We start from the raw sequence: 44404 nt of genomic DNA, 5'->3' as shown, positions 1-44404 counted from the left end.
GTGGAAGACTTTAGCACCCCGATCCGGTGGAAAGAAAATCCGTATGTTTCAGCCCCCCGTGGTGATGGGTAGGGTCATCGCCCGGGCGGCCCGGACGCAGGCCCAGAGCAGGGCGTCGGCGCCCGGCAGCCGGGGGCGGCGCACCTCCGGGGCGATCAGCCAGCGGGCGACGGCCGGGGTGGGCTCGCTCCCCTCGGGCGACGGGTAGAGCGGGGGGACGGTCACGGCGTCGCCCGTGCCGTAGCAGAGCAGCGGGGGAGCCGTACGGTCCCGGCGGCCCCATTCCTCCCAGGCCAGCAGCGCGGGCAGCCGCTGGGCCGTGCCGGGCGCGGCGAACAGCAGCAGCCTGCCGCGGTGGGCCGCCACCGGCCCGGAGCCGGGGCCGCCGGGCGACCACAGCCGGGCCAGTATCCGGCGGCCGAAGAGGGCCGGGGCGTCGATCACGTCGAACACCGTGCCGCAGGGGAGCACGACCGGGGCCATCGGGTCGTCGGCCCACAGGGCGTGGACCTCGTGGGGCGCTCTGCCGGCGGACGCGAGCCAGTCGGCCCCGGCCAGGGTGACGTACGCGGGGGCGGGCGGCGCCCAGGAGGCGGAGGGCGCGGGAGCGGGGGTGGGCGCGGGCGAGGGGACGGGCGTGGGCCGGTGGCGGGCGGGGCGCGGGTCGTACGGCCGGGAGCTCATGGCCCCATGCTCCAGCCAGGACGGGGGGCCGTCAGGGCGAGTTCCGGGAAACCGGGACAGGGGCGGTGACGGTGCGCTACCTTGTGCGCCGCATATGCCAACGGCCCATGATCGAGGACCATGGGCCGTCCGGCCGTGGGCCGGGTCAGTCGGCCTGGCTGCTGCCGCGCAGCAGGTCACGGCCGAACTCGACCATCTTCTTCGCGTAGTCCTCGCTCCACTCCGCCCGCTCGGCGATCACCGCCGTCGGCAGTCTGTCGAAGCGCCGGGGATCGGCGAGCTGAGCCGCCGCCACCGCCTGGAACTCCGTCGCCCGGTCCGCTGCCGCGCGGAACGCCAGGGCCAGCTCGGTGGAGCGGGCCAGCAGCTCACGCGGGTCCTCGATCGATTCGAGATCGAAGAAGTGCTCGGGGTCGGCGACGGCCTCGGGTGGCTCGAAGAGCAGCTGCGCGGGCTTCAGGCGGCGCGGGCCCTCACTGCCCGGCCCACCGGGAGCCTGCTTCGGCTCGCACATGTACATACCTCCAGAATCGTCTGCACCGTCATCCATTGTCCTGCCGCGCGCAAGTGCGCCCCCGCCCCGCCCCGGGCCGCGCCCCCGCGCCCCACAACGCCCGACACGCCGCTGAACACGCCCGACGGCGCTGACCGGACGGGCCCCGAACGGGCTCCGCCCGGGCCCCGGCTCACGGCCGCCACGGGACGCGGTGCTCGGCCAGATGCGCCCACACCGCGTGATTCGCCTCCCAGCCGTCCGGGAACTTCACCGTCACCCCCAGCCGTACCGGCTCCGTCGACGGGTGCTCGTCCAGCAGGCGGTCGACGCCGGCACGGCTCACCACGACGCACGCGTGCCGGTGCCGTGAGGCCAGCACGCACAGGCGACCCGTCTCCAGGTGGAACGCCGTCGCGTCCGGGCGGCCCGACAGCGGGTGGAGCACGACCGTCACGTCGAACTCACGGCCCTGGAGCCGGTTCGCCGTATCCACTGTCACCCCGGTCACCCCCTGTTCCGCAAGGGCCGCCCGGACGGCCGCGGCCTGGTCGCGGTGGGCCGTGCCCACCGCGATCCGGTCCGCGGTCAGCGGCGCCGGATCCGGCGAGCGCTCGCCGGTCACGGCCCCGCCCCGGTCCAGCATCCGGCGGACGACCAGCGCCACCGCGCCCACCGCCTCCGGGTCCGTGCGCGGCGTGTGCCGCGCGGGCAGCTCCAGCAGGCCCCAGCCCGACTCGGCCGCCTCGTCCAGCACCCGGTCCGGGCCCGAGCCGTCGGACGGCACGCCGAAGGACAGCAGCCGGTCGCCGTGGTCCGTGCCGCTGCGGAAGGGGGTGTACGGATAGAAGGCCGCCGACACCAGCGGCGCCGCCGACGCCGGCAGCCGCCACGACACCGGCAGCCGGTGCTGCGGCAGCCCCGGATTGTGGGCGAGCAGCGTGCTCACCGCGCTCGCCGACGGGTCGTACGACAACCCGGCCCACTGCTCCGCACCCACCACGCTGAACGGGTCCAGCTGGCCCGGGTCGCCCACGAACAGCGCCCGATCGAACAGCCCCGCCACCGCCAGGAGCGCGTCCGAGCGCATCTGGTACGCCTCGTCGACGATCGCGTGCCCCCAGGGCTCGGCCACCTTGGTGTGCGCCCACTTCGCCGCCGTGGAGATCACCACGTCCAGCCCGGCCAGATCCGCCGCCTTCGCGGAGGTCACGACCGAGTCGAGCGCGTCGAGCGCCGGGTCGTAGGGGTGGCGCTCATTGCTGTGCAGCCGGCCCACCGGCAGCCCCGGATCCTGCTCGGCCAGCCGCAGCACCAGGTCGTCGACCTGGGCGTTGGTCTGCGCGACGACCATCAGCGGGCGGCCGGCGGCGGCCAGCTCCCGGGCCGCCCGCACCACCAGCGTCGACTTGCCCGCGCCGGGCGGCGAATCCACCACGACACCGCGGTGCGGGCCGTGCAGCGTGTCGCGCAGGATCGCGTCCGTGGCCGCCTTGGCCGCCGCGGCGGGGTCGAAGGCGCGCTCGCGCGCCAGGGGAACGGTCACAGCAGATCCTCCGCGGTCACCGGGTCGGGAGCCTCGGCCGGGCCCTCGGCGGGCGGGCCGCCATGGGTCCAGGGCGTCCGCTCGGGGTCGGGCAGCTCGGGGCCGCCCCGGGGCGCGTGCTCGAACAGCGTCCAGCACACCCGGTCGCCCACCTCGGGCACGGAACCCGCGTCGGGCACCTTGCCGCGCCCCATGCCACCGGTCAGCCGCACGGTCAGAGCGCCGGGGCCGCCGGGGCCGTACGCCACGAACTCGGCGCTCTGCGATCTGCCGTCCGGCAGGGCGCGGTGGAGCGCGACGCCCTCCGCGAGCAGCGGCGCGTCGGCCGTGCGGACGGTCACCAGGGGCCTGGGCCTCGGCACCTTGGCCTCGGTGTACTCCATCACCACCTCGGCGACCTCCCCCGCGAACGCCTCCCCGGCCAGCCGCCGGCCCGCCATCACCAGCGGATCGTCCAGCGCCTCCTGGGCGTCGAGCTGCGCCTGCGCGCTCTCGCGGGCGGCCAGCTTGCGCGCGGCCGTGACCGCGTCGTCCCGCCGGGGCTGCGGCGGCTCCCCGGCGCGGACGCGGTCGCGGTGCGCGGTGTACGACCAGCGGTCGCGCTTCCAACGCTCGGCGACCCGCGCGCCCTCCGGGAGCGTCCGCAGCAGGTCGACGCCGCGCCAGACGGCGTCCCAGGTGGGGCGCAACTGCGCCGCCAGCAGCTCGCGGATCTCGCTCTCGGCGGCGGCCAGCTCCGCCCGCGCGGGCGCGAACCGGTGCGCCGACGCCTCCAGGACGGCCGCGCGGGCCCGGTCGTAACGGGCGACGGCGGGGGCCAGCCGCTTGTTGTCGAAGACCGGGTCCGTGGCCGGGCCGGCGGGCGGATGGACCAGCAGCCCGTCCGGCCCGCGCGCCAGCTCCGCGCGCAGCGCCGCCTCCGGGCCCGGCACGTCCCGCGGCGGGTCGATCCAGGCGAGCAGGGAACCGAGGTGCTGGTCCTCCAGCACGCTCTGGCCCGTCGCCCAGTGCCGGCCCAGCACCTGCGTCATCGCCAGCAGCAGCGACGACCCGGGCACCCGGGCGCGCTCCCCGAAGTGCGTCAGCCAGCGCCCCAGCATCGGCACGCGCGGCGGCGCGGGGTGGGGCGCGTCGGGGTCCTGCTCGGCGGTGCGGCGGAAGCGCATGGACCGGCCGAGCAGCCGGACGTACTCCACGCCCGCCGCGCTCGGCACCAGCAGCTGCGGGGCGTCCGCGCACAGCTCGACCTCGACCGGCACCTTCTTCCCCGTGCCGGGGTCGGTCTCCTTGCGCTGCTCCAGCTCGACGGCGTCGCCGAACTCCTCCAGGTACGGCAGCAGCGCGTCGGCCAGCTCGGCGAGGAACGCGGACCGCAGATCCCTGTCGCGCGGCTGCGCCACGAACAGCAGCCGGGGCGCGTCCCGCTCCGTCCCCACCATCGCACCGAGCGGCGCACCGGCCTCACCGGCGGTCGTCAACGGCACGAACACACACGGCCGCTCGGCGACATGCCGGTGCCGCACGGTGACGACCGGCCGCGCCCGCCCGTCCCGCACGGCTTCCATCCGGGCGAGGGTGCTGATCAGTGACATGGGGGCTGCTCCCTTCTTTCCGCCACGACGGTGCTCCGCCCGCGCCGCGCCGGCCGGCGGTGCCCAGCGGGCATCGGCCGATCCGCCGGCCAGGGCCGCCGGCTCATCGGCCCGCCCCCGCCAGCGCGCCCTCGTCGGTCGAGGCGAGCGCCAGCGCCTCCGCGCGGAGCGCGGACGCGTGGCGGAGGGCCGCGACCGCCGGGTCGTCGGGGGAGCCCGCCTCGCCCGCGGCCGCCGCGAGGACGGACGCGACGGTGGTCAGGCCACCGAGCTCCGCCCGGACGCCACGCCCCAGGGTCCGCACGGAGCCCGCCGCGCGGGCCCGCGCCCGGCAGTGGAAGGCCAGCTCGCACGCCGCGAGGCACTCCGGCGCGTACGCCGCCGCGACCGTGTCCAGGGCCTCGGCCAGCTCACCGGCGGGCCGGGTCGGGGTGCGGCCGTCGTCGGACGGGCACAGATCGAAGGTCGTGCCCTCCGGGAGCCCGGCGGCGATCTCCGCCACGCCCGTCAGCCGCTCCAGCTGGCGGCGCGTGGTGGCCAGCGGCTTGCGGAGGTCGACGAGGGCGGCATCCGGCAGGTTGGAGAAGTCCTTCGGGCAGACCAGCAGGGCCTGCTCGCGCACCGCCGCCGCGCCCTTTGCCATCCGCTCGGCCACGGCCTCGAGCGCCAGCGCGTACACCGCCGCCTGCCGGGCGGCCGCGCCGACCTTCGCCGCGTCGGCGGAACCGTCGATCATCGCGAAGGACTTGATCTCGACGACCGTCCAGCCGCCGTCGGGATGGACGACGATCGCGTCCGGCTCCAGATACGCCGGCGTCCCGGCGACGGTGAGCGCCAGCAGGGGGTGGTCCAGCACGGCCCACCGCCCGGCGGCGGTCGCCTCGCGCAGGGCGAGGGCCGTGCGCGCCGTACGGCCCTGGAGGCCGGTGGCGGAGAGGTCGGGCGTGTCCACGGAGCCCGGGCCGGGCGCGGGGGAGCCGTCGGCCAGCCGATCGTGGAGCAGGCGGACGAGCTCCGCGCCGCCGTCGGACTTGACGCGGGCCTCGAAGGAATGGCCGCGCACGAAGGCGAACTGCGACTGCCCGAACGTCACGGGCGCGCCCACGGCCCGTGCCAGCGCCGCCTTGTCCACCCCCGCCCCGTCGAGCAGGGCGCGGCGGTGACAGCCGGGGTTCGCGGCGAGCGCCGCGAGCGCGCGGGCGTCGAGCGGGACGGGCGCGACGGAGGGGCCGCGCAGCTCAGCGAGCCGCTGTCGCAGCGCCGTCGGTGCGGCTGTCCCCGGCCCTGGCCCGGGCCGGCTGTCGGGGGATCTGGTCACTGGCGTCCGCCTCGCGAAGTCTCTCCGGCGCCCCCGGGCGAACCCGGGACGGCGCAGTACCCGCTGTACCCGCCGAAGTCTCGCACCCGGCACTGACATTCGCCGCTGCCACGGCCGTTTCCGCAGGTACGGCGGGTGCCGCCGGGGCGAGGCGGACGCGGATCCGTTCGGCGAGCCGCAGCGCCGGGCGGGCGAGGAGGAAGCCCGCGCCCATCACGGCGGCGCCGGCGACGGCGTCGAGGAGGTAGTGGTTGGCGGTGCCCATCACCACGAGGGTGATCAGCAGCGGATAGGCGACGCCCGCGACCTTGGTCCAGACCGTGCGGCCCTGCGCCCACAGCACGACGCCGCACCACAGGGCCCAGCCCACGTGGAGGCTCGGCATGGCCGCGTACTGGTTGGTCAGCCCGCCCAGGCCGCGCGGGGCGCTGGCGTCGCCGCCCCACCAGCCGTACTCGGAGTACTGCCGCATCGTGTCGACGAAGCCGAAGGACGGGTCGAGGAGGCGGGGCGGGCAGGTGGGCAGGAGGGTGAAACCGATGAGGCCGATGAGGGTGGAGATCATCAGCCAGGTGCGCATCCGGCGGTAGTGGTCGGGGCGTCGCCTGAAGAGCCAGACCAGGAGCGCGGGGGTGAGGAGGTAGTGGAGGGCGGCGTAGGCGAAGTCGGCGGGTATGCCGATCGCCGAATGGTCGGTGAACAGCCGGTTGAGCGAGGGCTCGATGTTTATTCGGAACGTTTTTTCAAGATCGAGTATCGACTCGCCGTGATCCACGGCCGACTGCACGTCGCCTCTGACCAGCAGCCGCCCGGCCGAGTAGAGCCCGTACACCACGGCGATCAGTGGCAGTTCGGTCCACCAGCGCGGCCGCTTCCCCAGTGGTGCGGTGTACATCCGGACGCTCTCCATGTGTTCAGGCGGCCAATAAGCGCGATATGCAACCGTACGGTGTACGCCACATCTCTCGCACACCGCCCCGTGAGTCCACCCGAACCCCGAGGTGCGGGGTGGGAGACGCCGGGAATGGCTGGAGGGTTGCCCGTTGGTGAAGTGAGTGATGATGGAGAGCGAAACTCATCCCGCTCCCGAGGTGACCGACTTCACGCCTTTCACCCGGGTCCACGATCACGGCACGAAGATCACCGCACGCATCACCGCACGCACCTCGTAAGGACTCCCCCCATGGCACCGCGCATCCTGCTGGCCCGGCACGGACAGACGGAGTGGTCGCTGTCCGGCAAGCACACCGGCCGCACGGACATCCCCCTCCTCGACGAGGGGCGGCGCGGCGCCAAGCTGCTGGGTGAGCGGCTGCACCGCGCCCCGTGGGACGGCCTGCCGGACGTGGAGATCCGGACGAGCCCCCTCGTCCGCGCCAAGGAGACCTGCGAGCTGGCCGGCTTCGGCGACCGGGCCGCCGAGTGGGACGCGCTCATGGAGTGGGACTACGGCGCCTACGAGGGCATGACCCCCGCCGAGATCAAGGCGGGCCGCCCCGACTGGCTGATCTGGCGCGACGGCGTCCCCGAGGGCGAGACCCGCGCGGAGGTCGCCGCCCGGGCGGACGAGGTCGTGGAGTGGGCCCGCTCGGCCGACCGCGACGTGCTCGTCTTCGCCCACGGCCACATCCTGCGGACCATCGCCGCGCGCTGGATGGGCGAGGACATCTTCTTCGGCTCCCGCATCCGCCTCGACCCGACCTCCCTGTCCATCCTGGGCTGGGCGTACGGCGCGCCGGCGATCGAGCGCTGGAACGACACGGGCCACCTCGCCTGACGGCTCGGTGGATCACCGGGGGTGCGGCCCCTTGGGCGTGGGCCGGTTCGGCACCGCCGGGCGCGGAGGTGGGTCGTCTCGCCGTCGCGGCGGGGAGAAGGCCCCGGTCCCGCCCTTTCACCGTTTCCTGGGGGCAAGCCCCAGCCCCCGGGGGGTCCGGGGCGGCAGCCCCGGGAAACGGCGATCAGCCACAGCGCCGGAGTCCGGCGGTGCCGAACCGCCTCCAGCCCCAGGGGGGCACCCCTCAAGCCGGCCGCACGGCCACCTCGTGCCGGCCCAGGAAACCCGACACCGCCGGGTTCGAGGCGTGACGGCGCAACATACGGGCCGTCGACGCCAGCATCGTCCTGATGCGGGCCGACTGGACCTGCTCCAGCAACTCCAGCGTCTTCCCCCCGGCCACGGCCGCCGCGTCCGGGGAGCCACCCCGGGCCAGGTCGCCCGCCAGTTGCGCGGTGTAGAGCGCGATGTTCCGGGCGAAGTGCGGGTCCTGGAGCGCGACCGCGCGCTCCGCGTGGTCCGCCGCGCGCCGCCAGTCGCCCAGGGCGGACCAGCACTGGGCCTCCAGGCCCTCCAGCTCCGCCTCGCCGAAGAAGGTCATCCACTCCGGGTCGGCCTCGGCCGCCCCGCGCCCGAAGAGCGTCCGGGCCCGCCCCAGCGCCTCCTCGGTCGCCTGCCGGTCGCCCAGCCGCGCCCAGCCGCCCGCCTCCCGCAGGGCCAGCAGGGACATCAGCCGCGCCGACCCCAGCCGCCGCCCCGCCCGCTGCGCGGCCTGCGCGGCGCGGATCGCCTCGCGGGGGCGGGCCGCGTCCCGGGCGAGGAAGGCCATGTTGCAGAAGGCGTGCGCCTCCAGCGCCGGGTCCCCGGCCACGCGCGCGGTGGCCAGGGCCTCCGCGTAGTGGGAACGGGCGTCCGCGAACCGGCCGGAGTCGTGCGCCAGCCAGCCCACGGAGATCGCCAGTTCGCCCGCGCCGGAGTGCAGCCGGTCGGCGACCGACCGTCGTCTGGTCTCCGCGTCCAGCAGCCCGTAGGCCGCCTTCAGGGGACGCGCGGCGCGCCGGTAGAGCCCGTCCGCCCCGTGCCGGTCGTCGAGCAGCCGGATGTCCCGCACCGCCTGTTCGACGGCGGCGGCCTCGGCCTCCCCCGCGTGGCGCCGGTGCGCCCGGGGCCCGCCGCCCAGGGACGCGGCGGCCACGGCGACCGTGCCGGAGGTCATGAACGCGCGACGCAACACGTCGCTCTCCTCGCTGCTCTCGGTGGAGCTCTCCGCCGCACCGGAGGAGGTACGGCTTTCGGCGGGGCTCTCGGATGAACCGGGCGGCGCGGAGCCCTTCTTGCGCGCCCCCCTGCCACGCACGCTCTCGCGGGGCGCGAAGCCCATGTCCGCCGGCTCGCGGCCGGGGAACATGTGCCGGAACACCCGCTCGTAGGCGTAGTTGGGGCAGCGGATCTCCCCGGACTCCACACGCCCGATGTAGCGCGCGTCGCACGAGACGTGTTCGCCGATCTCCCGGGCCGCACGACGCACGGCGGCCGCGAATTCCCCTGGTGAGCGCTGGCCGCGCAACTGCCGGAACGCGAGGTTGGGACGGGGAGACGAGGACGCGTGGGGCGACGCCATGGCCGGACCCTCTCCTGGCGAGCCGCCCCGAGGGCAACCCGCGAGGCGGGCGGCTGTGCTTGCCGTGTGGCGTGATGACCGTACCGGCTGCGGTGATTCCGCTACATCCGGTTTGACTACAAAACGGATATCCCACCTGCCATCCGCCATGAACTGCCATCCTTTGCGGCGGCATGGCGCCGTAGCCGTTGACGCGTCCACGCGTTGAACCGGAAGAGCGCGAGCGCGCTCGGCGTGGATCCCGACGCGGACTCGGGCACGGCGTGAGGAGGGGTTTCCCGTGGTGGAGGCCGGAGTGGACATCGGCGGCTCGCGGACGACGGCCCTGCGCCGGCCGTTCCAGGACCACAGCACGTCCCCGCACCCGCCGCAGGCCGGTGGCGACGGCGCCGAGGCGCACCCCTGCGACCTGGTCACGGTCCCCGCGCGCCAGGGCCTGGAGGCCGTCGACATCCTCCGGCTGCGCGACGGAGTGGGCCCCGTCCTCCACGACGGCGACTGCGACACCCTCGGCTTCCTCGTCCCGCCCGGCACGGCCGACGGCTGGGACATGCCCGGCAGCGCCTGCACCCAGACCTACGGCCGCGGCCTGCGGACGAGCGCCGCCGAGCCGCCCGTCAACGGCACCGGCTGGCTCGTCGCCCCCGACGCCGCCTACGCCTCCGCCACCGACCCCGCCGTGCTCCGCGCCGCCCTCGGCGAGGCCGCCCGCACCATCGAGGCCGTCGACCGCTGCCGCTAGCGCCCCCCGCGGGCCCGCCGCCCGCACCGGTGATACTGGAGGGGTGGCGAAGGGCAAGCAGAAGCAAGGGCGCGGACGCGCCGCCGAACCGATATCCGTGCGGGTGGCGGGCGGTCTGGCGGAGCTCGTCCCCGACCGCGACCGGCCGCGCGGCCGCACCCTGCTGATCGACGGGGCCCCGCAGTCCCACGTCGACCTGGACGACCCCGCCCACCTGGACTTCTCCTACCAGCGGCGGCTCGGCCACATCGCCGACCTCGTCGCACCGCCCGGCAAACCCGTCCAGGCCGTCCACCTGGGCGGCGGCGCGTTCACCCTCGCCCGGTACATCGCCGCCACCCGGCCCCGCTCCACCCAGCAGATCGTCGAGATAGACGCGCCGCTGGTCCAGTTCATACGGGCCGAGCTGCCGCTGGAGCCGAGCTGGCGCATACGGGTGCGCGGCACCGACGCCCGGGAGGGGCTCGCCAGGATCCCCGACGGCTGGGCGGACCTGATCATCGCCGACGTCTTCAGCGGCGCCCGCACCCCCGCCCACCTCACCAGCACGGAGTTCGTCACCGACGTCCGGCGCGCCCTGCGCCCCGGCGGCCACTACGCCGCCAATCTCGCCGACGGCCCGCCGCTGGCCCACCTCAAGGCCCAGATAGCGACCGTCCGCACCGTCTTCCCCGAGCTGTGCCTCACCGCCGACCCGGCGGTGCTGCGCGGCCGGCGCTTCGGCAACGCCGTGCTGCTGGCCTCCGACCACGAGCTGCCCGTCGCCGAGCTGACCCGCCGGGCCGCCACCGACCCCCACCAGGGACGGGTCGAACACGGCCGCGCGCTCCTCGACTTCACCGGTGGCGCCGAGCCCGTCACCGACGCGAGCGCCCGGCCCTCGCCCGCCCCACCGCCCTCCGTCTTCGAGTGACGGACCTTCGCGTGACGGGCCTTCAATCGATGGGCAGTTGTCCCGTCCGCGCCACCCGCGCGTACCACCGCGCGCTGGACTTCGGCGTACGGGCCTGGGTGGCGTAGTCCACGTACACCGCGCCGAACCGCTTGCTGTAGCCGTACGCCCACTCGAAGTTGTCCAGCAGCGACCAGAGGAAGTAGCCCCGGACGTCCGCGCCCTCGCCGAGGGCCCGCAGCACGGCCTCCAGATGGGCGTGCAGATAGGCGATCCGCTCGGGGTCGTCGACCGTGCCGTCGGCGCCCGGCTTGTCGTCGTACGCGGCGCCGTTCTCGGTGACGAACAGCGGCAGCCCGGGAGCCTCGCGGGTGAAGCGCGTCAGCAGGTCGTGCAGGCCGGTGGGGTCGACGGCCCAGTCCATCGCCGTGAGCTTGCCCGGCGGCCGGTGGAAGGCCACACCCCCGGCGCCCGGCCAAGGAGAGGGCTCCCGCCGGCCGGGCGCCGGGGGATTGTCAGTGGCGGCTGATACGACTGTGGGCGAGTAGTAGTTGATGCCCAGCGCGTCGAGGGGGTGCCGGATGACGTCCGTGTCGTCGCCGCGTACGAACGACCAGTCCGTGATGGCCGCCGTGTCGGCGAGAAGGTCCTCGGGGTACGCCCCGTGCAGCATGGGCCCGGTGAAGATACGGGTGGCCAGCGCGTCCACGCGCCGCGCCGCGTCCTGATCGGCGGGCGAGGGCGTACGGGCCCGTACGACGGCGGGGTTGAGCGCCACGGTCAGCCGGGCCCGCGAGGGCAGCGCGGCGCGCAGCGCCCGAGCGCCCAGGCCGTGCGCCAGGTTGAGGTGGTGCGCGGCCCGCAGCGCGGCCTCGTCATCCGTGCGGCCCGGGGCGTGCACCCCGGCCGCGTAGCCCAGGAAGGCGCTGCACCAGGGCTCGTTGAGGGTGGTCCACAGCTCGACGCGATCGCCGAGCGCCTCGCCGACGAGCCGGGCGTAGTCGGCGAAGCGGTGGGCGGTGTCGCGCTCGGGCCAGCCGCCCGCGTCCTCCAGCTCCTGAGGCAGGTCCCAGTGATAGAGCGTCAGCACCGGCTGGATGCCGTGGTCGAGGAGGTCGTCGACGAGCGCCCGGTAGAAGTCGAGCCCGCGGGGCGAGGCCGGTCCGCGGCCGGTGGGCTGGACCCGGGGCCAGGAGACGGAGAAGCGGTACGCGCCCAGGCCCAGCTCCGCCATGAGGCGGACGTCCTCGGCACGGCGGTGGTAGTGGTCCGTCGCCGTGTCCCCGGTGTCGCCGCCGAGCACCCGGCCCGGCGTACGGGAGAAGGCATCCCAGATGGAGGGGGTGCGGCCGTCCTCGCCGGCCGCGCCCTCGACCTGGTAGGCGGCGGTCGCGGCGCCGAAGAGGAAGCCGGGCGGGAAGTCCACGGTCATGTCGCACGCTCCGGAAGGAGAGGGGAAACGGTGGGGGAGTCAGCCCTTGAGCGCGCCGCGCATGATGCCGCCGACGATCTGCCGGCCGAGGAGCGTGAAGGCCAGCAGCAGCGGCAGCGTGCCCAGCAGCGCCCCGGCCATCACCACGGCCTGGTCGGGGACATAGCCCCGGCCGAGCCCGGTGAGGGCCACCTGCACGGTCGGGTTCTCCTGGGTCAGGGCGATGACGGGCCAGAAGAAGTCGTTCCACGCCTGGACGAAGGAGAGCATCCCCAGCACGGCCATCGCCGGCCGGGCGACGGGGAGGACGACGTGCCACACCACGCGCACGCTGCTCGCCCCGTCCACGCGGGCCGCCTCGATCAGCTCGTCGGGCAGCGCCTCGATCAGGTACTGCCGCATGAAGAACACCCCGAAGGCGCTCACCAGCGCCGGCAGGACGACGGCCCGCAACTGGTCGGTCCACCCCAGCCGCGCCACGATCATGAAGAGGGGGACGACGCTCAGCTGCGGCGGCACCATCATCGTGCCGACGGTCAGCAGGAGCAGCGCCCGCCGGAAGCGGAACCGCAGCTTGGCGAAGGCGAAGCCGGCGATGGTGCAGAAGAGCACCGTGCCCAGCGCCACCGTCCCCGCGACGAGCGTGGTGTTGGCCAGGGCGAGGCCCAGCCGGGCGTCGGTCCACGCCGTGCCGAGGTTGGTGAGCAGCCTGCCGCCGAACCACAGCGGGGGCGGGGTGTGCGCCAGCCGGGCGCTGTCGCCGGAGGCGGCCACCGCCGTCCACACGAGCGGGAAGAGCGAGCCGGCGGTGAAGAGCGTCAGGACGGCGTACGCCACGGGCCCCGCGCGCGGCCGTCGCCCGATGCCGGTACCGATGCCGGTGGTCACGTCGCCCTCTCACCGGTCCTTCCCCAGCCACCGCGCGAGGAGCGCGTTCACGGCGGCGATCAGCAGCAGGAGCAGGAACATCGTCCAGGCGACGGCCGAGGCGCGCCCGAGGTGGTAGTTGAACCAGCCCTGCTCGTAGAGGTAGAGCCCCAGGGTCTGGAACTGGTGGGAGGCGCCGCCCTTCTGGCCGCCCGCCCCGCCGAACAGCAGGGGCTCGCCGAAGAGCTGGGTCGCCCCGATGGTGGAGACGACGACGGTGAAGAGGATCGTCGGCCGCAGCGCCGGCACGGTGATGTGCAGGAACTGCCGCGCTCGCGAGGCGCCGTCGAGCGCCGCCGACTCGTAGAGCTCGTCGGGCACGGCCTGCATGGCGGCCAGGTAGATCAGCGCGTTGTAGCCCGTCCACCGCCAGATCACGATCGAGGAGACCGCGCACCGCGAGCTCCAGGTGCCGTTCTGCCAGTCGACCGGGCCGACGCCCGCCGCCTGAAGCGCCCAGTTCACCATCCCGTAATCCCGCCCGTAGAGGACGACGAAGACGAGCGTGGCGGCGGCGACGGAGGTGGCGTAGGGGGTCAGCAGCGCGACCCGCCAGAAGGTGGCGGCGCGCAGCCGGTAGTGGAGGAGGTGCGCCAGCCCCAGCGCCATCAGCAGCTGCGGCACGGTCGACAGGACGCCGATGGTGAAGGTGTTGCGCAGCGCGTTCCAGAAGAAGTCGTTGCCGAGCAGCCGGGCGTAGTTGGTCAGGCCCGCCCACTCCATGTGCCCGGGGGAGGTCAGCTCGACGCGGTGGAGCGAGGTCCACCCGGTGTAGAGGAGGGGGAAGAGCCCGAACGCGGCGAAGGAGAGGAAGAACGGGGCGATGAACGCGTAGGGGCTGTAGCGGAGGTCCCAGCGGTGGAGGCGGCCGCCCGGGCGGTCCCGGCCGCGCGGCCGGGACCCGGGGGCGGTGGCCGCGCCCTCGACGACGGGGGTCGTCGCGGTCATTCGTCCACCGCGTTCTCGATCTCCCGCTGTGCCGCCCGCCAGCCGTCCCGGGGCGATCTGCCCTGCTGTTCGACCTGGGGGATGCCGACCTCGGTGAACGCGAGCCCGATCTGCTGCTCGCGCGGCCCGAAGAACAGCGTCGGGACGTGCCGGGCCGCCTCTGTGAAGATCCTCCCGATGGGCGCGTCGCCGAAGTAGGGGTTGCGGGCGTCCCTGACCTCCGGCATGGCGTACGAGGCGGGGGTGGAGGGGATGCCCGCCTGCCGTTCGAACAGCTTGGCCTGCTGGGCGGGGGCCGTCAGCCAGACGGCGAGCTCGGTCGCGGGGGCCCGGTGCCGGGCGGCCCTGGGCACGCCGATGAAGGAGCCGCCCCAGTTGGCCGGCCGGGGCGCGGCGGCCACGTCCCACTGGCCCCGGCCCGCCGGGCCCGACTTCTCCTTGATGTAGCCGAGCATCCAGGGCGGGCAGGCGACGGTGGCGAAGCGGCCGTTGGCGTACGCCTGGTCCCAGGGCTTCTCGAACTGTTTGAGCCGGGCCGTCAGCCCGTCCCGGGCGGCCCGCGTCGCCAGGTCCCAGGAGGCCCGGACGGCGGGGCCGTTCCGGTAGCGGGGACGGCCCTCGCGGTCGTAGTAGCGCTCGGGGTAGCCGTGGACGGCGGCGTTGTAGAGGCCGGCCGCCGAGTCGGTGAAGACCGTGCCCGCCGGGGCCCGGCGCCGATAGGCCCGGCCGGCCTCCAGATAGCGCCGCCAGTCCCCGGCCCACAACCTGCCGACCGCCTCCCGGTCCGTGGGGAGCCCCGCCCGCCGGAAGAGATCCTTCCGGTAGCAGACGGCGATCGGCCCGATGTCCGTGCCGAGGCCGATGGTCCGGCCGTCGGGGGTGGTGGCCTGCGCCCACTTCCAGGAGAGCCAGTCGTCCCGGTGGACGCCCTTGGCACGGGAGAGGTCCTCGAAGAGGTCGCCCCGGGCGGTGGCCAGCTCATGGACGTTGGCGACCTCCATGGCCTGGATGTCGGCGAGGCCGCTGCCCGCCGCGAGGTGGGTGAGCAGCTGGGGGTAGTAGGCCTCGTTCCGGTCGATCACGGATTCCTTGATCGTGACGCCCGGGTGGAGCCGTTCGTACTCCGTGTAGAGGCCGGCCTGCTTGTAGCCGAAGACACCGAAGGTGCCGACGGTGATCGTGGTGCGCCGGGCGCCCCTGCTGTCCCCGTCGTCTCCGTCCTTGGCACAGCCGTCGAGCAGGCTCATGCCGAGGACCAGCGCGGTGGCGACCACGAACAGCAGGACGCGGCGTCGGTAGGGCCCGCTCGACCAGGCGGTCACGACTGGAGGACGACGACGTTCTCCGCCTGCGGCCCTTTCTGTCCCTGGGTGACGTCGTACTCGACCCTGTCGTTCTCGTGGAGCTCCTTGAATCCGGTGCCCTGGACGGCGGAGAAGTGGACGAACACGTCCGGGCCTCCGTCGTCCTGTGTGATGAAGCCGAATCCCTTCTCGGCGTTGAACCACTTCACTGTGCCTGTTGATGCCATCGGTCATGACCCTTCGTCCGGTACCGGCATCTCAGCTTTGCCCGGATGGAGGGCAGAAGTCCCCCGACCGCCCCTGGCGTCACCCCTGAGGACTACAAAACGAAAAGAGCCCGGTCCGCTTGAAGCGGACCGGGCTCTTCCCGATCAGGGTGAGTAACGGGACTCGAACCCGCGACATCCTGGACCACAACCAGGTGCTCTACCAGCTGAGCTATACCCACCACGTCCGGCGTTTGTTTCCGTGTTTCCCACCGGCCGAGAAGAAGTCTACAGGGTCTTGAGGGGTGCTCGCTCCCAGCTTTCGCCGTGCCGGGAGCGAGCTACGTCACTACGCCTGAGCGGACAGGACGTGCTTGGCCGCGATGGCCTTCGCCGTGTCGGAGTCCGGCCCGGGCTGGGGGACGAAGATCGCCTCGCGGTAGTAGCGGAGCTCGGCGATCGACTCGCGGATGTCCGACAGCGCCCGGTGGTTGCCGTTCTTCTTGGGGCTGCTGAAGTAGGCGCGCGGGAACCAGCGGCGGGCCAGCTCCTTCACCGAGGACACGTCCACGATCCGGTAGTGCAGATGGCCTTCGAGCGCGGGCATGTCCCGCAGCAGGAAACCGCGGTCGGTGCCGACCGAGTTTCCGCACAGCGGGGCCTTGCCCGGCTCCGGGACGTGCTCGCGGATGTAGGCCAGGACCTGCCGCTCGGCGTCCTCGAGCGTGGTCCCGCCGTCCAGCTCCGCCAGCAGCCCGGAGGCCGTGTGCATCGCGCGCACGACCTCGGGCATGGTGGCGAGGGCCTCGGCGGGCGGGCGGATGACGATGTCCACGCCGTCCCCGAGGATGTTCAGCTCAGAGTCGGTGACCAGGGCGGCCACCTCGATGAGCGCGTCGGACGACAGCGAGAGCCCGGTCATCTCGCAGTCGATCCACACCATGCGATCGTTCATACGTCTCACCCTACGGGGCGTTCCCGCTGTCCGGGCAGGCGCGGAGCGTAGAGGTCCGTATCCGGCTTCCCCGGATCTCCCGGACCCAGCCCGTGCCCGCCGCCGTGTCCCGGCGAGTGAGAGATATGCCCGCTGTGCCCACCCGGTGGCGGGGGAGCGCCCAGGGGCGCGCCCGTCATCGCGTGGGCGGGCATCGCCGCACGGCGCATCGCCATCAGCGACGGCTCCCCCGGCCGGGGATCCAGTGGATCCGGCCGGTCGAACCGGTCGCCGCGCTCCGCGCGCTCCGGCCGCTCGCCCCGCTCCGGCCGGTCCACCGGACCGCCCTGCGGCCGGCGCGCCCGGTAGGCGGCCCGGTAGGCGGCGGGGGAGGACCCCAGCTGCCGGCGGAAGTGGCCGCGCAGGGCCACGGGCGAGCGGAAGCCGCAGCGTCCGGCGACCTCGTCCACGGAGTAGTCCGAGGTCTCCAGGAGCCGCTGGGCCTGGAGCACCCGCTGAGTGATCAGCCACTGCAGCGGGGCGCTCCCGGTGAGCGAGCGGAACCGCCGGTCGAAGGTGCGACGGCTCATGTACGCGCGGGCGGCCAGGGTCTCCACGTCGAACTGCTCGTGGAGGTGCTCCAGCGCCCAGGCGACGACCTCGGCCAGCGGGTCGGCGCCGATCTCCTCGGGTAAAGACCTGTCGAGGTAGCGCTCCTGCCCGCCGGCGCGGCGGGGCGGCACGACGAGCCGGCGGGCCAGGGCCCCCGCGGCGTCGGCGCCGTGGTCGGTGCGGACGATGTGCAGGCACAGATCGATGCCCGCCGCGGTGCCCGCGGACGTCAGTACGTCGCCGTCGTCCACGAAGAGCTCCCGAGGGTCCACATGGACCGACGGATAGCGCTTCGCGAGCGTGGGCGCGTACATCCAGTGGGTGGTGGCGGGCCTGCCGTCGAGCAGGCCCGCGGCGGCCAGTACGAAGGCCCCGGTGCACAGCCCGACGATGCGGGCGCCCTCCTCATGGGCACGGCGGAGCGCGTCGAGCGCGGCGGCGGGCGGCGGCTGGGTGATCGACCGCCAGGCCGGTACGACGACGGTCCCGGCCCTGGAGAGTGCCTCCAGGCCGTACGGTGCGGTCAATTCCAGGCCGCCGGTCGTTCGCAATGGCACATCTTCGCCCGCGCACACCAGCAATCGGTAGCGGGGAACCCCCGCGTCCTGCCGGTCGATGCCGAACACGGAAAGCGGGATGGAGCTTTCGAAGATGGGGCCGCCGCTGAAAAGCAGCACGGCGACGATCTCCCGGCGGCGGCGTCCGGAGAGCTTGCGCGCGGTCTCCGGTACGGTCGTGGAGTCCTGGCTCATGGCGCTAAGCCCCCCTCGGCGGTCGAGTCCTCTCGGTCCTGCACGTTTCCCCTCGGTCCTGAACGGTTCCCCCGCCGGTCATGGCCAAGATCGAATCTACTGCGTCGCTTGGAGACGCGGTGACCAGTTCACCACCCGCCTCTAAATCGACATGACAACTTGGCGTGAAGCGTTCGATCACGAAGCGTTGCACTTGCAGGCTCCGGTGAAAAGTACGCCTCTCGCCCCTGCCCACACTCCTCAGTCGGCAACCGCCCTCAGCGGTTCTTTCCTTGCTGGTCGACCGGCTGATGGGAGGGGTTCAGGCCGAGGTGTGAAGTTCGGACCCAAGTTGGCTGAAAACATATGGGTGCAGGCGTGCGAGGAGGTCAGTCGGTGGGGCCGGCGGACCCCTGGCGGCGGGCTCCGCGATGGCTCCCCGCGCCCGTCCGGCCGTGCCGGCCCCGGTGCGGGGACGCCTGCTCCGCGGACACCTTGGCGGCGGTGCGCTCGGACTGGCGCAGGAGTGCGTGGCAGACGCAGGTGAGTGCCACCAGACCGGCGGCCGTACCGGCCGCGCCGCCGAAGGACTGACCGCACATCAGCAGGACGACCGGGACCAGGGCACAGCTGAAGGCCGCCCAGCGGACCACATCGCTCACCGGATCGGAGGACGGGCCCTCGGGCGTCTCCTCGCGGGCGAAATCATGGGTTCCGGGCACGGAACGGCTCCCTGCTGGCGGCTGCTGGCGGTACTAACAACGGCCGGTCGGGGGCGTGGGTCACTGGGCAGTGGGTAGCAGGGGGTGTGAGCCCGGGCCATTGCGCTACGCGCCGCGCTCGTGCATGCTCCGGGGAACCGCCCACGGGGCCGCCGGCCCGGCGGGCGGCCTCTGGGCAGGCAGCGACTGTCGCCGTACCCTGGGGGGTAAGCACTTGAAAAGATGAATCCCGGACGGATTTGGCCGTCCAAGATCCATCAGTGGGCGTGCCCCTCGACAACTCCAACCAGTCCACCGCCGATCCCTCGACCAGAGGCTTCCTTCGCCGAGACACCGATGGCCGGTCACGAATTCTCCGAACCCGCGGACCGCAAGCGGATCGCCGATCAGGCGGCGAATCCCGAAGCGGCGGAAGAAACACGTCATTCCTGCGATCCGGCGTTCCGGCACGGCGTCGTGGTGGGCTTCGACGGTTCCATGTCGAGCGAGCGAGCGCTTGCGTATGCAATCGGTATGGCCCGGCGCTCGGGCTCGGGACTGATCATCGTCCATGTGGCCAACCGGCTGCCGACGACCGTCTGGGCGGGCTGTGAGCCGCCGGTCTTCGTGGACGTCCCCGATCACCGCACCGAGGTCCTGGGCCTGGAGCTGGCCTGCGCCGACCATCTCTCCGAGGTCCCCTGGATCCTGGTGGAGCGCGGCGGGGACATCTGCCACGAACTCGAGGAAGTCGGGCGTGAGTATGCCGCCGACGCCATCGTGGTGGGCTCCACCCACGGTCTGGTCGGCCGGATCTTCGGTTCCGTGGCGGGCCGGCTGGCGCGCCGGGCGCAGCGACCGGTCGTCGTCATCCCGTAGGCGCCGCAGGGGAACGGTCCCGCCGGTCCCTTGACTTCCCCCGGAATCTACTCGCGCGTAGAGGTGCCGATGGCATCCCGCATGGGTACAACTCCGGCAGTACGTCCCAGAGCGTGCCAGGACGTGCCGCCGGACGGGAGGTGACGGTTCCCGGGGCCGGTGGCATCACCGCCGGCGTGAGGGCGACGCCGGCGCGAAAGGAGGCGGCCCTCCCCGCGCGCGTGGTGGCACGCGTGGGGAGGGCCGTTCTCTCGTACCTGTCGCGGACAGGTGCGGACAGGTCCGAGAGGTCTCGTGGGGCCCGCGGCCGAAGCGGCCGGGCGGGCCCGGAGCCGGACTACTCGACGGTGACGGACTTCGCCAGGTTGCGCGGCTTGTCGATGTCGCGGCCCATGGCCTTCGCCGTGTAGTACGCGAAGAGCTGGAGCGGGATGCCCATGAGGATGGCGTCCAGCTCGTCCTCGTTCTTCGGCACGACGATCGTGTGGTCGGCCTTCTCCTGCTCCCGGTGGGCGACGGCGAGGATGCGGCCGCTGCGGGCCTTGATCTCCTCGAGCGCGGCGCGGTTCTTCTCCAGCAGCTCGTCGTCCGGCACGATCGCGACGGTCGGCATCGCGGGCTCGATCAGGGCCAGCGGGCCGTGCTTCAGCTCGGAGGCCGGGTAGGCCTCGGCGTGGATGTACGAGACCTCCTTCAGCTTCAGCGAGGCCTCGCGGGCCACCGGGTAGCCGCGGACACGGCCGATGAACATCATCGACTTGGCCTCGGCGTACTCCTTGGCCAGCTCCTCGATCTGCGCCTCGTTGGCGAGGATCTCCTCGATCTGGCCGGGCAGCTTGCGCAGGCCCTCGATGATCCGCTTGCCGTCGGCGACGGACAGGTCGCGGGTGCGGCCCAGGTGGAGGGCGAGCAGGCCGAAGGAGACCACCATGTTGGTGAAGCACTTGGTGGAGACGACGCAGACCTCGGGGCCGGCGTGGACATAGATGCCGCCGTCGGTCTCCCGGGCGATCGCCGAGCCGACCACGTTGACCAGGCCCAGGACGCGGGCGCCCTTGCGCTTGAGCTCCTGGACGGCGGCGAGCACGTCGTAGGTCTCACCGGACTGGGACACCGCGATGTAGAGGGTGTCGGGGTCGACGACCGGGTTGCGGTAGCGGAACTCGGAGGCCGGCTCGGCGTCCGCGGGGATGCGGGCCAGCTCCTCGATCATCTGGGCGCCGATCTGGCCGGCGTGGTACGAGGTGCCACAGCCGAGGATCTTCACCCGGCGCACGGCGCGGGCGTCACGGGCGTCCAGGTTGAGGCCGCCGAGGTGCACGGTGGAGAAGCGGTCGTCGATGCGGCCGCGCAGCGCGCGGTCCACGGCGTCGGCCTGCTCGTGGATCTCCTTGTGCATGTACGTGTCGTGGCCGCCCATGTCGTAGGACTCGGCCTCCCACTCGACGGTGGTCGGCTGGGCGGAGGTGCGGGAGCCCTCGGTGGTGTAGGTGCGGTAGTCGTCCGCCTTGAGGGTGGCCATCTCGCCGTCGTCGAGGGTGACGACCTGGCGGGTGTGGGCGACCAGGGCGGCGACGTCGGAGGAGACGAACATCTCCTTCTCGCCTATGCCCAGGACCACGGGCGAGCCGTTGCGGGCGACGACGATGCGGTCCGGGAAGTCGGCGTGGAGGACGGCGATGCCGTACGTGCCCTCGATGTGCTTGACGGCCTCGCGGACCTTCTCCTCCAGCGTGCCGGCCTCGGAGCGGGCGATGAGGTGGGCGAGGACCTCGGTGTCGGTGTCGGACACGAAGGTGAAGCCGTCGGCGGTCAGCCGGGTGCGCAGCTCGGCGGCGTTGTCGATGATGCCGTTGTGGACGACGGCCACCTTCTCCTCGGCGTCGAGGTGGGGGTGGGCGTTGACGTCGTTCGGCGCGCCGTGGGTGGCCCAGCGGGTGTGGGCGATGCCGGTGGTGCCGTTGAAGCGCTTGGGCAGCCGGGACTCGAGCTCGCGGACGCGGCCCTTGGCCTTGGCGGACTTCAGGCCGCCGGTCTTGCCGCCGGCGTGCAGGGCGATGCCGGCGGAGTCGTAGCCCCGGTACTCCAGGCGCTGGAGACCCTCGAGCAGCAGCGGCGCGACATCACGCTTGCCGATGTATCCGACGATTCCACACATAGATGACCCTCCCAGGTAAAGCGTTCGTGGTGCCCGGTACTACGGCGGCACTCGATGGCGGTTGCGAGGACGGAACGGGGCGGCTGTGCGGACCGGCCCCGGCCGTCGTCGTCCCGGCGGCTCAGCCGTAGACGATGCGGCGCAGTTGCCGCAGTGAGAGCTCGGGTGGTGCCACCGCGCGGTGCGGCAGCTCCCCCGCGATGCGCTCGAAGATCTCCGCGTTGTTCAGTCCGCCGGACTGGAGCTCACGGTGGCGGCGACGCACGAATTCCTCGGCCGTCTCGTCGAAGTACGCCAGCACGTCCAGCACCACCCGGGCGGCCTCGCCGCGCTGTAGCGGCGTGCTGCGCACCAGGTGGTCGACCAGGTCGTCATGGGACATACGGCGTTCGAGCACCCGTCGATAGTGAGGGCAAGACGAGTCTTTCGCAAGAATCCTGCCCGATTTCGGGCAGGAGTGCAGGGTGCGGAGCGGGAAAAAGGTTAGAAACGACGCAGGACGGCCTGTTTCGCTGCGGCGAACTCCTCGTCCGTGAGGATTCCCGCGTGACGCAGCTCACCCAGCTCGCGCAGCCGGCGCAGCAGGACGTCGTGATCGGCGGGGGCGGGGTCGCCCTGCTCCGGGGCGGCGGGCCCGGCCGGGGGCGCGCCCTCCGGGGCCTTCGAGAAGCCGAGGGCCGGGGCGCCCGCCGGTGTGACGGCGGACCGCGCGGCTCCGGCGGCGGAGGGGTGCGGCAGCCGGGCGGTCACGGCGGCGGCCACCAGCACCATCAGCGGGTCCTTCTTGAAGCCGTAGAGCTCGACGGCGTGCGGGTCGTGCTTGGGCGGCGCGTTCGTGGGCACCTGGGGGACGGTGAAGCGGAGGTAGCCGTTCTCCAGGCCGGCGGAGGGCTGCCACTCCACCGTGGCGATGTCGGCCACGGGCAGGACGCGCGTCCCCGCGGACTTCTTCCCCTCGGCGGTGACCCAGTTCCACTCCAGGCGGACCCGCTCGCCGTCGAAGGAGGCGGTGCCGTCCCCGGCGCTCACCGACAGCGGCACGGCGGGGCCCGGCAGCAGATAGCGGTCCGCAGGGCCGTCCGGCAGCCGCTCCAGCAGCAGGGCGTGGCGCACCTCGTCCACGAAGTACTCCGCGACGCCCGTACGGTCCTGCTCGACCGCGAGCTGATACGGATCCGCCGCCTCCGGAAGTCGGCCGCGGGCGGCCTGGGTCAGCGGGTCGGACCCGTCGCGCAGCCGCAGCCGGAGCCGCCCGCCCTTGCGGGCCGGCTCGAAGGCGACGCCCGCCACCGCGCCCAGCGGAACGGCGAGCTCACCCAGGGTCTGGCGCAGCGGATGAACTCCCCGCTCCCGGCCTGGCACGATGCGTATCGTGTCGCCGTCGAAGGTCCATGTCCCGTCCTTCTGGAGGATCTCTGCCATGGACGGAATTCTCGCAGGCGGGCCGGGGGCGCGGGGCGGGGAGCGGGAGCGTGACAGGGGTGGGCGCCGGGCGCCGGGGTCGGGCGTCAGGCGCCGGGCAGGCCCAGCTCGCGGGCGATGAGCATCCGCTGCACCTCGCTGGTGCCCTCGCCGATCTCCAGGATCTTGGAGTCCCGCCACATCCGGGCCACGGGGTACTCGTTCATAAAGCCGTAGCCGCCGTGGATCTGGGTGGCCTCGCGGGCGTTGGTGACCGCGATCTCGGAGGAGTAGAGCTTGGCCAGCGCCGCCTCCTTCTTGAACGGCTCGCCGTGGACCAGCCGGGACGCGGCGTCGCGCCAGGCGATCCGGGCCGTGTGGGCCCGCATCTCCATGTCGGCGATCTTGAACTGGATGGCCTGGTTGGCGCCGATCGGCCAGCCGAAGGCCTCCCGGGTCCGGGCGTAGCCGACGGACTCGTCGACACAGCCCTGGGCGAGCCCGGTGGCCAGCGCGGAGATCGCGATCCGGCCCTCGTCCAGTATCCGCAGGAACTGGGCGTAGCCGCGGCCCTGTTCGCCCAGCAGATTGGCGGCGGGCACCCGGACGTCGGAGAAGGACAGCTCCCGGGTGTCCGAGGCGTTCCAGCCGACCTTGGAGTAGGGGGCGGCGACGGTGAAGCCGGGGGTGCCGGACGGCACGATGATCGAGGAGATCAGCGGCTTGCCGTTCTCGGCGTGGCCGGTGACGGCGGTGACGGTGACCAGGCCGGTGATGTCGGTGCCGGAGTTGGTGATGAAGCACTTGGTGCCGTTGATCACCCATTCGTTCGTCGCCTCGTCGAGCCGGGCCGTGGTGCGGGTGGCCCCGGCGTCGGAGCCGCCGTCGGGCTCCGTCAGGCCGAACGCGCCCAGCATCTCGCCGGAACACAGCTTCGGCAGCCACTCGCGCTTCTGCTCCTCGGTGCCGAAGCGGAAGATGGGCATCGCGCCCAGCGAGACCCCGGCCTCCAGGGTGATCGCCACGGAGGAGTCCACCCGGGCGAGCTCCTCCAGGACCAGCCCGAGGGCCAGATAGTCCCCGCCCATGCCGCCGTACTCCTCGGGGAACGGCAGCCCGAACAGGCCCATGCGGCCCATCTCCCGCACGATCTCGTACGGGAACTCATGGCGCTCGTAGAAGTCGCCGATCTTCGGGGCGACGACCTCGTGGGCGAACTCCTCCACGGTGCGGCGGAGTTCCTCGTGCTCGGGGGAGAGGCGGTGGTCCAGCGACATGGCTCAGGGCTCCTGGTGGGAGAGGGCACGGACGGTGCGGGACGGGCTGGGTCGGCCCAGGTGGCCGGCCATCCAGACGCTGGTGGCGGTGAGACGGCCGAGATCGACCCCGGTGGCGATGCCGAGGCCGTCGAGCATCCACACGAGGTCTTCGGTGGCGAGGTTTCCGGTGGCGCTCTTGGCGTACGGGCAGCCGCCGAGCCCGCCGGCGGAGGCGTCGACCGTGGTCACGCCCTGGCGGAGGGCGGCGAGGGTGTTGGCGAGCGCCTGCCCGTAGGTGTCGTGGAAGTGCACGGCGAGCCGGTCGACCGGCACACCCGCCTCGTGGAGAGCGGTGAGCAGCGCCGTGACATGGCCGGGCGTGGCGACGCCGATGGTGTCGCCGAGGCTCAGCTCGTCACAGCCCAGGTCGAGGAGGCGACGGCTGACCCGGACGGTCTGCTCCAGGGGGACGGCCCCCTCCCAGGGGTCGCCGAAGCACATGGAGAGATAGCCGCGCACCCGCAGCCCCGCCTCCCGGGCCGTCGCCACGACGGGAGCGAACATCTCCAGCGACTCGTCGACGGAGCGGTTGAGATTGGCCCGGGCGAAGGACTCGGTGGCGCTGCCGAAGACGGCGATCTCCCGGGCGCCGAGGGCGAGGGCGCGGTCGAGCCCCCGCCGGTTGGGCACGAGCACGGGGAGCCGGGCGGGGACGCCGTCGAGCAGCGGCAGCAGCTCCTCGGCGTCGGCGAGCTGGGGCACCCACTTGGGGTGGACGAAGCTCGTCGCCTCGACGGTGTCCAGGCCGGCGGCGGCCAGCCGGCGGATGAACTCCGCCTTGACCTCGGTCGGGACGGTCGTCTTCTCGTTCTGCAGACCGTCGCGGGGGCCCACCTCGTGGATCCGCACCCGGGTGGGGAGGGCGGGGTCGGGGAAGGCCATGGGCAGTCCGTCGATCATGACTCCTCCACGGGCGCGACCGGGGTGACGACGGCCAGGACCTGGTCCATCGCCACGGTGCTGCCGGGCGTCACGTCGAGCTCGGTGACGGTGCCGGCGTGGGGGGCGGCGATGACGTGCTCCATCTTCATCGCCTCGACGACGAGGAGGCTCTGACCGGCCTCGACCTCATCGCCCACGGCGGCCTTGACGACGGTGACCGTGCCGGGCATGGGGGCGGTGAGCGTGCCGGCGTGGGCCCCGGCGCCGCCGCCGGTGAGTGCGGCGAGGACGGGGTCGTACGGCACGAGGTGCCAGGTGTCGCCCTGGTGGGCGAGCCAAGTGCCCTGCGGGCCGGCGGCGAAGACGAAGCGGTGGGTCAGGCCGTCGAGCTCGACAGCGGCCTGTTCCCCGATCCCGCCTCTTCGGGGGGGCGCGGCTTCCGGGGGCGGGCCTCCGGATCCCCTGGAGGGCAGCAGTTTCGCGCCGCGGGGGACGGGGCCCGGCTGCTGGATGCCGTCGGCGGCGTGCCGCGCCGCCGAGGTGTCGCTCAGCAGGAACTCCGTGCCCGCCGCGGTGTCGCGCACGCGGACCGTGACCGGGGCGTGGCCCGGGACGCGGAAGTGATGGGGCGTCCAGGCGGCCTCGCCGCCGAGGCGCCAGCCGCTCGGCACCGAGAACGGGTCCACCCAGGTGGGGGCTCCGGTGGGGGACAGCTCCCGCCGGCGCAGCAGCCCACCCGCCACGTACGCCTCCTCCGGCACCTCCGCCGGAACGAGCGTCGCCGCGTCCCGGTCGACCAGGCCCGTGTCGAGGTCGCCCGAGACGACGGAAGGGTGCGCCAGCAGCCGTCGCAGGAAGCCCACGTTCGTGTCGACGCCCAGGACGACCGTCTCCGCGAGGGCGGCCCGCAGGCGGCGCAGCGCCGTGGCCCGGTCCGGGCCGTGGGCGATCACCTTCGCGAGCATGGGGTCGTACGACGTGCCGACCTCCGCGCCCGCCACGAGCCCGGAGTCCACCCGGATCCCCTCGCCCGACGGCTCGCGCAGCGCCAGGACCGTGCCCGCCGAGGGCAGGAAGTCGACGCGGTCGCCGCTCACCCGGGCGGTCTCGGCGCAGACGCGCGCCTCCACCGCGTGCCCCGTGAGCGTCACGTCCTCCTGGGCGAAGCCCAGCCGCTCGCCGGCCGCGACCCGGATCTGCCACTCGACCAGGTCCAGCCCGGTGATCAGCTCCGTGACCGGGTGCTCGACCTGGAGGCGGGTGTTCATCTCCATGAAGTAGTACGAGGACGGATCGCCGCCCGGGACGATGAACTCGACCGTCCCCGCGCCGGTGTAGCCGCAGGAGCGCGCGGCCTGCGCGGCGGCCTCGCCCATCGCGGCGCGCGTGGCCTCGTCCAGCAGGACGCTGGGCGCCTCCTCGATGATCTTCTGGTGGCGGCGCTGGAGGGAGCACTCGCGCTCGCCCAGGTGGACGACGCCGCCGTGGCCGTCGGCCAGCACCTGGATCTCGATGTGCCGGGGGCGGTCGATCCAGCGTTCCACGAGCAGGGTGTCGTCGCCGAACGACCCGCGCGCCTCGCGCCGCGCGGCGGCGATCTCCTCGCCGAGCAGCGCCGCGTCGCGCACCAGCCGCATGCCCTTGCCGCCGCCGCCCGCGGACGGCTTCAGCAGGACCGGCATCCCGATCTCGTGCGCCGCGTCGGCCAGTTCGGCGTCCGTCAGGCCGCTGCCCGTCGAGCCCGGCACGACGGGCACACCCGCCGCCCGGACCGTCTCCTTCGCCCGGATCTTGTCGCCCATCAGCTCGATCGCCCCGGAGGGCGGGCCGATGAAGACGAGCCCCGCGTCCGCGCAGGCGCGGGCGAAGGCGGCGTTCTCCGCGAGGAAGCCGTAGCCGGGGTGGACGGCCTGCGCGCCGGTGCGGGCGGCGGCGTCCAGCAGGCGCTCCACGGACAGATAGCTCTCCGTGGCGGCCGCGGGGCCGATGCGCACGGCGGTGTCGGCCTCGCGGACGTGCCGGGCCTCGGCGTCGGCGTCGCTGAAGACGGCGACGGACCGGATGCCGAGCGCGCGCAGCGTACGGATGACGCGTACGGCGATCTCGCCCCGGTTGGCGACAAGGACTGTCTCGAACATGCTCCGCCTCACATCCGGAAGACGCCGTAGCCGGGCGCCGCGCCGTCCCTGGCGGGAAGCGGGGCGTTGGCACAGGCGGTCAGGGCCAGGCCCAGCACCTGCCGGGTCTCCAGGGGGTCGATGACTCCGTCGTCCCACAGCCGGGCGGTCGCGTAGTAGGCGTTGCCCTGGGTGTCGTACTGCTCGCGGATCGGCGCCCGGAAGGACTCCTCGTCCTCCGCGCTCCACTCCTCGCCGCGCGCCTCCAGCTGGTCGCGCTTGACGGTGGCGAGCACGGACGCCGCCTGCTCGCCGCCCATCACGGAGATCTTCGCGTTGGGCCACATCCACAGGAAGCGGGGCGAGTAGGCCCGGCCGCACATGGAGTAGTTGCCCGCGCCGTACGAGCCGCCTATGACGACCGTGAGCTTCGGGACGCGGGTGCAGGCGACGGCCGTGACCATCTTGGCGCCGTGCTTGGCGATGCCGCCCGCCTCGTACTGCCGGCCCACCATGAAGCCGGAGATGTTCTGGAGGAAGAGCAGGGGAATGCCGCGCTGGTCGCACAGCTCGATGAAGTGGGCGCCCTTCTGGGCGGATTCGGAGAAGAGGATGCCGTTGTTGGCGACGATGCCCACCGGGTGGCCGTGGATCCGGGCGAAGCCCGTCACCAGCGTCTGCCCGAACTCCGCCTTGAACTCGGCGAATCGCGAGCCGTCGACGATCCGGGCGATGACCTCGCGGACGTCGTACGGGGTGCGGGAATCCACCGGGACCGCGCCGTAGAGGCCCGCCGGGTCGGCCTTGGGCTCCTCTACGGGCTCCACCGGCCACGGCGGGGCGCCGCGCTCGGGGAGCGTCGAGACGATCGTCCGGACGATGCGCAGGGCGTGCTCGTCGTTCTCGGCGAGGTGGTCGGTGACGCCCGACACCTTCGAGTGGACCTCGCCGCCGCCCAGCTCCTCGGCGGTGACGACCTCGCCCGTCGCGGCCTTCACCAGCGGCGGGCCGCCCAGGAAGATCGTGCCCTGGCCGCGCACGATCACGGCTTCGTCGCTCATCGCCGGGACGTAGGCGCCGCCGGCCGTGCAGGAGCCGAGGACCGCCGCGATCTGCGGGATGCCGGCGCCGGACATCCGGGCCTGGTTGTAGAAGATCCGGCCGAAGTGCTCGCGGTCGGGGAAGACCTCGTCCTGCATGGGCAGGAAGGCGCCGCCGGAGTCGACCAGGTACAGGCACGGGAGCCTGTTCTCCAGGGCGATCTCCTGGGCGCGCAGATGCTTCTTGACGGTCATCGGGTAGTACGTGCCGCCCTTGACCGTGGCGTCGTTGGCGACGATCACCGTCTCGCGGCCGGAGACCCGGCCGATGCCCGCGATCACGCCGGCGGCCGGGGCGGCCCCGCCGTACATCCCCTCGGCGGCCAGCGGGGCGATCTCCAGGAAGGGCGAGCCGGGGTCGAGCAGGGCGTCGACGCGGTCGCGCGGCAGCAGCTTCCCGCGCGCGGTGTGCCGCGCGCGGGCCTTCTCGCCGCCGCCCAGCCGCGCGGTGGCGAGCCTGCCGCGCAACTCCGCCGTCAGCTCGCGATGAGCGGCCTCGTTGGCCCGCCAGGCGTCGGACGCCGGATCGGCGGCGCTCCCCAGCACCGGTGCCTGCTGCATGGACTCGAGCTCCCTTGCTCGGTTAATGAGCGTTAACACAGTGCCTTCAGGTTAACGACCATTAACGCCCGCTGTCTAGAATTACCTTCGTGAAAGACGCTGTGAGCACCCCCCGGCAGGCCCCGGCCCCCCTCTCCCGCCGCGAGCAGATCCTGCGGGAGGCCGCCCGGCTCTTCGCCGAGCGCGGCTTCCACGGCGTGGGCGTGGACGAGATAGGGGCGGCGGTCGGCATCAGCGGCCCCGGGCTCTACCGCCACTTCGCCGGCAAGGACGCGATGCTCGCCGAGCTGCTGGTGGGCATCAGCGGGCGGCTCCTCACGGGCGGCCGGCGGCGCGTCGCCGAGGCCGCGGAGGCGGGCGCGGACCCGGCCGAGGTGCTGGACTCGCTCATCGACGGTCACATCGACTTCGCCCTGGACGACCGGGCGCTGATCATCCTCCACGACCGGGAGCTCGGCCAGCTCCGCGACAGCGACCGCAAGCTGGTGCGCTCCCTCCAGCGCCAGTACGTGGAGCTGTGGGTCGACGTCGTCCGCCGGCTCCACCCCGGCACCCTGGAGGTCGAGGTCCGGGCCGCCGTCCACGCCGTCTTCGGCCTGCTCAACTCCACCCCCCACCTCGGCCGCCCCGGCGCCCTCCCCGCCCGCACGGCCATGGCCGCGCTGCTGCGCCGCCTGGCGCTCGGCGCGCTCGGCTCCCTGGCGGGCTGACGAGCACATCTGGACAGCCTTGGTGACCGGCCGGTAGCTTCCGCTGAGCAAGCGCTTATACAGCGAGCGCCGCCACCGGCGAGCGCTGCCACAGCCCGAGCGGGGAGGCCGCTGTGCGACGCACTGTCTTCACCGAGGACCACGAGGCCTTCCGGCGGACGATCCGCGACGTCATCGCCGCCGAGGTGGTGCCGCACTACGACGAGTGGCGCGCCGCCGGGGCCGTCCCCCGCGCGTTCTACAAGAGGCTCGGCGAGCTCGGCGTCTTCGGCATCGAGGTCCCCGAGGAGTACGGCGGCGCGGGCCAGCGCTCGTTCAAGTTCCAGGCCGTCGTCACCGAGGAGTGCGCGCGTGCGGGCGTCAGCTTCGGTGCCGCCGGCGCCCACACCGCCCTCTGCCTGCCCTACCTCCTGACGTACGGCACGGAGGAGCAGAAGCGGCGCTGGCTGCCCGGCTTCGTCTCCGGCGAGCTGATGACCGCCATCGCCATGACCGAGCCCGGCACCGGCTCCGACCTGGCCGGGATGCGCACCACGGCCCGGCTCTCCGAGGACGGCACCCACTACGTCCTCAACGGCGCCAAGACCTTCATCACCAGCGGCGTCCAGGCCGACCGGGTGCTCGTCTGCGCCCGTACGGCCCCGGCCACCGCCGAGGACCGGCGCGGCGGCATCTCCCTCCTCGTCGTGGACACCTCCTCGGAGGGCTACGCCGTCGGCCGCACGCTGGAGAAGCTCGGCCTGAAGGTCTCCGACACCGCCGAACTCTCCTTCACCGACGTCAAGGTGCCCGTCACGGACCTCCTCGGCGAGGAGGGCGCGGCCTTCGGCTACCTCACCCACAACCTCCCGCAGGAACGGCTCGGCATCGCCGTCGGCGCGTACGCCCAGGCGGCCGCCGCCGTCGCCTTCGCCACGGAGTACGTCCGCGACCGCACGGTCTTCGGGCGGTCGGTGGCCTCGTTCCAGAACACCAAGTTCGTCCTGGCCGACTGCCGTTCCGAGGTGGACGCGATGCAGGCGGTCGTCGACCGGGCCCTGGAGGCGCACGACGCGGGCGAGCTGACCGCCGCCGACGCCGCCTCCGCCAAGCTCTTCACCACCGAGCGGGCGGCCGTCGTCGTCGACAAGTGCCTCCAGCTCCACGGCGGTTACGGCTACATGATGGAGTACCCCATCGCCCGCCTGTACGCGGACACCCGCGTCACCCGCATCTACGGCGGCACGAGCGAGGTCATGCGCTCGATCATCGCCAAGTCGATGGGCCTGTAGGGCCCGCCGCGACAGCACGGACACCCGTTAAGGACCACCGGCACATGAACGAACCCCTCACCACCGAGCCCCCCACCCCCCTCGACGAACTCCTCGGCCTGCTCGACCTCGAGCGGATCGAGGAGGACATCTTCCGCGGCACCACCTCCCGGCCCGTCCTCGTGCCGCGCGTCTTCGGCGGCCAGGTCGCCGCGCAGGCGCTGGTCGCCGCGGGACGTACCGTCCCGGCCGACCGGCACGCCCACTCCCTGCACTCCTACTTCCTGCGCCCCGGCGACCCCGCGGTGCCCATCGTCTACACCGTGGACCGCATCCGCGACGGCCACTCCTTCACGACCCGCCGCGTCGTCGCCGTCCAGCACGGGCAGCCGATCTTCCACCTCTCCGCGTCCTTCCAGACGCACGAGGAGGGGCTGGAGCACCAGGAGCCGATGCCGTCGGCGCCGGACCCGCTGACCCTCCCCACGGCCGCCGAGATGCTGCCGCACTATGCCCATCACCTGGGCGGCCAGGACGTCGTCGAGCGCATCCTGGAGGCGCGCGGGGCGGTCGACCTGCGCTACGCGGAGGAGCCGACGTTCGCCCGCGTGGGCGAGCCGCGCGAGCCCAAGTCGCAGGTTTGGTTCCGGACGAACGGCAAACTGGCGGACGATCCACTGCTGCACATCTGCCTGGCCACGTACGTCTCCGACATGACGCTCCTGGACTCGGTGCTGCTCGCCCACGGGCGCGGCGGCTGGGCCATCGGCGACGTCGTCGGCGCGAGCCTGGACCACGCCATGTGGTTCCACCGCCCCTTCCGCGCCGACGAATGGCTGCTCTACGACCAGGAGAGCCCCACCTCCCAGGGCGGCCGGGGGCTGGCGAGGGGGCGGATCTTCACCCAGGACGGGCGGCTGGCGGTGTCGGTGATCCAGGAGGGGCTGATACGCGTCCCGCGCGGTCGATAGGCGGATGACCCGCCCTTTACCCTCGTGAGACCGATCCGCAAGCGATCCACCGGGGGGATCCCATGCCGCGCACGAACACACCCATGCCCAGTGTCGTACGGGCGCTCTTGATAACCACGGGTGTCCTCGTCATCGGCGCCGGCGTGGTGCTGCTGTTCGTCTGGCACACCCACATCGTCGACCGCACCGGCGCGTACCGGCTGATGGCGGGGCTCGCCCTGCGGGCCACGGAGGCCGCCGTGCTCTACGGCGGCTCCTGGCTGGTCGTCCGCGGCTGGAACGGCGGGCCCCGGCCCCGGACCTAGTCCGGGCGGCCCGCCGTCAGGCCGTGGACTTCGCCGTGGCGCGCACGCCGAAGTGGACGTAGCGGCTGCCGTCGGCCAGCGCGTAGAAGACCACCGGGATCCAGCCGTCCTTCTCGTTGCGGCGGCCGGCGAAGACCGTCCTCGACGGGGTGTCCGAGACCGGGGTCAGGTTCCAGACGAGGGGGTCGAAGGTGCCCGCCAGGCCGTCGGCGCCCTCGTACGTCAGCCGGAGGACGCCCTCGCCGGAGGGGTCTTCGCCAAAGGGGCGGTCGGCGATGGTCATGAGGAAGCCCTCGCGCTTGTACGTGCCGGTGAACGGGGCGGTGTTCACCACCGGGGGCTCCTCGGGCGGCCCGAACGCCGGCATGGAGATCCCGGCGAGCTCGGCGGTCAGTTCGCGGCAGAGCGTCTCGTAGACCTTGGGCGCGGCGCTGCCGCCGTTGGTCAGGAGGGCCACGGCGAGGCCCTTCTCGGGGATGGCGCGCAGGTAGGCGAGCTGCCCGAACGTGCTGCCGTCATGGCCGAAGCCGCGCGCGCCGTCCCACTCGAACAGGCCCCAGCCCAGGCCCCAGTGGGCGCCGAGGAACCACTCGTCGGGCATCGCGACCTCGCGGTTCAGCATGGCCTCCACGGCGGCGGACGAGAGCACCCGCGTCCCGTCCGGTGCCGTGCCGCCGTCGACGAACAGCCGGGCGAACCGCACCACGTCGGCGGCGGTGGCGCTGATCCCGCCGTAGGGGCCGGCGGAGCGGGGCAGCATGTTCCACAGCGGGGTGGGGACCGGGTCCTCGCCGGGCTCGCCCATGTGCCCCATCGCCGCGCGGAAGCGCAGCACTTCCTCGGGGAGGGTCATGGTGCGGTCGAGCCCGAGCGGGTCGAGGAGCAGCTCCTTGAGCGCCTCGTCCCAGGTCTTGCCGGTGACGACCTCGACGATCCGGCCGAGGACGTTGTAGCCGGTGCTGGAGTACGACATGGTGGCGCCGGGCGGGTTGGTCATGCCGACGTTCCGCGCGCTTTCGACATAGCGGGCCAGGCAGTCGTCGCCGCGGCCCGTGTCGTTGACGTGGTCGCCCTCGATGCCGCTGGTGTGGTTGAGCAGCTGGCGCGGTGTGACCGTACGGGACGCCTCCGCGTCGGCGACGGCGAAGTCCGGCAGGACGTCCACGACGGGCGCGTCCAGGTCGAGCTTTCCGGTGTCGGCGAGCAGCACCGCGAGCGCGGCGGTGTAGCCCTTGCTGACCGAGCCGATCTGGAAGACCGAGTCCGTGGTCGTCCCGACGCCGGTCCCGGTGTGCAGGATGCCGCTCGCCAGCTCGTGGATCTCCCCGTCGGCGAGGACGGCCAGTGCGGCGCCGGGGACGTGGTGGGCGGCCAGGAGCTCGTCGAGCCGGGCCTGCCAGCGGGCGGTGTCGAAGGGCTTCGGCACTTCAAGGTGCGCGTTCCCGGACATGCGGTTTTCCCCCAGTGGTGGTCAAGTGATGTGACAGGGCCCGTGACTGGTCGTCCGTGACTAGTCGGCCTGCCGCGGCCGCCTGCCCACGAACCCGGCCAGTTCGGCCATGGTCGTCCGCGGGGGCCGGCGGAGATCGCGGTCGGGGTGGATCAGACGGCTGCCCAGGGTCCGGACGAGGGCGCCGAGGACGAAGCCGTACACCGTCACCATGCCGTGCCCGTTGGACTGGGCGAGCCACATGCCCAGGCCGAGCACGGGTGCGGCGATCGCGAGGAGCACGTCCTTGCGCTCACGGCCGCGCAGCAGGAGGGCGGCGGCCAGGGTCGCGGCGAGGAAGTACGTCGCTCCCGAGCTCCCCGCGAAGTTCCGGGGATCGGTGCCGCCGCCGGTCTGGCCGAACAGCGCGTCGATGTGCTCCGGCAGCAGGATGCCCGCGGCGAACAGGCCCACCATCAGGGGCCCGCCCCAGAACCACTCCGCGAGGGCGGCGATGACGGCGAGGGTGGCGATGTTCCACGCCCCGCCGAGGAACCCGCCGTTCTGCATGAAGGTGGAGGTGATCACGCGCCACCAGCCCGACTTGCTCGGGTCGCTGTCGAAGGCGTCCATCGCCCCCGACCAGCAGAGCTGTGTCACGACTCCGGCGAGCGCGACCGCGGTCAGGGCGACCGCGGCCCAGGGGATCCGGCGCCGGCCCACGGTGTCCTGCCCGACGAGGGCCAGACCTCCGTTGAGCATCAGAACCATCAGTGCCGCAGTGGTCACGTTGAACAGCATCGCGCCCATCGCCACCAGCCCCCCTCGAACGCCGAATGTTTGTGCTGGACACGACATTAGCCGGGGAGACGGGCAGTTTCAAACACTGTTTGAAAATTGCCGCTAGGGTGATCCCCATGAAGCTGACCGCAGACCGGATCATCGACGCGGGCATGGCCGTCTTCGCCGAGTCCGGCTACCACGGGTTGTCCATGCGACAGGTGGCGGAGCGCCTCGGCGCGCACGCCGGGAGCCTCTACTACCACGTGCCCAGCAAGAGCGCGCTGCTCCAGCTGATGGCCGACCGGGTCGCCCGGCAGGCCTACGACGCGGGCAGCGCCGCGCTGGCCGCGCTGCCCGAGGGGGCGGGCTGGCAGGCCGGTATCGAGGCCCAGGCCGTGACGCTGCGGCGGAGCATCCGGCGGCACGCGGGCGGCGCGATCATGTTCGCCGACAGCCCGAAGATGCTCAGTGGCGGGGCGCTGTCGCTGATGGAGCGGCTGCTGCGCACCCTGAGCGACGCCGGTGTGCCCGACGAACACCTCATCGTCGCCGCCGACACCCTGCTCAGCCACGTCACCGGCTATGTGCTCCAGGAACAGAGCGAGCCGCCCGCCCTCCCCGTCACCGAGGAGGACGTCGTCGGCCTGCCCGAGCGCTTCCCCCTGACCCTGGCCGCCGCGGCCGCCTACGACCAGGAGGAGAAGTTCCTCCGGAGCGTACGGATGCTCTGCGCCGGGATCGCGACGCTGATCGAGCCGGACGACGCCTAGCCCTGCGGCAACCCCGCCGCGCTCAGCAGGTACGCCGTCATCGGCTCGTAGAAGCGCGGGTCGGCGACGTGGTCGTCCAGCGGCACCGCCACCTGGAGCGTGCCCTCCGCCTCGGCGAGGAACAGCGCCGGGTCGTTGCAGTCCGCGAAGCCCACCGCGTCGATGCCCTGCCCCGCCGCGCAGCCCGCCCAGCCGTGGTCGGCGACGACCAGGTCCGGCAGCGGGCGGCCCGCCTGCCGCAGCCCGTCGAGGATCGCTGCCATGGGCGCGGGGGAGTGGGTGTGCCAGAGCGTCGCCCCGCGTTCGAAGACGGCCACGTCGGCGACCTGGTACACCGAGCCCTCGTCCGCGCGCAGCCCGCTGGGGATCGCGACGATCTCGCAGCCCGCCGCCCGCAGCGCGGCCGCCGTCGTGCGGTGGACGTCCAGCAGCCCGCCCGGGTGGCCGGTGGCGAACAGCACCCGCTGCCGCCCCTCCGCCGCCTTCCGTAGGAACGCGGCCATCCGCTCCAGCGCGGCCACGGTCAGCCGGGGGTCGATCGTGTCCTGGCCCATCCGGTGCTCGAGGTCGTCGTTGACGCCGCAGCGCTCCGCCATGACCGCCAGCACGTCCTGCTCGTCCGTCCAGCGGTCGCCGAACTCCAGCCCGAACCAGTAGTGCCGGTCGCCCTGGGCGAGCCTGCGGTAGTGATCGAGGTTGTTCTCGCGGGGGGTGGCGACATTCCCCGCGATACGCGTACGGACGAGGTGATCGATCAGTTCGGCGGGGCTGGGTGGTATCGGCATGGGCTCATTCTCCCCCGGGATGCGCGATGGACGCCGTGTCCATATGCAGAGGCCGGACCTTCAGTTCCGTACATGTGCGGAATCCGCCTCCCTGCCTACCCTCGGGTACGTCCAGACCGTCCGCTCCGACGTTGACGCGAACGTGACCCGTCGGCGCCCCGTCCGTGATCCGAGAGGCCCCCCGCATGAGCACCCCCGCCCCCCGTGAACCGCGCGGCCCCGTCGACTCCTCCCGCATCCCGCGCTACGCCGGCCCCGCCACCTTCGCCCGGCTGCCCCGCCTCGACGAGGTCGGCACCACCGACGTCGCCGTCGTCGGCGTGCCCTTCGACACCGGCGTCTCCTACCGGCCGGGCGCCCGCTTCGGCGGCAACGCCATCCGCGAGGCCTCGCGCCTGCTCCGCCCGTACAACCCGGCCCAGGACGCCTCGCCCTTCGCCCTCGCGCAGGTCGCGGACGCCGGTGACATCGCCGCGAACCCGTTCAACATCGACGAGGCCGTCGAGACCATCGAGGCCGCGGCCGACGACCTCCTGGGCACCGGCGCCCGCATGATGACCCTCGGCGGCGACCACACCATCGCGCTGCCGCTGCTGCGCTCGGTGGCCAAGAAGCACGGCCCCGTCGCCCTGCTCCACTTCGACGCCCACCTGGACACCTGGGACACCTACTTCGGCGCCGAGTACACCCACGGCACGCCGTTCCGCCGGGCCGTCGAGGAGGGCATCCTCGACACCTCCGCGCTCTCCCACGTCGGTACGCGCGGCCCGCTGTACGGCAAGAAGGACCTGACCGACGACGAGAAGATGGGCTTCGGCATCGTCACCTCGGCGGACGTCATGCGCCGCGGCGTCGACGAGATCGCCGACCAGCTGCGCCAGCGCGTCGGCGACCGCCCGCTGTACATCTCCATCGACATCGACGTCCTGGACCCGGCCCACGCGCCCGGCACCGGCACGCCGGAGGCGGGCGGCCTGACCTCCCGCGAGCTGCTGGAGATCATCCGCGGGCTGTCCTCCTGCAACCTCGTCTCCGCCGACCTGGTGGAGGTCGCCCCGGCCTACGACCACGCCGAGATCACCTCGGTCGCGGCGTCGCACGCGGCGTACGAGCTGACGACGATCATGTCGCGCCAGATCGCCGCCGCCCGCGGCTGACCCACCGGGGCCTTGCCTCGGACCTTGTCCTCGAACGCCGGACGGGCCGACAAAGTCGGCCCGTCCGGCGTTCGAGGCGTAAAGACCGCGTAAGTCCCGGCCCCGGGCGCGACAAGGGCGCGTAAGGGCACGGCCACGGTGTGTACCCGGACGGTTGGGTGAGGTGATCGTTCCACCTCGCCGACCCGTCGAAGGCCACTCCGCTGATGCTGTACCGCGCCCCCGAAAAGGCCGTCCGGAACCGCCACCGCCGCGTCGCCGGCGGTCTCGTCGACCCCAAGCAGCTCGTCGCCTGTCTCCCGGACGCCGTCCGCAAGCTCCACCCCCGGGTGATGGTCCGGCACCCCGTGCTGTTCGTCGTCGAGACCGGCTCCGTCCTCACCACGCTCTCCGCCGTCCTCGACCCGTCCGTCTTCACCTGGCTGATCAGCGTCTGGCTCTGGCTCACCGTCGTCTTCGCCAATCTCGCGGAGGCCGTCGCCGAGGGCCGGGGCAAGGCCCAGGCCGAGTCGCTGCGGCGCACCCGGGGCACCACCGCGGCCCGGCGGCTGCGCACCTGGAAGGTGAGCATGGACCGCCGGGACTGGGAGGAGGAGCGGGTCCCGGCCGCCGAACTGCGGCCCTACGACTTCGTGGTCGTCGAGGCCGGCGAGCTCGTGCCCGGTGACGGCGAGGTCGTCGACGGCGTCGCGGCCGTGGACGAGTCGGCGATCACCGGCGAGTCCGCGCCGGTGATCCGGGAGGCGGGCGGCGACCGGGCCGGCGTCACCGGCGGCACCACGGTGCTCTCCGACCGGATCGTCGTAAGGATCACCTCCCGCGCCGGCAACACCTTCCTCGACCGCATGATCGCCCTGGTCGAGGGCACCAGCCGGCAGAAGACCCCCAACGAGCTGGCGCTCAACATCCTGCTCGCCTCGCTCACCGTGATCTTCATCCTGGCGGTGGTGTCGCTCCAGCCCATGGCGAGCTGGGCGGGCGCCCCGCAGAGCATCACCGTCCTCGTCGCCCTGCTGGTCACCCTGATCCCCACGACCATCGGCGCGCTGCTCTCCGCCATCGGCATCGCCGGCATGGACCGGCTCGTCCAGCGCAACGTCATCGCGCTGTCGGGCCGGGCCGTCGAGGCGGCGGGCGACGTCAGCACCCTGCTGCTGGACAAGACCGGCACCATCACCCACGGCAACCGGCGGGCCGCCGCCTTCGTCCCCGTCAAGGGCATCGCCCACGAACTCCTCGCCGACGCCGCCCAGCTCTCCTCGCTCGCCGACGAGACCCCCGAGGGCCGCTCCATCGTCGAGCTCGCCGAGCAGTACGGGATCCGGCACCACAGCGGCGACTTCACCCACGGCCGGTTCGTGCCCTTCTCCGCGCAGACCCGGATGAGCGGGGTGGACTTCTCCTTCGACGGGGACTTCTGCCGCATCCGCAAGGGCGCCGGGAGCGCGGTCGCCGACTGGGTCGCCCGGCGCGGCGGGCACGTGCCCGAGGAGGCCCACTGGATCGCCGACTCCATCGCGGCCGAAGGCGGCACCCCCCTCCTGGTCGCGGTCGAGGACCCGGACGGCATCCGGGTACTGGGCGCCGTTCATTTGAAGGACGTCGTCAAACCCGGAATCGGCAAGAGATTCGCCGAACTCCGCGCCATGGGCATCAAGACCGTCATGGTGACCGGCGACAACCCGCGCACCGCCAAGGCCATCGCCGCCGAGGCCGGCGTCGACGACTTCATCGCCGAGGCCACCCCCGAGGACAAACTGGCCCGCATCCGCGCCGAGCAGGCGGGCGGCAACCTCGTCGCCATGACCGGCGACGGCACCAACGACGCCCCGGCGCTCGCCCAGGCCGACGTCGGCGTGGCCATGAACAGCGGCACCTCCGCCGCCAAGGAGGCCGGGAACATGGTCGACCTGGACTCCGACCCCACCAAGCTCATCGAGATCGTCGAGGTCGGCAAACAGCTGCTGATCACCCGAGGGGCGCTCACCACCTTCTCCATCTGCAACGACGTCGCCAAGTACTTCGCGATCGTCCCCGCCATGTTCGGCGGCGTGGCCGGCTACGAGGGCCTGGAGAAACTCAACGTCATGGGCCTCCACAGCCCGACCTCCGCCATCGCCTCCGCGATCATCTTCAACGCGCTCGTCATCGTCGCCCTCATCCCGCTCGCCCTGCGCGGCGTCCGCTACGCCCCCTCGTCCGCCCACGCGCTCCTCCGGCGCAACCTCGGCGTCTACGGCCTCGGCGGGCTCGTCGCCCCGTTCCTCGGCATCAAGCTCATCGATCTGCTGCTGCAGTTCGTTCCGGGCATGTGACGGGCGCGCGACGGGCGTGCGAGCCCGGAATTTTGTTGCGGCGGGATGAAATCCGCAGCCCAGAGCGTTGGGGCCTTCCGTCAGAACAGGGAGCGGGAGACAGCGGAGGTCTCGGGTGGCCGCGACGGACACGACCGGACAGGGCTGGGCCAGGCGGCTCACGGGATACTGCTGGCGCTACCGCGGAGCGGTGCTGCTGGCGCTCGGTTCCTCCCTCGCCGGGATGGCCGTCATGGCGCTCGTCCCCCTCATACCCAAGCTCATCATCGACGACGTCATAGGCAGCCATCAGCGCCCCCTCGCCCCCTGGGCGACCCTGCTGGTCGTCGCCGCGGTGGTGGTCTACGGCCTCACCTACGTCCGCCGCTACTACGGCGGACGCCTCGCCCTCGACGTCCAGCACGACCTGCGGACCGAGATGCACGCGGCGATCGCCCGCCTCGACGGCAAACGGCAGGACGAGCTCTCCACCGGCCAGGTAGTCGGCCGGGCCACCAGCGACCTCCAGCTCGTCCAGAGCCTGCTGTTCATGCTGCCGATGATGATCGGCAACATCCTCCTCTTCGTCATCTCGCTCGTCGTGATGGTCGCCCTCTCCCCGCTGCTGACCGTCGTCGCGCTCGCCGTCGCCCCCGCCCTCTGGTACATCGCCCGGCGCAGCCGCGCCAAGGTCTTCCCCGCCACCTGGTACGCCCAGGGCCAGGCCGCCGCCGTCGCCGGCGTCGTGGACGGCGCCGTCACGGGCGTACGCGTCGTCAAGGGCTTCGGTCAGGAGGCCCAGGAGGCCCGCAAGCTCCGCGAGGTCGGCCACCGGCTCTTCGCCGGGCGGATGCGCGCCGTCCGGCTGAACTCCCGCTACTCCCCGGCCCTGCAGGCCGTGCCCGCCCTCGGCCAGGTCGCCATGCTCGCCCTCGGCGGCTGGATGGCCACCCGCGGCCAGGTCACCCTCGGCACCTTCGTGGCGTTCTCCACCTACCTCGCCCAGCTGGTGGGCCCCGTGCGGATGCTCACCATGGTCCTCACGGTGGGCCAGCAGGCCCGCGCCGGCGTGGAGCGCGTCCTGGAGCTCATCGACACCGAGCCGGCGGTCCAGGAGCGCCCCGACGCCCGCGAACTGCCCGCGGACGCCCCCGCCACCGTCGAGTTCGACGACGTCACCTTCGGCTACGACCCCCGCCGCCCGGTCCTCGACGGCGTCACCCTGCGCGTCGAGCCCGGCGAGACCGTCGCCGTCGTCGGCGCCTCCGGCAGCGGCAAGTCCACCCTCGCGCTGCTCCTGCCGCGCTTCTACGACGTCACCGGCGGCGCCGTGCGCGTCGGCGGGCAGGACGTCCGCGAGCTGACGCTGTCCTCGCTGCGCGCCGCCATCGGGCTCGTACCGGAGGACAGCTTCCTGTTCTCCGACAGCATCCGCGACAACATCGCCTACGGCGTGCCCGACGCCACGGACGAGCAGGTCCGGACCGCCGCCCGGGCCGCCCAGGCGGACGGCTTCATCTCCGCGCTGCCCGACGGCTACGCCACCAAGGTCGGCGAGCAGGGCCTCACCCTCTCCGGCGGCCAGCGCCAGCGCGTCGCGCTGGCCCGCGCCATCCTCACCGACCCCCGGCTGCTGCTCCTGGACGACGCCACCTCGGCGGTCGACGCCCGGGTGGAGCACGAGATCCACGAGGCGCTGCGCGGCGTCATGGCGGGCCGTACGACCCTGCTGATCGCCCACCGGGCCTCGACCCTCGCCCTGGCCGACCGCATCGCGGTCCTGGACGGCGGCCGCCTCGTCGACGTGGGCACGGCCGAGGAGCTGCAGGCGCGCTGCGCGCGCTACCGCGAGCTGCTGACGGACCCCGACGAGCTGGCGGGCGTCCCGCACGACCCGGCGGGCGCCGTGCCCGCCTTCGGTGGCGAGGCCCTCGCCACCGGGCTCGCCGAGCCCGTCACGGCCCTGGACGGGCAGCGCCGTGCCGTCGACGGCGTCACCCCGCACCTGTGGGTCCGCAAGGCCGCCGACGACCCCGCGCGGGAGCACGGCGCGCTCGCCGGGATGCCCGCGACGCCGGAGCTGCTCGCCCGGGTGGCGGCGCTGCCCCCGGCCACCGACACCCCGGACGTCGACGAGGAGCACGCCGCCCGGGTCGAGGAGTCGTACGGCCTGCGGCAGCTGCTGCGCGGCTTCGGCGGGCCGCTGGCGGTGAGCCTGCTGCTGGTGGCCGTCGACGCGCTCGCGGGCCTGCTGCTGCCCGTCCTGATCCGGCACGGCATCGACCAGGGCGTCCAGCGCCTGGCGCTCGGCGCCGTCTGGGCGGCCTCGGGGCTCGCGCTGCTCGTCGTCCTCGGGCAGTGGGCGGCGCAGGTCGGCGAGACCCGGATGACGGGGCGCACGGGCGAGCGCGTCCTCTACGCCCTGCGCGTGAAGATCTTCGCCCAGCTCCAGCGGCTCGGGCTCGACTACTACGAGCGCGAGCTCACCGGCAAGATCATGACGCGGATGACGACGGACGTCGACGCCCTGTCGTCGTTCCTCCAGACCGGTCTGGTCACCGCCGTCGTCTCCGTCCTGACCTTCTTCGGCATCCTCGTCGCGCTCGTCGTCATCGACGTCCAGCTGGCCCTGGTCGTCTTCGCCACGCTGCCGCCGCTGGTCGTCGGCACGGTCTTCTTCCGCCGGCAGAGCGTCAAGGCGTACGAGCTGGCCCGTGAGCGCGTCGGTTCCGTCAACGCCGACCTGCAGGAGAGCGTCGCCGGGCTGCGCGTCGTGCAGGCGTTCCGCCGCGAGGAGTCCGGCGCCCGGCGGTTCGCCGAGCGCAGCGCCGAGTACCGGCAGGCGCGGGTGCGCGGCCAGTGGCTGATATCGGTGTACTTCCCGTTCGTGCAGTTGCTGTCGTCCGTCGCGGCGGCGGCCGTGCTGATCGTGGGCGCGGGCCGGGTGGGCGACGGGACGCTGACGACGGGCGCCCTGGTGGCGTACCTGCTCTACATCGACCTGTTCTTCGCGCCCGTCCAGCAGCTCTCCCAGGTCTTCGACGGCTACCAGCAGGCGACGGTGTCGCTGGGCCGGGTGCAGGGGCTGCTGCGCGAGCCGACGACGACGCCGGTGGCCGAGCGGCCGCGCGAGGTGCGGGAGCTCAAGGGCGAGGTCGTCTTCGACGACGTCCGCTTCCGGTACGGCGGCGAGAAGGGCGAGGCGCTGGCCGGCATACGGCTGACGATCCCCGCCGGGCAGACGGTGGCCTTCGTGGGCGAGACGGGCGCGGGCAAGTCCACGCTGGTGAAGATGGTCGCGCGGTTCTACGACCCCGTCTCCGGCGCCGTCCTCGTCGACGGCCACGACCTGCGCGAGCTGGACCCGGTCTCCTACCGGCACCGCCTGGGCGTCGTCCCCCAGGAGTCCTACCTCTTCCCGGGCACCGTGCGCGACGCGATCGCCTACGGTCGTCCGGACGCGAGCGACGCCGAGGTCGAGGCGGCCGCGCGGGCGGTCGGGGCGCACGAGATGATCGCCACGCTGACCGACGGCTATCTCCACGAGGTCGCCGAGCGCGGCCGCAACCTCTCCGCCGGGCAGCGGCAGTTGATCGCCCTGGCCCGCGCCGAGCTGGTGGACCCGGACATCCTGCTGCTCGACGAGGCCACCGCCGCCCTGGACCTGGCCACCGAGGCGCTCGTCAACCAGGCCACCGACCGGCTGGCCGGGCGTCGTACGACGCTCGTGGTGGCGCACCGCCTGACGACCGCCGCGCGCGCGGACCGCGTGGTGGTCCTGGACGGCGGCCGGGTCGTCGAGGACGGCACCCACGCCCAACTGCTGGCCCTGGACGGGCGGTACGCGGCGCTGTGGCGGACGTTCACCGGTGAGACGGTCGCGGTCTGAGGCCGGCGGCGGCCGGCGCGGGAGGGAGCTCCGGGGAAGGGAGCAAGATCACTCCGGCTCGACTCTGGCGTGGCGGATGTTGCCCCGGTAGGTTCGCGGCGACTTTCGCGAAACCAGGGGAGGGCACATGCGCAAGGTCGTCAGAGCCCTGCTGGCGCTGACCATGTCCATCGGGACGGTCGGCGCCGGCAGCACGGTGGCGGGGGCGGCGGGGACCGTCACCGAGTCGGACATCAAGGAACGCGTCCTGAAGATCCCGGGGATGCATTTCGTCGAGGAGAAGCCCTATGAGGGCTACCGCTACCTCGTGATGACCTATCGGCAGCCGGTCGACCACCGGAACCCGTCGAAGGGCACGTTCGAGCAGCGCTTCACGCTGCTGCACAAGAACACCGACCGGCCGACGGTCTTCTTCACCTCCGGCTACAACGTCAACACCACCCCGTCGCGCAGCGAGCCGACCCGGATCGTCGACGGCAACCAGGTGTCGATGGAGTACCGCTTCTTCACGCCGTCCCGGCCGCAGCCCGCCGACTGGTCCAAGCTCGACATCTGGCAGGCCGCCAACGACCAGCACCGCCTCTTCGAGGCCCTCAAGCCGGTCTACAACAAGAACTGGCTGGCCACCGGCGGCAGCAAGGGCGGCATGACGGCGACGTACTACCGCCGCTTCTTCCCCAAGGACATGAACGGCACCGTCGCCTACGTCGCGCCCAACGACGTGGTCAACGACGAGGACTCCGCCTACGACCGGTTCTTCGCGACCGTCGGCGACCAGGCCTGCCGCACCCAGCTGAACTCGGTGCAGCGCGAGGCCCTCGTCCGCCGCGACGAGATCGTCGCCCGCTACCAGAAGTGGGCCGACGAGAACGGCAAGACGTTCAAGACCGTCGGCAGCGCCGACAAGGCCTACGAGAACGTCGTCCTGGACCTGGTGTGGGCGTTCTGGCAGTACCACCTCCAGAGCGACTGCAAGACCGTGCCCGCGACCAAGGCGTCGACGGACGAGCTGTACAAGTTCGTCGACGAGATCTCCGGCTTCGACGGCTACACCGACCAGGGCCTGGAGCGGTTCACGCCGTACTACTACCAGGCGGGCACCGAACTGGGCTCGCCGAGCCCCAAGTTCGCCCACCTCAAGGGCCTGCTGCGGTACCCCGACAGCTACAAGCCGCGCACCTATG

Annotated in this window: 38 protein-coding genes and 1 tRNA gene (1 of these 39 cut by a window edge); 13 read left to right on the top strand and 26 right to left on the bottom strand. The window is 72.9% G+C overall.

Features of this window, described 5'->3' with window-relative positions; all coding sequences use genetic code 11:
* Nucleotides 1-48 precede the first annotated feature (48 nt).
* The 6 genes from ACX9I7_RS02910 to ACX9I7_RS02885 all read right to left on the bottom strand — a co-directional run bounded on the left by ACX9I7_RS02910 (nucleotide 49) and on the right by ACX9I7_RS02885 (nucleotide 6543).
* On the bottom strand, nucleotides 49-684 hold the full coding sequence (locus ACX9I7_RS02910; protein WP_387574913.1) for a bifunctional DNA primase/polymerase: 636 nt from the start codon (nucleotides 682-684) through the stop codon (nucleotides 49-51).
* Nucleotides 685-829: 145 nt separating this feature from the next.
* Nucleotides 830-1198, bottom strand: a complete 369-nt coding sequence (locus tag ACX9I7_RS02905) for a hypothetical protein (RefSeq protein ID WP_387574911.1) — start codon at nucleotides 1196-1198, stop codon at nucleotides 830-832.
* A gap of 172 nt (nucleotides 1199-1370) precedes the next feature.
* Nucleotides 1371-2723 (bottom strand): AAA domain-containing protein, encoded by a 1353-nt coding sequence (locus ACX9I7_RS02900; RefSeq protein WP_459386384.1) that lies wholly within the window; start codon nucleotides 2721-2723, stop codon nucleotides 1371-1373.
* Nucleotides 2720-4315: a hypothetical protein gene (locus ACX9I7_RS02895; RefSeq protein ID WP_387574909.1), complete on the bottom strand. Its 1596-nt coding sequence runs from the start codon at nucleotides 4313-4315 to the stop codon at nucleotides 2720-2722. Before ACX9I7_RS02895 ends, ACX9I7_RS02900 begins: the two co-directional genes overlap by 4 nt.
* 103 nt (nucleotides 4316-4418) lie before the next feature.
* Nucleotides 4419-5633 carry a hypothetical protein gene (locus ACX9I7_RS02890; RefSeq protein ID WP_387574907.1) on the bottom strand — a complete coding sequence of 405 codons (1215 nt, stop codon included), beginning with the start codon at nucleotides 5631-5633 and terminating at the stop codon, nucleotides 4419-4421.
* Complete coding sequence (locus ACX9I7_RS02885) at nucleotides 5554-6543, bottom strand: phosphatase PAP2 family protein (RefSeq protein ID WP_387574905.1); 990 nt, start codon at nucleotides 6541-6543, stop codon at nucleotides 5554-5556. Before ACX9I7_RS02885 ends, ACX9I7_RS02890 begins: the two co-directional genes overlap by 80 nt.
* Nucleotides 6544-6816: 273 nt before the next feature.
* Between ACX9I7_RS02885 and ACX9I7_RS02880 the strand changes: the two genes are divergently transcribed.
* Nucleotides 6817-7410: a histidine phosphatase family protein gene (locus ACX9I7_RS02880; protein WP_459386383.1), complete on the top strand. Its 594-nt coding sequence runs from the start codon at nucleotides 6817-6819 to the stop codon at nucleotides 7408-7410.
* 244 nt (nucleotides 7411-7654) lie between these two features.
* Here the strand turns inward: ACX9I7_RS02880 and ACX9I7_RS02875 are convergent, their stop codons facing one another.
* A complete protein-coding gene (locus tag ACX9I7_RS02875) occupies nucleotides 7655-9031 on the bottom strand; it encodes a tetratricopeptide repeat protein (RefSeq protein WP_387574899.1) in 1377 nt (458 codons plus the stop codon).
* A 283-nt stretch (nucleotides 9032-9314) separates the two neighbouring features.
* Between ACX9I7_RS02875 and ACX9I7_RS02870 the strand changes: the two genes are divergently transcribed.
* Nucleotides 9315-9773 carry a hypothetical protein gene (locus tag ACX9I7_RS02870; protein ID WP_387575221.1) on the top strand — a complete coding sequence of 153 codons (459 nt, stop codon included), beginning with the start codon at nucleotides 9315-9317 and terminating at the stop codon, nucleotides 9771-9773.
* A 43-nt stretch (nucleotides 9774-9816) separates the two neighbouring features.
* Nucleotides 9817-10686, top strand: a complete 870-nt coding sequence (locus ACX9I7_RS02865; RefSeq protein WP_358628040.1) for a spermidine synthase — start codon at nucleotides 9817-9819, stop codon at nucleotides 10684-10686.
* A gap of 22 nt (nucleotides 10687-10708) precedes the next feature.
* Here the strand turns inward: ACX9I7_RS02865 and ACX9I7_RS02860 are convergent, their stop codons facing one another.
* From ACX9I7_RS02860 to ACX9I7_RS02820, 9 genes are all read right to left on the bottom strand, one after another.
* Complete coding sequence (locus tag ACX9I7_RS02860; RefSeq protein ID WP_459386382.1) at nucleotides 10709-12097, bottom strand: GH1 family beta-glucosidase; 1389 nt, start codon at nucleotides 12095-12097, stop codon at nucleotides 10709-10711.
* 39 nt (nucleotides 12098-12136) lie between these two features.
* Complete coding sequence (locus ACX9I7_RS02855; protein ID WP_189452557.1) at nucleotides 12137-12985, bottom strand: carbohydrate ABC transporter permease; 849 nt, start codon at nucleotides 12983-12985, stop codon at nucleotides 12137-12139.
* A 9-nt stretch (nucleotides 12986-12994) separates the two neighbouring features.
* Nucleotides 12995-13972 (bottom strand): carbohydrate ABC transporter permease, encoded by a 978-nt coding sequence (locus ACX9I7_RS02850; protein WP_459386381.1) that lies wholly within the window; start codon nucleotides 13970-13972, stop codon nucleotides 12995-12997.
* Nucleotides 13969-15219 (bottom strand): ABC transporter substrate-binding protein, encoded by a 1251-nt coding sequence (locus ACX9I7_RS02845; RefSeq protein WP_459386395.1) that lies wholly within the window; start codon nucleotides 15217-15219, stop codon nucleotides 13969-13971. Before ACX9I7_RS02845 ends, ACX9I7_RS02850 begins: the two co-directional genes overlap by 4 nt.
* A gap of 71 nt (nucleotides 15220-15290) precedes the next feature.
* Nucleotides 15291-15503: a cold-shock protein gene (locus tag ACX9I7_RS02840; RefSeq protein ID WP_358628052.1), complete on the bottom strand. Its 213-nt coding sequence runs from the start codon at nucleotides 15501-15503 to the stop codon at nucleotides 15291-15293.
* 148 nt (nucleotides 15504-15651) lie between these two features.
* Nucleotides 15652-15724 (bottom strand) — tRNA-His (locus ACX9I7_RS02835).
* Between the two features lie 107 nt (nucleotides 15725-15831).
* Nucleotides 15832-16437, bottom strand: coding sequence for an oligoribonuclease (orn, locus tag ACX9I7_RS02830; protein ID WP_358628054.1), 606 nt, complete (start codon nucleotides 16435-16437; stop codon nucleotides 15832-15834).
* A gap of 5 nt (nucleotides 16438-16442) precedes the next feature.
* Complete coding sequence (locus ACX9I7_RS02825) at nucleotides 16443-17780, bottom strand: helix-turn-helix domain-containing protein (protein ID WP_387574892.1); 1338 nt, start codon at nucleotides 17778-17780, stop codon at nucleotides 16443-16445.
* Between the two features lie 368 nt (nucleotides 17781-18148).
* A complete protein-coding gene (locus ACX9I7_RS02820; protein ID WP_358628060.1) occupies nucleotides 18149-18481 on the bottom strand; it encodes a hypothetical protein in 333 nt (110 codons plus the stop codon).
* 336 nt (nucleotides 18482-18817) lie between these two features.
* On the opposite strand from ACX9I7_RS02820, the gene ACX9I7_RS02815 reads away from it, so the two are divergent.
* On the top strand, nucleotides 18818-19339 hold the full coding sequence (locus ACX9I7_RS02815; protein WP_126918008.1) for a universal stress protein: 522 nt from the start codon (nucleotides 18818-18820) through the stop codon (nucleotides 19337-19339).
* A gap of 337 nt (nucleotides 19340-19676) precedes the next feature.
* On the opposite strand, the gene glmS is transcribed toward ACX9I7_RS02815, so the two are convergent.
* The 7 genes from glmS to ACX9I7_RS02780 form a co-directional block, all read right to left on the bottom strand.
* Nucleotides 19677-21497 (bottom strand): glutamine--fructose-6-phosphate transaminase (isomerizing), encoded by a 1821-nt coding sequence (gene glmS, locus ACX9I7_RS02810; RefSeq protein ID WP_126914259.1) that lies wholly within the window; start codon nucleotides 21495-21497, stop codon nucleotides 19677-19679.
* 121 nt (nucleotides 21498-21618) lie between these two features.
* Nucleotides 21619-21894, bottom strand: coding sequence for a hypothetical protein (locus ACX9I7_RS02805; protein WP_189452547.1), 276 nt, complete (start codon nucleotides 21892-21894; stop codon nucleotides 21619-21621).
* Between the two features lie 86 nt (nucleotides 21895-21980).
* The gene (locus tag ACX9I7_RS02800) at nucleotides 21981-22919 is read right to left on the bottom strand and encodes a DUF4429 domain-containing protein (protein ID WP_387574888.1); all 939 of its coding nucleotides are present in this window, start codon (nucleotides 22917-22919) and stop codon (nucleotides 21981-21983) included.
* A gap of 86 nt (nucleotides 22920-23005) precedes the next feature.
* Nucleotides 23006-24169 carry an acyl-CoA dehydrogenase family protein gene (locus ACX9I7_RS02795; RefSeq protein WP_459386394.1) on the bottom strand — a complete coding sequence of 388 codons (1164 nt, stop codon included), beginning with the start codon at nucleotides 24167-24169 and terminating at the stop codon, nucleotides 23006-23008.
* Between the two features lie 9 nt (nucleotides 24170-24178).
* The gene (locus tag ACX9I7_RS02790; protein WP_189452543.1) at nucleotides 24179-25117 is read right to left on the bottom strand and encodes a hydroxymethylglutaryl-CoA lyase; all 939 of its coding nucleotides are present in this window, start codon (nucleotides 25115-25117) and stop codon (nucleotides 24179-24181) included.
* On the bottom strand, nucleotides 25114-27237 hold the full coding sequence (locus ACX9I7_RS02785; protein ID WP_387574886.1) for an acetyl/propionyl/methylcrotonyl-CoA carboxylase subunit alpha: 2124 nt from the start codon (nucleotides 27235-27237) through the stop codon (nucleotides 25114-25116). Before ACX9I7_RS02785 ends, ACX9I7_RS02790 begins: the two co-directional genes overlap by 4 nt.
* An 8-nt stretch (nucleotides 27238-27245) precedes the next feature.
* Nucleotides 27246-28877 carry a carboxyl transferase domain-containing protein gene (locus tag ACX9I7_RS02780; protein WP_189452538.1) on the bottom strand — a complete coding sequence of 544 codons (1632 nt, stop codon included), beginning with the start codon at nucleotides 28875-28877 and terminating at the stop codon, nucleotides 27246-27248.
* A gap of 89 nt (nucleotides 28878-28966) precedes the next feature.
* On the opposite strand from ACX9I7_RS02780, the gene ACX9I7_RS02775 reads away from it, so the two are divergent.
* The 4 genes from ACX9I7_RS02775 to ACX9I7_RS02760 all read left to right on the top strand — a co-directional run bounded on the left by ACX9I7_RS02775 (nucleotide 28967) and on the right by ACX9I7_RS02760 (nucleotide 32113).
* Entirely contained in the window at nucleotides 28967-29587 is a 621-nt protein-coding gene (locus ACX9I7_RS02775; protein ID WP_387574884.1) for an SACE_7040 family transcriptional regulator, read from the top strand.
* Nucleotides 29588-29700: 113 nt separating this feature from the next.
* Nucleotides 29701-30858, top strand: a complete 1158-nt coding sequence (locus ACX9I7_RS02770; protein ID WP_459386380.1) for an acyl-CoA dehydrogenase family protein — start codon at nucleotides 29701-29703, stop codon at nucleotides 30856-30858.
* Nucleotides 30859-30902: 44 nt separating this feature from the next.
* Nucleotides 30903-31808 (top strand): acyl-CoA thioesterase II, encoded by a 906-nt coding sequence (gene tesB / locus ACX9I7_RS02765; RefSeq protein ID WP_387574881.1) that lies wholly within the window; start codon nucleotides 30903-30905, stop codon nucleotides 31806-31808.
* A gap of 83 nt (nucleotides 31809-31891) precedes the next feature.
* A complete protein-coding gene (locus ACX9I7_RS02760) occupies nucleotides 31892-32113 on the top strand; it encodes a hypothetical protein (RefSeq protein WP_387574878.1) in 222 nt (73 codons plus the stop codon).
* 16 nt (nucleotides 32114-32129) lie between these two features.
* On the opposite strand, the gene ACX9I7_RS02755 is transcribed toward ACX9I7_RS02760, so the two are convergent.
* Nucleotides 32130-33563 (bottom strand): serine hydrolase domain-containing protein, encoded by a 1434-nt coding sequence (locus ACX9I7_RS02755; RefSeq protein WP_459386379.1) that lies wholly within the window; start codon nucleotides 33561-33563, stop codon nucleotides 32130-32132.
* A gap of 60 nt (nucleotides 33564-33623) precedes the next feature.
* The gene (locus ACX9I7_RS02750) at nucleotides 33624-34331 is read right to left on the bottom strand and encodes a hypothetical protein (RefSeq protein ID WP_459386378.1); all 708 of its coding nucleotides are present in this window, start codon (nucleotides 34329-34331) and stop codon (nucleotides 33624-33626) included.
* Between the two features lie 128 nt (nucleotides 34332-34459).
* Between ACX9I7_RS02750 and ACX9I7_RS02745 the strand changes: the two genes are divergently transcribed.
* Nucleotides 34460-35095, top strand: a complete 636-nt coding sequence (locus ACX9I7_RS02745) for a TetR/AcrR family transcriptional regulator (protein WP_459386377.1) — start codon at nucleotides 34460-34462, stop codon at nucleotides 35093-35095.
* Here ACX9I7_RS02745 and ACX9I7_RS02740 read toward each other — a convergent pair.
* A complete protein-coding gene (locus ACX9I7_RS02740) occupies nucleotides 35092-35880 on the bottom strand; it encodes a phosphatase (protein ID WP_387574870.1) in 789 nt (262 codons plus the stop codon). The two genes, ACX9I7_RS02745 and ACX9I7_RS02740, sit on opposite strands and share 4 nt — an antisense overlap.
* Before the next feature lie 185 nt (nucleotides 35881-36065).
* On the opposite strand from ACX9I7_RS02740, the gene speB reads away from it, so the two are divergent.
* From speB to ACX9I7_RS02720, 4 genes are all read left to right on the top strand, one after another.
* A complete protein-coding gene (gene speB, locus ACX9I7_RS02735; protein WP_126914246.1) occupies nucleotides 36066-37037 on the top strand; it encodes an agmatinase in 972 nt (323 codons plus the stop codon).
* A gap of 206 nt (nucleotides 37038-37243) precedes the next feature.
* On the top strand, nucleotides 37244-39352 hold the full coding sequence (gene kdpB / locus ACX9I7_RS02730) for a potassium-transporting ATPase subunit KdpB (RefSeq protein ID WP_387574868.1): 2109 nt from the start codon (nucleotides 37244-37246) through the stop codon (nucleotides 39350-39352).
* A 115-nt stretch (nucleotides 39353-39467) separates the two neighbouring features.
* Nucleotides 39468-43220, top strand: coding sequence for an ABC transporter ATP-binding protein (locus ACX9I7_RS02725; RefSeq protein WP_459386376.1), 3753 nt, complete (start codon nucleotides 39468-39470; stop codon nucleotides 43218-43220).
* Between the two features lie 127 nt (nucleotides 43221-43347).
* On the top strand, nucleotides 43348-44404 hold the 5' portion of the coding sequence (locus ACX9I7_RS02720) for a S28 family serine protease (RefSeq protein ID WP_459386375.1). Its footprint extends 374 nt past the window's final position; 1057 of the gene's 1431 nt are visible here — the first part of the coding sequence; the start codon lies at nucleotides 43348-43350; its stop codon lies off the right edge, out of view.

It is taken from the genome of Streptomyces sp. L500, from assembly GCF_054551825.1.
Note: the sequence above shows the minus strand (reverse complement) of the source record. Positions and strands in the feature narration are given on the sequence as shown.

Excerpts from the sequence above, each read along its gene's own strand:
- ACX9I7_RS02905 (WP_387574911.1), bottom strand. The coding sequence starts at position 1,198 with ATGTGCGAGCCGAAGCAGGCTCCCGGTGGGCCGGGCAGTGAGGGCCCG.
- ACX9I7_RS02840 (WP_358628052.1), bottom strand. The coding sequence starts at position 15,503 with ATGGCATCAACAGGCACAGTGAAGTGGTTCAACGCCGAGAAGGGATTC.
- ACX9I7_RS02790 (WP_189452543.1), bottom strand. The coding sequence starts at position 25,117 with ATGATCGACGGACTGCCCATGGCCTTCCCCGACCCCGCCCTCCCCACC.
- ACX9I7_RS02910 (WP_387574913.1), bottom strand. The coding sequence starts at position 684 with ATGAGCTCCCGGCCGTACGACCCGCGCCCCGCCCGCCACCGGCCCACG.
- tesB (WP_387574881.1), top strand. The coding sequence starts at position 30,903 with ATGAACGAACCCCTCACCACCGAGCCCCCCACCCCCCTCGACGAACTC.
- ACX9I7_RS02895 (WP_387574909.1), bottom strand. The coding sequence starts at position 4,315 with ATGTCACTGATCAGCACCCTCGCCCGGATGGAAGCCGTGCGGGACGGG.
- ACX9I7_RS02815 (WP_126918008.1), top strand. The coding sequence starts at position 18,818 with ATGGCCGGTCACGAATTCTCCGAACCCGCGGACCGCAAGCGGATCGCC.
- ACX9I7_RS02875 (WP_387574899.1), bottom strand. The coding sequence starts at position 9,031 with ATGGCGTCGCCCCACGCGTCCTCGTCTCCCCGTCCCAACCTCGCGTTC.
- orn (WP_358628054.1), bottom strand. The coding sequence starts at position 16,437 with ATGAACGATCGCATGGTGTGGATCGACTGCGAGATGACCGGGCTCTCG.
- ACX9I7_RS02785 (WP_387574886.1), bottom strand. The coding sequence starts at position 27,237 with ATGTTCGAGACAGTCCTTGTCGCCAACCGGGGCGAGATCGCCGTACGC.
- ACX9I7_RS02740 (WP_387574870.1), bottom strand. The coding sequence starts at position 35,880 with ATGCCGATACCACCCAGCCCCGCCGAACTGATCGATCACCTCGTCCGT.
- ACX9I7_RS02745 (WP_459386377.1), top strand. The coding sequence starts at position 34,460 with ATGAAGCTGACCGCAGACCGGATCATCGACGCGGGCATGGCCGTCTTC.
- ACX9I7_RS02755 (WP_459386379.1), bottom strand. The coding sequence starts at position 33,563 with ATGTCCGGGAACGCGCACCTTGAAGTGCCGAAGCCCTTCGACACCGCC.
- ACX9I7_RS02845 (WP_459386395.1), bottom strand. The coding sequence starts at position 15,219 with ATGAGCCTGCTCGACGGCTGTGCCAAGGACGGAGACGACGGGGACAGC.
- ACX9I7_RS02825 (WP_387574892.1), bottom strand. The coding sequence starts at position 17,780 with ATGAGCCAGGACTCCACGACCGTACCGGAGACCGCGCGCAAGCTCTCC.
- ACX9I7_RS02880 (WP_459386383.1), top strand. The coding sequence starts at position 6,817 with ATGGCACCGCGCATCCTGCTGGCCCGGCACGGACAGACGGAGTGGTCG.
- speB (WP_126914246.1), top strand. The coding sequence starts at position 36,066 with ATGAGCACCCCCGCCCCCCGTGAACCGCGCGGCCCCGTCGACTCCTCC.
- ACX9I7_RS02780 (WP_189452538.1), bottom strand. The coding sequence starts at position 28,877 with ATGCAGCAGGCACCGGTGCTGGGGAGCGCCGCCGATCCGGCGTCCGAC.
- ACX9I7_RS02800 (WP_387574888.1), bottom strand. The coding sequence starts at position 22,919 with ATGGCAGAGATCCTCCAGAAGGACGGGACATGGACCTTCGACGGCGAC.
- kdpB (WP_387574868.1), top strand. The coding sequence starts at position 37,244 with ATGCTGTACCGCGCCCCCGAAAAGGCCGTCCGGAACCGCCACCGCCGC.
- ACX9I7_RS02885 (WP_387574905.1), bottom strand. The coding sequence starts at position 6,543 with ATGGAGAGCGTCCGGATGTACACCGCACCACTGGGGAAGCGGCCGCGC.
- ACX9I7_RS02860 (WP_459386382.1), bottom strand. The coding sequence starts at position 12,097 with ATGACCGTGGACTTCCCGCCCGGCTTCCTCTTCGGCGCCGCGACCGCC.
- ACX9I7_RS02760 (WP_387574878.1), top strand. The coding sequence starts at position 31,892 with ATGCCCAGTGTCGTACGGGCGCTCTTGATAACCACGGGTGTCCTCGTC.
- glmS (WP_126914259.1), bottom strand. The coding sequence starts at position 21,497 with ATGTGTGGAATCGTCGGATACATCGGCAAGCGTGATGTCGCGCCGCTG.
- ACX9I7_RS02850 (WP_459386381.1), bottom strand. The coding sequence starts at position 13,972 with ATGACCGCGACGACCCCCGTCGTCGAGGGCGCGGCCACCGCCCCCGGG.